Source organism: Bradyrhizobium sp. SZCCHNR1098, from assembly GCF_032489375.1.
Classification (GTDB): domain Bacteria; phylum Pseudomonadota; class Alphaproteobacteria; order Rhizobiales; family Xanthobacteraceae; genus Bradyrhizobium.
The window spans coordinates 570,458-626,389 of sequence record NZ_JAUEXY010000002.1 but is presented as its reverse complement, the minus strand read 5'-3'; the positions used below and the strand labels follow the sequence as shown (position 1 = coordinate 626,389).

Below are 55,932 nucleotides of genomic sequence, written 5' to 3'. Positions count from 1 at the left end.
ACCTTCAGGGGCTTAAAGAATCCGTCTCAGCCCACGTTGCGGCCCTGACTGGGGCGTGATCCCCAGGTTCCAGCCGATCCCACCCCCGGCGGGGCCTGACATGGCCGCGACCGGGGTGTAAAAGCACGGCCCCGGAGTTGAGTGAGCTGCAGGGAACCCGCATGGCGGACAACACCGTAACCGACGTCAAGAAGCTGTCGTTCGAGCGCGCGATCGAGGAGCTGGAATCGATCGTGAAGCGGCTCGAGGACGGCAAGGTGCCGCTCGAGGAGTCGGTGGCGATCTATGAGCGCGGCGAAGCACTGAAGCGGCGCTGCGAGGAGCTGCTGCGCCAGGCGGAGGCTCGGGTCGAGAAGATCACGACCGACGCCAGCGGCCATGCGACGGGAACCGTGCCGCTCGACGTGCAATAGCGGCTTGCGGCCGAACGGCCCTCTCCGAGCAACAGTCCGGATTTATTTCGCTGCCGCCGGGCGCGAGTTGACGCGGGCAAAGCGCGCCTCTCAATCGTGCAATTCAGCCGCAGATCGGTGCAACTGCATCGAAGAGCTCGGCCGCGAGGTGGCCCTCGGCGAAGTCTCGGCCGCCGCGTTGGCCACTTGAGACCCAGAGGTGCGTCCTTCGTTTACCATGCGACACGATTTGAATCGGCAGTTCGCCCTTGATCCTGTGATCGTGCCGATCCAGGTCCGCGATCATCCGGCGCAATCATGACGACGTGCTTCGCTCGCAGCTCTTTCGCATCGACTTGACGGCCAACGAAAGGCCGCACGCCGACGACTTCTTCATGATCGTCTACGGACCAATCCCTTACGCGAACGCATGGCTCACGGCGCCGCGGCGTGCGCAATCACCGCATCGGCGGATTTTGCGCCGCGGGAAAAGGCCTGGACCGAGCCGGCTTCCCCGGTCTATTCCGGAGCGCCGGCTGCCGTCGATTTGAGCAGTTGAATGGAACCTCCGGCACGCCGCCGCGGTTGAGAGGTGGCGCAAGGGTACCGTTTGCGGGCTTGCCAACTCCCATCGGGTTGGCTTTAAGACGCACTTTGGTGTAAAGCTTCTCGCAACTGCGGGTTTTTGGAAGTGTTTATCCTCTCTGGAGAGAGGAAACTAAGCGCTTGCAGGAGCTAGCAAAACTGACTTGGCTGAACGACTTGGCGATCTTGGGCGACTAACGAGGACGGCAAGGCCACCAAGAGTGACTTACATCACATAGATCGATCCCAAACCCGGCTAGTCTCCGGACTGCGGCTTCGATCCGCGCGGATGTCACCTTCAAGACTTCAGGTTTCGCCGCCCGTTACGATGAACCTCTCAGATGTCGGCCCTTGAACCCGACCTGCAAAATTGGAATGTCACCGTGACCACATTTAGTAAGACGCCGCTTCTCGACACCATCAAGACTCCGGAAGATCTGCGCCGGCTGAAGGTCGAGCAGGTCCGGCAGGTCGCCGACGAATTGCGCCAGGAGACCATCGACGCGGTCTCGGTAACCGGCGGTCATTTCGGCGCGGGTCTCGGCGTGGTCGAGCTGACCACGGCCATCCATTACGTGTTCGACACGCCGCGCGACCGCCTGATCTGGGACGTCGGCCACCAGGCCTATCCGCACAAGATCCTGACCGGCCGCCGCGACCGTATCCGCACCTTGCGCACCGGCGGCGGCCTCTCCGGCTTCACCAAGCGCGCCGAGAGCGACTACGATCCGTTCGGCGCCGCGCACTCGTCGACCTCGATTTCCGCCGGCCTCGGCATGGCGGTTGCGCGCGACCTGTCGGGCGGCAAGAACAACGTGATCGCGGTGATCGGCGACGGCGCGATGTCCGCCGGCATGGCCTATGAGGCCATGAACAATGCCGGCGCGATGAACTCCCGCCTGATCGTGATCCTCAACGACAACGACATGTCGATCGCGCCGCCGGTCGGGGCGATGTCGGCCTATCTGTCCCGCCTGTACTCGGGCAAGACCTACCGCACCCTGCGCGACGCCGCCAAGCAGCTCGGCCAGCATCTGCCCAAGGTGATCGCCAACCGCGCCAGCCGCGTCGAGGAATATTCCCGCGGCTTCATGATGGACGGCGGCACGCTGTTCGAGGAGCTCGGCTTCTATTATGTCGGCCCGATCGACGGCCATAACCTCGACCACCTGCTTCCCGTGCTGAAGAACGTCCGCGACATGGAGACCGGCCCGATCCTGGTCCACGTCGTGACCCAGAAGGGCAAGGGCTACTCGCCCGCGGAAGCGGCGGCCGACAAATATCACGCGGTGGCCAAGTTCGACATCGCCACCGGCACCCAGGCCAAGGCCAAGCCGAACGCGCCGGCCTATCAGAACGTGTTCGGCCAGAGCCTGGTCAAGGAAGCCGAGAAGGACGACAAGATCGTCGGCATCACCGCCGCGATGCCCTCGGGCACCGGCATCGACATCTTCGCCAAGGCGTTCCCGAAGCGCACCTTCGACGTCGGCATCGCCGAGCAGCATGCCGTGACCTTCGCCGCCGGCCTCGCGGCCGAAGGCTACAAGCCGTTCTGCGCGATCTACTCGACCTTCCTGCAGCGCGGCTACGACCAGATCGTGCACGACGTCTGCATCCAGAGCCTGCCGGTCCGCTTCGCGATCGATCGCGCCGGCCTGGTCGGCGCCGACGGCGCGACCCATGCCGGCTCCTTCGACAACGCCTATCTCGGCTGCCTGCCGAACATGGTGATCATGGCGGCCTCCGACGAAGCCGAGCTGGTGCACATGGTGGCGACCCAGGTCGCGATCAACGACCGGCCGAGCTCGGTGCGCTATCCGCGCGGCGAAGGCCGCGGCGTCGAAATGCCCGAGGTTGGCGTTCCGCTGCCGATCGGCAAGGGCCGCATGATCCGCCAGGGCAAGCAGGTCGCCCTGCTCTCCTTCGGCACCCGGCTCGCCGAGTGCGAGAAGGCGGCCGACGAGCTCGCCGCACACGGCCTGTCCGCCTCGATCGCCGATGCGCGCTTCATGAAGCCGCTCGACGAAGAGCTGGTGCTGAAGCTCGCCCGCGAGCACGACATCCTGATCACGATCGAGGAAGGCTCTGTCGGTGGCTTCGGCTCGCACGTAATGCAGTATCTCTCCGATCAGGGCATGCTCGACGGCGGCCTGAAGATGCGCACCATGGTGCTGCCGGACGAGTTCCAGGACCACGACACGCCGGCGGCGATGTACGCCCGCGCCGGGCTGGACGCCAAGGGCATCGTCCGCAAGGTGTTCGAGGCGCTCGGCAAGGATTACACGACCGAGTCGGTCAAGCTCGCCTGAGGCGAGCTTGCGTCCCGCCGTGGTGGTGAGCCATGAAGATCTATCTGGCAGGTCCCGACGTGTTCCTGCCGGATGCCATTGAAATCGGCCGGCGGAAAGTCGCGATCTGCGATCGCCATGGCTTGATCGGCCGCTACCCCCTCGACAACAGCGTTGACCTCGCCTCCTCCGACGCCTCGCGCCAGATCTTCCATGGCAACGAGGCGATGATGGACGACGCCGATGCCATCATCGCCAATCTCACGCCGTTCCGCGGGCCCGGCGCCGATGCCGGCACCGTCTACGAGCTCGGCTACATGGCGGGCCGCGGCAAGCTCTGCCTGGGCTATTGCAACGATCCCGCCGTCTATGCCGACTGCGCCCGCCGCTTCACGACGGTGACGGAGCAGGACGGCCGCCTGGTCGATGCCGAGGGCCTGACGGTCGAGGATTTCGGCCTGCCCGACAACCTGATGATGATCCACGCGCTCGACCTGTACGGTGCCCCGCTGGTCCTCCCGCGCGAGCGGTCGGGGGATGTGTGGCACGACCTGGCGGCGTTCGAGATCTGCGTGAAGCTGGCGGCGGAGCGGCTCCTCGGCAAGACGCCGTAGGGTGGGCAAAGCGGCGCCGTCAGGCGACGCGTGCCCACCGTGGATCCGCGCCCACAATCGAAATGGTGGGCACGGCGCGTCAATTGCGATACGAGCTTGGGGGAGCCACCGGTGTCGGCGCCTTTGCCCACCCTACGAACTCACTGTATGAGGCGCGATCTCGCCTCACCACCACTGTCGTCCCAGCCCAGTGCGCAATTGCGCACGCGGCGCCGGGGCCCATAACCACAGGACGTCGTGTTGGGCAGACTCGTAGTTGCCATCTCCCTACAAACTAAGTCCTGTGGTTATGGGTCCCGGGTCGGCGCATCAACGCGCGATGCGCGCTGATGCTTGCCCGGGACGACACTGAATTCGGTGTGCGTGCTCAACAATTCATGACGACTGATCATACTCATGCCCCCTGCCCGCAAACGCGCTGATGTCCTGCTCGTCGAACGCGGCCTGTTCGAGAGCCGCGCGCGGGCGCAGGCCGCGATCGAGGCTGGGCTCGTGTTCGCAAACGACAAGCAGGTCGGCAAAGCCTCGGAGAGCATCCCAGTTGATTCCGTGCTGCAGGCGGAGCCGGCGCATCCCTGGGTGTCGCGTGGCGGAGTCAAGCTTGCGGCAGCACTGGAGCATTGCGGCATCGAGGTCGAGGACCATGTCTGCCTCGACGTCGGCGCCTCCACCGGCGGCTTCACCGAGGTGCTGCTGGCCAATGGCGCGGCTGTCGTGTTCGCCGTCGATGTCGGCCGCGACCAATTGCATCCCTCGCTGCGCAATCATCCGAAGATCGTGTCGATGGAGCAGACCGACATCCGCAGCTATGACGGCAAGCGCCTGCCGCAGCGCCCCGACATCGTCGTGATCGACTGCAGCTTCATCTCGCTCAAGGCGGTGCTGCCGGTCGCATTGTCGCTCGCGGCCTCGCCGATGAGCCTGCTGGCGCTGATCAAGCCGCAATTCGAGGCGAAGGGCGCACACGGCAAGGGCGGCATCATCAAGGATGCAGCGGTGCACGCCGCCGTCTGCGACGACATCGCCACCTTCGCCGCCTCGCTCGGCTGCAGTGACATCGAGATCTTCCCATCATCGATCAAGGGCGGCGACGGCAACGCCGAGTTCTTCCTGGGAGCACGCCGTCATGGTTGAGCGTCTCGTCATCGACCACGTCGGCCATCGCGGCGACGGCGCCTCGCTGTCATCAGGCGAGGCGCTTTACGTGCCCTATACGCTCGCCGGCGAGACCGTCGAGGCGGCCGTCGTTCCCGGCCATCCCGATCGCCGCAAGCTGCTCGCGGTGGAAATTCCGAGCCCCGAGCGGATCGCGCCGTTCTGTCCGCATTTCGGCGTCTGCGGCGGGTGCGCCATCCAGCACTGGGCGCCCGAGCCCTATCAGCAGTGGAAGCGCAACATCGTCGTCGAGACGCTACGGGCGGCCAAGGTCGATTGCGACGTGGCCGATCTGATCGATGCCCACGGCGCCGGCCGGCGCCGGGCCACCTTCCACGCCCGGATGGGCACGCACGAGGTTCTCCGCGTCGGATTCTCGGCAGCCAACAGCCACGACATCGTACCGATCGACCGCTGTCCGATCCTCGACCCCGCGCTGGACGGTGCGCTGGAAGCCGCGTGGGCGCTGGCGGAGGCGCTGAAGCCGACCGGCAAGCCGCTCGACATCCAGGCGACCGCGACAAGCAACGGCCTCGACGTCGACATCCGCGGCTCCGGCCCGCTGCCGCCGCCGCGCATCGCGGCCCTGTCCCGCCTCGCCGAACAGCACCGGCTGGCGCGGCTGACCCGCCATGGCGAGTTGGTGCTGATGCGCAATGCGCCCGTGGTCGCGATGGGTACGGCACAGGTGACGCTGCCGCCCGGCTCGTTCCTGCAGGCCACCGTGCAAGGCGAGGAGACGCTGGCACAATTGGTGCTGGAGCGGATCGGCAAAGCCAAGCACGTCGCCGACCTGTTCTGCGGCGTCGGCCCGTTCGCGCTCCGGCTCGCTACGCGGGTGCGCGTCACCGCCATGGACAATGATGCCGGCTCGGTCGCGGCGCTGCAGAAGGCGGCCGGTACGCCCGGCCTGAAGCCGATCAAGGCCGAAACACGCGACCTGTTCCGCCGTCCCCTGATGCCGCCGGAATTGCGCGACATCGACGCTGTCGTATTCGACCCACCGCGCCAGGGCGCTCAGGCGCAGGCCAAGCAGCTCGCGGCCAGCAAGGTGCCGGTGATCGTCGCGGTGTCCTGCAACGTGACGACGTTCGCGCGCGATGTGCGCATGCTGATCGACGGCGGCTACAGGCTCGAGACCGTGGTGCCGGTCGACCAATTCCGCCACACGCCGCATGTGGAGCTGGTGGCACGGCTGGTGCGGTGAGCTGATCTCGATGCCTGCACGTCATCGCGAGCGAAGCGGCGAAGCAACGCAGGCATTCTTCTTGGCCCTGGATCCTTCGCTACGCTCGCGATGACGAGGACATGTCTACCTGACCACGCTGACCTTCACCGGCGCGACGCCGGAGTTGACCATGCCGAGCGCCTGCGCGGCTGAGTAGGACACGTCGACCACCCGCCCCTGCACGAACGGTCCGCGATCATTGACGCGCACCACCACGGAGCGGCCGGTCTTGACGTTGGTGACCTGCAGCCGCGTGCCGAACGGCAGGCTGCGATGCGCGGCCGTCAGCTCGGAGGGATTGAAGCGCTCGCCGCTCGCGGTCTTCTGGCCTTCCGAATAGTAGCTGGCGAGACCGGACGCTCCGGAGTGCGCCGGCGGCGGGCTGAGCTCGGCCCGCCGGACGCGCACCACCGACTCCGGCGCCGTCTCCGCACGCTGCACCTGCGGCCGGAATTCGGCTCCGGCTTGCTTCGTCGGCGCCGCCCAGCGCGCCTGCCGGACCGCCGATGATTGCGCGCAGGCTGCGAGCGAAGCCGCCGCCGCACACACCAGCGCTGCCCTGAGAAGTTGGCAAGCGAGCCCTGCACGCGGACCTTGGATGACTGACGAGCGCCTGACGCGCTGCGCGGGATGGGCTGTCCGGTCGATGATACGCATGTTCTGTGCGCCTCCGCCTCAACCCGCTCATGGTCGCGGCCCAATCGCGGCGGCACGGTGGCAAAGGGAAACCTGCGAGAGGTACAACCCCTGGTTTTTGGGAGATTGTGGCTTAATGGCAACAGATCAGCCTGAACGGCGGCCCTGTGGAGTTTTTCCACGCAAGAACTTCATACTGTCATCCTGGGAGAACACGTGAATGCCTGACCCGCTGCTGACTCGCATCGTTGGCGAACTTGCCGATGTCCCGGGACTGCGCGCCATCGCGCTCGGTGGATCACGTGCGCGCGGCACCGCGCAGGCGGGCTCGGACTACGACGTCGGGCTCTACATCGCATCCAGGCACGACCTCGACACCGACGCGCTGCGCGAAGCAGTGCGGCGGCTCGTCGACGACCCGCAAACGGTCGAACTGACGGCGGTCGGCGGCTGGGGACAGTGGGTCGTCGGCGGCGGCTGGCTCAGAATCGACGGGCACAAAGTCGACCTGCTCTATCGCGAGATCGATGCGGTCGGCGGCGTGATCGACGACTGCCGGAAAGGGCGGATCGAGATGCACTACCAGCCAGGCCATCCGCATGGCTTCGTCTCGGCGATCTGGATGGGCGAGGTCGCGCTCTGCCGCCCGCTGCACGATCCCGCGCAACTGCTGGCGAGACTGAAGTCGCGCTGCACGCCCTATCCGCGCCGCCTGCGCGACGCGATTATTGCGCGCTTCCAGTGGGAGATCGCATTCAGCATCGATAATGCCGAGTTGGCTGTCGGGCGTGGCGACCATACCCACGTCGCGGGCTGCGCCTATCGCGCCCTCGCCTGCCTTGCGCAGGTGCTGTTTGCGGTCAACGGGCGCTACCTGATCAACGAGAAGGGTGCGCTCAAGGAGGCCGCGACGTTTGGACTGGCGCTCGGCGGTCTCGCGGCGCGCGTGGAGTTCATCTGGCAATCGATCGGCAATGGCGAATTCGGTGCGGCGCTCCGCAGCCTGCGGGAGGTCGAGGCCGAATTGAAACAGGCGTTGGTCCATGCTGCGACGGCCGGCTGAGATCGGCGGCGCCTTACCAATCAAGCCTCCCCGCGCGCTCGTCTGCTCGGCAGCCCTGGCCTGCTGGTCACCGCCCCCAGCGGTCCTGCCAGATCTTCTCGCCGATCGTGCAGGACACGCGCGGCTCCTTGTCGGCATCGTCGGCGACCGGCACGATGCGCGGCGGCGGTGTACGTCCGGCGACCTCCATCAGCAGCTTGGTGCGGATGGCTTCCTTGAATTCGTCGCGGCTCTTGATCGTCACCACGAACGAGCCGTGGCCGCCGGTCACGCAATCCTTGTAGTAGAGATCGAGGTTCTCGATATCCATGGTCGAGTAGGACGGCTCCTTGACCATGATCGGCAGGCCGTTGATCGTGATGCCCTTGTCGACGGCCTCATCGCGCGCGATCGTCACCGGCGAAGGACCATTGTTGTTGGGCCCGTCGCCGGAGATATCGATGACGCGGCGCAGCCCGCGATAGGGGTTCTCATCGAACAGCGGCATGGCGAAGTAGATCGCGCCCGAGATCGAGGTGCGCGACGCGCGGCGGATCGGCGTCTTCATGATCTCGGCGGCCACGGCGTCGGCACTTTCCGGTCCGTCGATCAGGCGCCATGGAATGATGATCTTCTGGTCGCTCGAGGCCGCCCATTCGAAATAGGTCACGGCGATGCGGCCGTGCACGCCGCTCTTCAGTGCCTGCAGGAACTCGCGCGAGCTGAGCGCCTGGGCGTAGCCTTCGCGCTGGATCGCCAGCTCGTCCAGATCCATCGAGTAGGACACATCGACGGCGAGGATCAGTTCGACGTCGACGGACGCTTCCTTCTCGCTCAGTTGCTGAGCCGGCTGGGCCCTCGGCGCTGCCACGACGGTGGCGACGTCGCCGCCGGCCAAGGCGCCTGCCAGACACGCCACCCCGATCGAGATCCACCAGCGCATGAGCTGCCCTCCAATCGCGTCTGACGATGGTGACATGCAATCCGCAGAGCGCAAAGCGGGAACGCACACATCCATTCACATTCCGGTTAGTCCCCGGGGTTTGCCCGGATGTCAGGCAGCTGCGTGCGCCCATCGCGCAAGGCATGCAGCCCGTGGTTTCCCGGAGCAGCCGAAGCCTGTATCGTGGCCCGACTGCCGCATCAGGAACACAGGCGCGCCCTTAGAATGAACGATGCCGTCACCAAGCCCAAGACGAAGGTACGCACCAAGACCGAGCGTCCGCGGCTCTACAAGGTGATCCTCGTCAACGACGATTTCACCCCGCGCGATTTTGTGGTGATGATCCTGAAGGCGGAATTCCGCATGACCGAGGACCAGGCCTACAAGGTCATGATCACGGCGCATAAGCTCGGCGTCTGCGTGGTGGCCGTGTTCACCAAGGACGTTGCCGAGACCAAGGCGACCCGCGCGACCGATGCCGGCCGCGCCAAGGGATACCCGCTGCTGTTCACTACCGAGCCGGAGACCTGAGCCGGCGAACTAATTCCCTTCCTCACGCAGCCCATACACACGTTGTGCGGTCGCGAGGCCAGCGATCGGAAATTCACCGAGATCGGTCCAGAGATCGGTCAGCGGCTCGGGACAGGCGCCGGCAAAGGCCTCGGACGCGACCACCGTCCGCTGCAGCCGCGCGGCCATCTTCTCCAACCGTGCGGCGAGATTGACGGCCGGGCCGATGCAGGTGAAGTCGAGCCGGTTGCCGCCGCCGATATTGCCATAGAGCAACCGTCCGACATGCAGGGCGACGCCGAAGCGAAAGCGCTCGACCCGGCCGCCAACCGCATATTCCAGCGCATCGACACTGGCGCGCGAGGTCCGCGCCGCCGAGAGCACGCGCCCGCAGACCGCGCTCGGATCACCGTCCTGCTCGGGAATCGGAAACACCGCGAGCAGACCGTCGCCCATGAACTTCAACACTTCGCCGCCCTGCTCCCGGATCGCGGCAACCTGGCAGTCGAAGTAGTTGTTGAGGATCTCGACCACGTCTTCGGCCGGCAGCCGGTCAGACAACGGCGTGAAGCCGCGCAGGTCCGAGAGCCAGATCGCCGCATCCATCGTATCGGTATGGCCGCGGCGGATCTGGCCGCCGAGAATGCGCTCGCCGGCGCTGTTGCCGACATAGGTGTCCAGCAGCATCGAGGCAGTCCGGCGCAGCGTGACGATCTCGGTGTAGCGTGCCAGGGCCGGCATCAGCGACCGGATTGCGTTCACGTGCTGCTCGCTGAAGCCACGGGGATCCCTCGTGGTCCAGCTCGAGGCATGGATCGCCCGATCGACGAAGGTCAAGGGCAGCGCGAGATAGTCGGTCGCCCCCTCGGCGCGCACATCCATCAGGATCGGAAAGCGCTCGGCCTCCGAGCCGCGAGGATCAGCCCTGAATTCCGCCCCGCTCTCGAACACGAGCGCGAGCGGGCTGCTCCTGTAAATCGGGCGGCTCTCAAAGCCGAAATCAACGGTGGAGGTCTCGACCTCCGCTCCCGGCCGCCAGATGAAGCTGCGGCCCGCAATGTCCGGATGCAGGGTGCGGACGAACACGCCGACGCGCCACAACGGCACACCGAGCCCGACCAGCCGCTCGCAGCATTCGGACATCATCTGGCCCGGCGTCGCTGCGGAACGCGCACCGTCGACCAGCCAGTCCTTGATCTCCTGCAGCTTGAGGATGTCCATGGGACGACATTAAGCGAGCGGCATGACAACAGCAAACAGCCGCGGCGGCCGCGTGCCTCTACCCCACCTGGCCGCGATGGCGCAGCAGGTGATCGGCCAACACGCAGGCCATCATCGCCTCGCCGACCGGAACCGCGCGGATGCCGACGCACGGGTCGTGCCGGCCCTTGGTCAGGATCTCGGTCTCCTGGCCTGAGCGGTCGACGGTCTGGCGCGGGGTGAGGATCGACGAGGTCGGCTTGACCGCGAAGCGCAGCACGATCGGCTGTCCAGTCGCGATGCCGCCGAGAATGCCGCCGGCATTGTTGGAGAGAAAGCGCGTGCCGTCATTGGCCGAGCGCATCTCGTCGGCATTCTCCTCGCCGGTCAGCTCGGCGGCGCCGAAGCCGGCGCCGATCTCGACGCCCTTCACGGCATTGATGCTCATCATCGCCGCGGCGAGTTCGGCATCGAGCTTGCCGTAGAGCGGCGCGCCAAGTCCCGCCGGCACGCCCTCGGCGACGATCTCGAGCACGGCGCCGATCGACGAGCCGGACTTCCTGATGCCGTCGAGATAGTCCTCGAAGAACGCCGCCTTGTCCTTGTCGGGGCAGAAGAAGGGATTGCGCGCGACCTCGTCCCAGTCCCAGTTGCCGCGGTCGATCTTGTGCGGGCCCATCTGCACCAGCGCGCCGCGCACCTTCACGTCCGGCAGGACCTTGCGCGCGACGGCGCCGGCCGCAACGCGCGTCGCGGTCTCGCGCGCCGAGGAGCGGCCGCCGCCGCGATAGTCGCGCAGGCCATACTTGGCCTCGTAGGTGAAGTCGGCGTGACCCGGACGAAACTTGTCCTTGATCTCGGAATAGTCCTTGGAGCGTTGGTCGGTGTTCTCGATCAGGAGCGCAATCGGCGTGCCGGTGGTGACCTGCGCTCCCGTGTCGGGATCGGCCATCACGCCGGACAGGATCTTCACCTGGTCCGGCTCCTGGCGCTGGGTGGTGAAGCGCGACTGGCCGGGACGGCGGCGGTCGAGATCACGCTGGATCTCCTCGGCCGTCAGCGGAATGCGTGGCGGACAGCCGTCGACGACGCAGCCGATGGCAACGCCATGGCTCTCGCCGAAGGTGGTGACGCGGAACATGTGGCCGAAGGTGTTGAAGGACATGATCTGATCACCCAATCGGAAAAACCGTCATTCCGGGATGGTCCGAAGGACCAGACCCGGACTCTCGAGATTCCGGGTTCGCCTCTGCGAGGCGCCCCGGAATGACGGGGATAACTAACTGTACTTCTCGAACCCGTTCTCGCCGAACACATAGACCGCGCCCTGCTGGATCGGCAGGTCGACGGCGCCATGCGGCGTCTCGAAGCCCAAGGCGACCATCAGCGCCCGCGCCGTGCCGCCATGGGCGACCGCCACGATATCGCCAGACAGCCCATCGTACCAGTCGCGCACGCGGCGCTCGACGTCGGCATAGGTCTCGCCGCCCTCGGGCGCCAGCGACCATTTGTCGGTCAGACGCCTGGCATAGAAGGCGGGATCTGCCGCCTGCATTTCCGGCAGCGTCGCCCCTTCCCATTTGCCGTAGCCAATCTCGCGCAGCCGGGCATCGAGCGCATAGCCCTCGGCCGGCAGCCTCAGGGTCTCCCGCACCAGCTCCATGGTCGCGCGGGCGCGGCTGAGCGGACTCGCGACGTAAGGCAGGCGCGCCGCATCATGGCCGTTGCGCGCAACGATCTCGGCCAGGATGTTGCCGGCCTGGACCGCCTGCACCTGCCCGAGCGCGTTCAGCGGAATGTCCTGCGTGCCTTGCAGTCGGCCGAGCGCATTCCATTCCGTCTCGCCGTGGCGGATGTAGTAGATCGTGGGCCGTGGCATTGCGCGTTGACGTTATTCCTTGAACGCTATTCTTTGGCGCCGACGGAATTGCTGAGCGAGATGTCGGGCGCCTCGGGCCGCTTCATGCCGACGACGTGATAGCCGGAATCGACGTGATGCACCTCGCCGGTGACGCCGCGCGACAGGTCGGACAAGAGATACAGCGCGCTGTCGCCGACCTCGTCGATGGTCACGGTCCGGCGCAGCGGCGCGTTGTACTCGTTCCACTTCAGGATATAGCGGAAGTCGCCAATGCCCGAGGCGGCCAGCGTCTTGATCGGTCCTGCCGAGATCGCGTTGACGCGGATGTTCTTCTCGCCGAGATCGGCGGCGAGATAGCGCACGCTGGCCTCCAGCGCGGCCTTGGCGACGCCCATCACGTTGTAGTGCGGCATCCATTTCTCGGCGCCGTAGTAGGTCAGCGTGATGATCGAGCCGCCGTCCGTCATCAGCTTCTCGGCGCGCTGCGCGATCGCGGTCAGCGAGTAGCAGCTGATCAGCATGCTCTTGGAGAAATTGTCCTGCGTGGTCTCGATGTAGCGCCCGTCGAGCTGGTCCTTGTCGGAGAAGGCGATGGCGTGGACGACGAAATCGATCTTGCCCCACTTCTCCTTGAGCACGTCGAACACGGCGTCGATGGTGGCGGGATCGGTGACGTCGCAATGGCCGAGCACGAGGCCGCCGAGCTCGGCCGCCAGCGGCTCGACCCGCTTCTTCAGCGCGTCGCCCTGGTAGGTCAGCGCGATCTCCGCGCCCGCCGCACGCGCCGCCTTGGCAATGCCCCAGGCGATCGAGCGGTTGTTGGCCACGCCGAGAACGACCCCGCGCTTGCCCTGCATCAAACCTGAAATCTGCGCCATGCGGCTTCCCATCGAACTGATTATTAAGGACTGGACGTACACCACCGGTCTGGCCCGGTACAGCCCCATTCCGCCCGCTCTGTGGCAAACTCCCCGCAGAGCTTGCGGCCCGGAATAGGCGCGTCATCGCGGTGTTATGATCTTTGCAAGGCACAGGCTGCGGCCTGCGCCCTTGTCATCGCAGCGAACAGCCGCAGGGCATTCCATGAACGCGTTCCGCCAGAGCGTCGAGGCCATGATTCCGGCACTGCGCCGTTATGCCCGGGCGCTGGCGCGCGACATGGACGCGGCCGACGAGCTGGTCCAGGACACGCTGGTGCGGGCGCTGCGCTCGGAACGGCTGTTCCTGGGCGGCGACATCAGGAGCTGGCTGTACACGATCCTGACCAATCTGAACAAGAACCGCCGGCGTTCACTGGCGCGGCGGCCCCACTTCATGCCGCTTCGGGACGACAATCCCGACGCCAGCGGCACCGAGGCCGAGGGCCGGGACATCGAGCGCGCACTGGCGACCCTGGTGGAGGAGCAGCGCGCAGCGCTTCTCCTCGTCGTGCTCGAAGGCATGAGCTACCGCGAGGTCGCCGACATCCAGGGTGTCCCGATCGGCACCGTGATGTCCCGCCTCGCCCGCGCTCGCGCCCATGTCCGTGCCGTGCTCGAGGGCGAGCGGCCGGCGCTGCGGAGGGTGAAATGACCACTGCACAAAAGCCGCCCTGCCATGTTCGCCTGCTCAAGCCTGCAGCGACCGCGCATCGCCGCAGCCGCTCGATTGCCATGAGATCCCGATGATGACCGACCCGACCATTCCCGTCACCGAAGACGAGCTGCACGCCTATGTCGACAACGAGCTGCCGGCCGAGCGCCGCAGCGACGTCGAGCGCTGGCTGGCCGAGCATCCGGCGGACGCCGAGCGGGTGCAATCCTGGCGCAGCATGGCCGAGGCGCTTCACGCCCGCTACGATTCGATCGTCAACGAGCCGGTGCCGCCGCGGCTCGACCTCGACGGTCTGGACCGCCGGCCGCGGCGCTGGGTCATCGGTGCGATGGCGGCAAGCGTGGCGGCCTTCGCGGTCGGCGGCGCGGTCGGCTGGGTCGCGCGTGGCGCCGCGTCCTCGCCGTCGCCGCTGCAGGCCCTCGCCGGCGAGGCGCTCGATGCGCACCGGCTCTACGTCGTGGAGGTGCGCCATCCGGTCGAGGTCCCCGGCGACGAGAAGGCCCATCTGCAGCAATGGCTGACGCGGCGCTGCGGCCGCACCGTGCAGGCGCCGGAGCTGGAAACCACCGGACTGAAGCTCGTCGGCGGCCGGCTGCTGCCGGGACCGACCGGCCCGGCGTCCTTCCTGATGTACGAGAGCACCTCCGGCGAGCGCTTCACGGTGTATGCGACCAAGGTCGGGATCGAGGCGGCCGAGATGCGCTATACGGCGCAGGGAACCACCGCTGCGCTGTCCTGGGCGGAGCGCGGCGTCAGCTACGTCGTCAGCGGCAGCAGCGACCGGACGCGTCTCACCCAGGTTGCGCGCCTTGTTTATGATCAGTCCGAACGGACGGGCGGCTAGCGGCGAGACGCCGGAGATCGTGGCCCCCACGAGTACCGTCACAATTCCCGATACGATCTGAAGGGCTTGCTCGCAGGCTGCAGGAGAGGAGCGAGGGGAAGCGGTGCCTGCGTCCTCCCGCGCAGCGGGACACGCCAAGGTCGGCGCCGCAATTCGGTCACCGGAAATCTGGAATCCGGTCACCGGCACGTCTCAATATAGCGCCAAATGTTCACGAAAAAATGAGGAGTGTTCGATCCGCCGATCGACACGGAAGCGGCCTCGATTGGGGTTTTGTACCGCGCTGGTCCCCCTTTCGAGGCCGCACTTTTTTCTCGGCTTTCCAGCTTGCACTTCAACTTCTAGCCGACATGTCCGCAATTTGCAACCTCAGGAGAGGTTGCTGCGCGGATTGTAGGTATGGCGATCGCGCCACTTGGTCATCAGCGCCTCGAGCTCGGCGTCGTTGCCGTCGGGCAGCACGATCCGGGTGGTGACGAACAGATCGCCGGCCGAGCCATCGCTCTTGGGCAAGCCCTTGCCCTTGAGCCGGAAGGTCCGGCCGCTGGACGTGTTCTTCGGGATCGACAGCTCGACCGCGCTGCCGAGCGTCGGCGCCCTCACCTTGGCGCCCAGGACCGCCTCGTAAAGCGTGATCGGCAGATCGAGCCTGAGGTCGCTGCCCTCGACCTTGAAGAACGGATGCGGCGCGATCTGGATGGTGATCAGGAGATCACCCGGCCGGTGTCCGGGCGCGCTCTCGCCCTGCCCCTTCAGCCTAATCTGCTGGCCGGCGGTGACGCCGGCGGGGACCTTGACGTTGAGCTCCTTGCCCGACGGCAGCCGCACGCGCTTCTCGCCGCCCTTGACGGACTCCTCGAGCGAGACCGACATCGCAACCTTCAGATCGAGATCGAGGCCGACACCGCCGGCGTCGAACTCGAACGGGCTGCCCCCGCCGCGCGCGCCGCGCTGGGCGCCGCCGAACATGCTGTTCAGAATGTCCTCGAAACCGCCGCCGCCGAAGCCGCCGCCCGGCCCGCCGCCACTGCGGAAGGTATAGTTCTCGAAGCCGCCCCCTGGACCGCCGCGCCCGGCGCCGCCACCAGGAAAGCCCTGGAAGCGCGGCTTGCCGTCAGCATCGATCTCGCCGCGATCGAACTGCTTGCGCTTCTCCTCGTCGCCCAGGATCTCGTTGGCAGAACTGATCTCGGCAAACCTTGCCGATGCCTTCGGATCATCCTTGTTGCTGTCGGGGTGGTGCTTCTTGGCGAGCTTGCGATAGGCGCTCTTGATGGCCGCAGCGCTGGCGCTTCGCGGCACCCCCAAGACCTCATAGGGGTCGCGCATCCGTCACGTCTCCTTACAGAAAGTCAGATACTAACCTATGGGCTCCCCGCCCGCTTTGCATTTCATCTGGGGAGTCCGTTGTATTTTTGCAACGGGTTTCAGACGATCCCAGCTAGCTTTGCTGCCAGGGCTTGAGCGTCTGGATGTCCCATCGCCCCCGCTCGATCCGGCACGCCGAGCCCTGCAGCCAGCGCTCGGTCTTGCCGTTGACGTAGCTCGCCAGGAAATCCCGGCAGGTACGGCCGTTGTCCGCGGTGTAGGACTTGGCGATCGGCGTCACCGAGCCGCGGGCGCCGGTCTGCGGATTCTGCCAGGGCTGGCTGGAATCCTTGGTCCCCTTGGTCAGCACGTCCGACGCAGCGTTGCGGGCAAAAGCGAGATCGGCTTCGGTCGGCTCGCGCTCGGGCGGCGGGCTGATCGCGCCGGTGACCTCTGCATCGTCCATCTTGGCAAAGGCCGTTTCAGGGTGCGACAGGCTGCAGCCGCTGCCGGACAAGCCGATTAGAATGAGTGTCAAAGCGGTGCCGGCATGACCGATCGCGGATAGGCCAAGCCGGACCGATGCCCTATATAGGGCCGGACCAGAATGGACTTGCACGCGCCTGGCCGCGGGTGAACGCAAAACTCGGACTCCCCATACACATGACCGACCCCACGAGCATCAAACACCAGACAACCTTAACATCCGGTACATCGGCCGATTTTACCCAGGCCGGCGAGCCGTTTGCGCTGTTTGCGGCGTGGTTTGCCGAAGCCGGCAAGAGCGAGCCCAACGATCCGAATGCGATGGCGCTGGCAACGGTCGACGACAGTGGGTTGCCTGACGTGCGCATGGTGCTGATGAAGGGCTATGACGCGGACGGCTTCGTCTTCTACAGCCACAAGGCCAGCCAGAAGGGCCGCGAGCTCGCCGCCAATCCGAAGGCCGCGCTGCTGTTTCACTGGAAGTCGCTGCGCCGCCAGGTCCGCATCCGCGGCCTCGTGACGCCGGTGACCGACGAAGAGGCCGACGCCTATTTCGCGACCCGGCCGAAGCAGGCGCAGCTCGGCGCCTGGGCCAGCAAGCAGTCGCAGCCGCTGGAAAGCCGCTTCGCGTTCGAGCAGGCGATCGCCAAGGTCGCCGCGCAATACATCATCGGCGACGTGCCGCGCCCGCCAGGATGGAGCGGCTGGCGCATCACGCCCGTCAGCATGGAGTTCTGGCACGACCGGCCATTCCGCCTGCACGACCGCATCGAATTCCGGCGCGAGGCTTCGGGCCAGCCCTGGACCAAAGTGCGGATGTATCCGTAGGGGGATCGCCGCGCGCGCTTGCGCCCGGCCTCTAGGCGTCCGACGCGCCAACGAATCGCCATCGCGCGCGTGAATCAGGCGCCGAACACACCAACCATTGTGGTAAGTTGATCCGTCCGGGATCGTGAAAGACGCAATTCATGCCGACCTCTTCCAACCAGCCACGGCGCACGATGCTGCTGACCGGCGCCAGCCGCGGCATCGGCCATGCCACCGTGATCCGCTTCTCCTCTGCCGGCTGGCGCGTCCTCACCTGCTCACGGCACCCCTTTCCCGAAGAATGCCCGTGGGGCGCCGGCCCCGAGGACCATGTCCAGGTCGACCTGTCCGATCCCGAGGACACCGTGCGCGCGATCGCCGAGATCAAACAGCGGATCGACGGCGGCGAGCTGCACGCGCTGGTCAACAACGCCGCGATCTCGCCGAAGGGCGCCGGCGGCGCCAGGCTCGGCACCGTCGACACCGACCTCGACACCTGGAATCACGTCTTCCGCGTCAACTTCTTTGCGCCGATCATGATGGCGCGCGGCCTGATCAAGGAGCTGAAGGCGGCCAGGGGCTCCGTCGTCAACGTCACCTCGATCGCGGGCTCGCGCGTGCATCCCTTCGCCGGCGCGGCCTACGCGACCTCCAAGGCGGCGCTGGCCGCCCTGACCCGCGAGATGGCGTCGGATTTCGGCCGGGTCGGCGTCCGCGTCAACTCGATCGCCCCCGGCGAGATCGACACCTCGATCCTGTCGCCGGGCACCGAGAAGATCGTCCAGGAGCAGATCCCGATGCAGCGCCTCGGCACCCCCGACGAGGTCGCCAAGATCATCTATGTGCTGTGCTCGGAGACCAGCTCCTACGTGAACGGCGCCGAGATCCACATCAACGGCGGTCAGCACGTCTGAGGCAATCGACGCAGAGACGCTTGCCCGTCTTCGATTTGGTTCATAGCGGCGATTTGGTTCATAGCGGCTTGCCACGTTCGGCAAGTTCTGGATGACCGGGCGAAGGCGTGATTAACGCCATCTCCGAAGATCGCTACGGAACCTACCGACCACCACAAACAAGACAGCGCTCCCGGAGGGAACGCTGTTCATGGGATGGGATCGGCGCACCGAATTTCCGATCATTGGCAGCGCGGGCGGCATTGCCTGAATACCGCCCGGTCGAGAACGGTCGTTCAGCCTTCGCACACCAAACCGCGCAGAATCTGCGCGGCGCGCCAGCGCAGGCGGTCGGACTCGACGTTGAGAGCGCTGGAGCAATCATCATCGCGCTCGTCGTCCTCGAGTTCGGCGCCGCAGTAGCGGCAGGTACGCGGCGACAACGCCACGACAATGTCGGCGCGGCTGCGCTGATAGCTGGCAAGATCGATCACGTTGTTCGATGCCATTATGCGTTTCTCAACCATTGCCGCCGCCTCTTGGATAAGGCGCGATGAACGCGCCCTCGAGCTCTGCCTTGCATGCCACGCGCCGAGGCGCTCGTTGTTTGTCATGCTGGTGCAGATTTATCGCAGAGAAGTTTCGATCAAACGTTCAGCGTTCCCGTCAAATTTTACCTGAGGAATTGGGGCGGCTTTGCAGCGGCATTGCAGCCGGCCTAACAAGTATTTCCTATTATGTGTTGCATCTCACCGCTTGTGTCACCTTAAGTGCATAGCGACGGACAGCATGACGATCGATCAATGACATGTCTACGCCGCTGCTAACAACAGGGCGCGAATGAGGCATCGCCTGGAATGACGGCACAATGCCGCAGGCCTCGCGCAGATTCGTCCCTCTCGCGTAGAGCCTGGATTTTCAGGCCCGCGGCACTACAGCCACTTCTTCAATTTGAAGATGTAGTACGGCACGATCGCACAGATCAGCATCAGCACCAGCGCCATCGGATAGCCGTGCACCCATTCGAGCTCCGGCATCATCTTGAAGTTCATGCCGTAGATCGATGCGATCAAGGTCGGCGGCATCAGCACCACCGCCATCACCGAGAACAGCTTGATGATGTTGTTCTGCTCGAGGTTGACGACGCCTAACATCGCATCCAGCACGAAGGTGATCTTGCTCGCGAGGTAGGACGCGTGGTCGGTCAGCGAAGCGACGTCGCGCTGCATGGTCTTGAGCTGCTCACGCATGTCCTTCGACCACTTCACGCCTTCGACCACCGCAGACAGGAAGGTGACGAGGCGGCCGATCGACACCAGGCTCTCACGTACCTTCGAGGTCAGGTCGCCCTTGCGGCCGATCGCGATCAGGATCTGCGAATATTGCTTGGCATGGCCGTGACGCTCATTGTTAGGCTCGAAGATCTCGTGGCTGACCTGATCGATATCAGCCCCGACCTTCTCGAGAATGTCGGCGCAGCGGTCGATTACCGCATCGAGCAGCTCCATCAGCACCATCTCGCCGGTGATCCCGGGCGCACAGTTGCGGGCGAGCTTGGCCTCCACCACGGCGAAGGGGCGCGGCTGGTCGTAGCGCACCGTCACGAGACGGTGGCCAGCCAGGATGAAGGTGACGGCCGTGGTCCTGGGCATATCGGAATCCGAGTGACACATCAGCGTGGCCGTCATGTAACGGGCCCCGTTCTCGATGTAGAGACGGCTGGAGATCTCGATCTCCTGCATGTCCTCGCGGGTCGGCACCGCAATCCCGGCCAGCTTTTCGACGGCCCGATCCTCGGCGTTGCTCGGGTTGACCAGGTCGACCCACACCGCATTCTCGGGCAGAGCCGCGGGATCGGTGACCGCCATCTTCTTCAGCGCGGCTTCCGACGGGACGAACACCGAGAACATGGACAAACTCCGAATCGCGAAACGTGAATTTCGGGGACTTAGCGGTGGGATGCTGCTGCCTTGTGACGCAGCCTGCGGGCCCGGTCCATGGGCTTTTCTCGCCAATGCCCCGCAGCCGCTCGCGCAACGCCCAGGGGGGGCATGACCGTGCCATTCGGAGCACAGCTGTGGATGACTGCCCGCAACTTTGCGGCAAAAAAGCAACAATCGCGGCGCTGCAGCGTGACCTATGCGTGTAGCGGCTGGAATTGAGAACGATTTTGACGATAATGGGACATGTGGAATCGCGCTGCAGTGGCGCGGCCGTGTCATTGCAACGTCAGCTGTCGATTGGAATTGGTGACATGTCGCTGAAGGTGAAACTCGGACTCCTGGCCGCCGGCCTGATGCTGTCGGGCTGCATGCAGGCCACGACGTACGAGGCGACCAACACCCAGGCCTTCAAGCCGAAGGACAAGGAGCTTCTCGCGAAGATCCGCTACACCAACACGCCGGTGGCCGAGCCCTATCGGCGCGCAATCGTCGACTATCACCGCAAGGAAGCCCCGGGCTCCATCGTGGTCGATTCCGACAGCCACTACCTCTATTACGTGCTCGATGGCGGCAAGGCGATTCGCTACGGCATCACCGTCGGCGAAGAGGCCATGGCGTGGTCGGGCATCGCCAAGGTCGGGGCCATGACCGAATGGCCGGCCTGGCATCCGACCAAGAGCGAGATCGAGCGCCTGGGCGTCCCGACCTTCGTGGCGGCCGGTCCGGACAATCCGATGGGCTCGCGCGCGATGTACCTCTATGCCAACGGCAAGGACACGCTGTTCCGCATCCACGGCACCAACCAGCCGGAATATATCGGCGCCTCGATCTCCTCGGGCTGCATCCGCCTGACCAACGAGGATGCGATCGATCTCTATAACCGGGTGAAGGTCGGCACCATCGTCGTGGTGCTGGATCCGAAGAAGGGTGATTCGCCCTACAAGCCGCAGATGGCGCTGCAGGGCGGCGGCACCTACGCTGCGATGCAGTGAGCCTCGGCTGCGGCGGACGAAATTCAAAAGCCGAGAAACGCGTTTAGCATCCTTCTTTGAGAGCGCCGGGCAACCGGCGCTCTTTTGTTTTGGGCGCTAGAGCGCGATGCCTCTTGGTTGAATCGACTTAACCGCAGGCTCGCTTCACCTCTCCCGCTTGCGGGGGAGGTCGGCGCGAAGCGCCGGGTGGGGGCTCTCTCCGCTCGGGCAGCCTCAATCGCGGCAACACCCCCACCCCAGCCCTCCCCCGCAAGCGGGAGAGGGAGCGCACCTTCGTTCGCAGCTAGCAACCAGACCTCGTCTCATCACGCGCTAGAACAATCCACGGAACGGATCCCAGCTTCGGCGACTGTGATGGCGCTTCCGCGACGCCGGCTTCGAGGGCAAGGCTCGCTCCCCATTCTGGCTCGTCTGCGCGCGCTGGTCGCGCCCGGCTGCATCGCGGGTTTTGTCCGACGCTGAGGATGGACCGCCTGCCGGCGGCTTGGCGGTCGAGGATCGCGCCTCTGGCGCAGCGGCTTCGACCTTTTGCTGCTCGGGCGCCGGCTTTGACGCCGTGCGCCGATTGCGGGCCGAATCGGCTGGTTTTTGCGCGGGAGAGCGCTCTTCCACGGCGGACCGTTCGGTCCCCTCGTCAGCTGACGGAGCGGTGCCGTCCGCTGCGGTAGACGTTCCGGCCTCCATCTCCGCCGAGACGCCGCGACTGGTGCCGTTGCGCTCGGCCGGGGTGCTCGCGGTCTTCCTGGAGCGTTCAGTGCCGGCCTGTTCGGTCTCGCGCGGCGGCGCATCGTCAGGCCGGGCCGCGGGCATCAGGGGCGCGACCTTCGGCAGCGGGTCGAGCACGTCCCACTGGCAGATCCGGTAATTGTTCCGCCGCTCCATCAGGTCGAGATGGATGTGATCCTCGTGGTACCAGTCGGAGTCGGGGCCGAGCACGGTGGAGAAATGGGTGCACACCGCGTGCAGCACCGCCTCGCGCAAATCGCGCGGCTGGGTGCGGTCGGTGAGATCGATCATGCGGCCGTCGGCCAGCCTGAAGCCGTGGACGTCCAGCGCATTGGCACGGCCGTGCTCCGATAGCTGCGCGCCGCTGACATTGTTGCGGCCGCGGCACTGATATGAATCGAAATTGTCGAGCGCGGTGACCGCGCTGCCGAGCCGTTCGGCCAGCGGCGCCACATCGTCGCGCACCCAATTGACGACCGCAGTCGCCATCGGACAACGCATGGTCGCCGCGGGCGTCAGCGCCACCCTGCGCTTGTCAGGCAGCACCACCGAATCCAGCCGCACCAGATCCTCGCCGCCGCAGCCGCCAGGACCCTTGATCGGCGGAATCGACGGCGCGATCGCGACCTCTTCGGTCAGGGCCAGCCTGCAAGCCGAAGGCGGCGGCGGGGCTTTGGCATCCACCTTTGGACCGGTGCTGGCCTCGTCGCGCAGAGCGGCATCCTCGCCCTTGGCCGCCTCCCGCGCCGGCGCGTCGGCCGGCCGCGGCTGCGGAAGCGGCACCTTGGCAACGCCATCGGCCAGCTTCGCAGCGAGCTCAGAGGCCGCGGGCGGGCTGCGGTGCGCTGATTTGGCGGCCGCCGCCTGCGCCGCCATGAGCCAGCTCAATGCGATCGCCACGACCACAGCGCTAACCATCACGCCCGGCGCGACGTCGTGGCCATCACAAGCCCATTTGCGTCGGGTGCGGCACGCGCTAAAATTGACCAAAGAGACCAAAAGACCCTCGCTGCAAGCGAATACCGGAGGAACGACCTGATGCTTGGTTTGATGCAAGACTGGCCCCTGCTTTGTCACCGGATCATCGAGCATGCGGCGACAATCCACGGCTCCCAGGAGGTCGTGACCCGCTCGGTCGAAGGCCCCATCGTTCGCACCACCTATCGGCAAATCCACGACCGCGCTCTCAAGGTCTCGCAGAAGCTGACGCGCGACGGCATCAAGCTGGGCGACCGCGTCGCCACCATCGCCTGGAATACCGGCCGTCATCTCGAGGTCTGGTACGGCATCATGGGAATCGGCGCGATCTGCCACACGGTCAATCCGCGCCTGTTTCCCGAGCAGATCGGCTGGATCATCAACCATGCCCAGGACCGCATCGTCATCACCGATCTGACGTTCGTGCCGATCCTCGAGAAGCTCGCCGACAAGCTGCCGAGCGTCGAGCGCTACATCGTGCTGACCGACGCCGCACACATGCCGCAGACGACGCTCAAGAACGCCGTCGCCTACGAATCGTGGATCGGCGAGGCCGACGGCGATTTCGCCTGGGGGACCTTCGACGAGAACACCGCAGCCGCGATGTGCTACACGTCCGGCACCACGGGCGATCCGAAAGGTGTGCTGTATTCGCATCGGTCCAACGTGCTGCATGCGTTGATGGCCAATAGCCGGGATTCACTCGGTACGTCCGCAGCAGACACAATGCTTCCGGTGGTTCCGCTGTTCCATGCCAACAGCTGGGGCATTGCCTTCTCCGCTCCCTCGATGGGCACCAAGCTGGTGATGCCCGGCCCCAAGCTCGACGGCGCGTCCGTCTACGAGCTGCTCGACACCGAGAAGGTGACCTACACCGCCGGCGTGCCGACGGTGTGGCTGATGCTGCTGCAGCACATGCAGGCGCATAACCTCAAACTGCCGCATCTGAAGATGGTGGTGTGCGGCGGCTCGGCGATGCCTCGCTCGATGATCCAGGCCTTCCTCGACATGGGCATCGGCGTGCGTCACGCCTGGGGCATGACCGAGATGAGCCCGATCGGCACGCTCGCCACCCTGAAGCCGCCATTCCTCGGCGCCGACGGCGACGCCAAGCTCGACGTGCTGCAGACGCAGGGCTTCCCTCCGTTCGGCGTCGAGATGAAGATCACCGACGATGCCGGCACCGAGCTGCCGTGGGACGGCAAGACCTTCGGTCGGCTCAAGGTCTCCGGTCCCGCGGTGTCGAAGGCCTACTACAAGGTCGACAGCAACATCCTCGACGAGGAAGGCTTCTTCGACACCGGCGACGTCGCCACCGTCGATGAACATGGCTACATGCGCATCACCGACCGCTCCAAGGACGTCATCAAGTCCGGCGGCGAATGGATCTCCTCGATCGACCTGGAGAATCTCGCGGTCGGCCATCCCGCCGTCGCCGAGGCTGCCGTCATCGGCGTCTATCATCCGAAATGGGATGAGCGCCCGCTGCTGATCGTGCAGTTGAAGCCCGGCCAGACGACGACGCGCGAGGACATCCTGAAATACATGGAAGGCAAGATCGCCAAATGGTGGATGCCCGATGACGTCGCCTTCGTCGACGGCATTCCGCACACGGCAACCGGCAAGATCCTGAAGACCGCGCTGCGCGACCAGTTCAAGAGCTATCGCTTCCCCAACGCCGCGGCCTGAGCAGGCCACGTCCAACGGCGCATCACTTCGAGCGGCCTCTCCATCACCGGGGAGGCCGTTCTGCATTGCAGCCGGCATACAGCGTTGACGTGGCGCAAGGCTCGACGAGATCCAATCGCTACAATGCCGTGATGAACACGACAGGACCACGGACCGCGCGCACGACGTGGCGCGACGTGCCGTCGACGGTGCTGACGCTCGGGCTGGTGTCGCTCCTGATGGACATCTCCTCGGAGCTGATCCACGCGCTGCTGCCGATCTTCCTCGCGACCGTGGTCGGCGCTTCTACGGTGACCATCGGCCTGATCGAAGGCGTGGCCGAGGCCACCGCGGCGGTCACGAAGGTGTTCTCCGGCGCTCTGTCGGACCGGATCGGCAAGCGCAAGCTTCTGGTCGGGATCGGCTATGGGCTGGCGGCACTGACCAAGCCGGTGTTTCCGCTCGCCAGCACGTCGTGGCAGATCCTCGCCGCGCGCTTCGTCGACCGCATCGGCAAGGGCATCCGCGAGGCGCCGCGCGACGCGCTGATCGCCGACGTGACGCCGGAAGGCATCCGCGGCGCGAGCTACGGCCTGCGCCAGGCGCTCGACACCGTCGGCGCCTTTGCCGGCCCCCTCCTCGCCGTGGCACTGATGGCGCTCTACGCCAACGACTTCCGCGCGGTGTTCTGGTGGTCGGCACTGCCGGCCGCGCTCGCCGTGCTGCTGATCCTGTTCGGCCTGCGCGAACCGGTGGAGACCGCGCCTGTGCCGCGCCGCGATTGGCCGATCCATGCGCGCGAGCTGCGCCGGCTACCACGCGCCTATTGGATCGTGGTCGCCATCGGCGCGGTATTCGCGCTGGCCCGCTTCAGCGAGGCGTTCCTGGTGCTCAAGGCGCAGGCCGACGGCCTTCCCCTATTCCTGATCCCGCTGGTCTACGTGCTGATGAACCTGGTCTATGCCGGCGTGGCCATGCCGGCCGGAATCCTTTCCGACCATATCGGCCGCAGCAACGTGCTGACCTGTGGCCTCGTCGTGCTGACAGCCGCCGACCTGACGCTGGCATTCCTGCCCGGCCCGATCGGCACCGCGATCGGCGTCGCGCTTTGGGGCCTCTATCTTGGACTGTCGCAGGGGCTGCTCTCGGCGATGGTCGCCGATACCGCCCTACCGGACTTGCGCGGCACCGCCTTCGGCCTTTTCAACCTCGTCACCGGCGGTGCGCTGCTCGTCGCAAGCCTGCTGGCGGGCTGGCTGTGGCACGCCTATGGGCCGCAGGCGACGTTCACGACCGGCGCAGCATTCTCCATCGCGACCGTCCTGTTGATGCTGACGGCCTTGCGCGTCCGCCCCAGCGAAAGCACCTGAGACGGTGTCCGGATCATCCGCCCTCTCCGGACCAGACGCCTCTTGAATTTACCCCATCCGCGTGGTCTCACACGGATGACCCGGCCGCCCGGCGCAATGCAGGCAGCGGCCCAACCCGGCAGTTCCTGACACGATGGCACGCAGGTTTCACGCCCCCTATCTGTCGGAGCCGATTTCCAGCCTCGCGACCTGGACCCGCAATCTGGCGGTGTTCTCGGTCGTCGCCGTGCTGGTCTCGATCCTGATCCTGCGCTTCGATTTTCTGGAGATGAAGCCGGCGCTGGCGACGTTCTTCGGCGCGCTGGGGCTTGCCGTGCTGTCGATCCTGCTCGGGCTTGCCGCCTTCGTCGCGATCTGGCGCAACGGCAGCCGCGGCATGAGCCGGATTCTGCTCGCCTTCATGATCGACGCTGTGGTGCTGGCCTATCCGGCCTACCTCGCGCTCCAGTACCGCAAGCTGCCGAAGATCTACGACATCACCACCGACCCGATCGATCCGCCGCGCTTCGAGGCTTTGGCGCCGCTCCGCAACGGCGACGGCACTAACACGGCCGTCTATGCCGGGCTGTATTCAGCCGAGCAGCAGCAGAAATTCTATCCGGACATCGAGCCGGTGCAGATCGAGCTGCCGCCCGATCGCGCCTACGCGATCGCCCTGAAGCTGGTCAACCGGCGCAAATGGTTCGTGGTCGACGAGCGCGCGCCGCAGCCGCCGCGCCGCGTCGGCCGCATCGAGGCGGTCGCACGCACGCCGATCATGGGCTTCCGCGAGGACATCTCGATCCGCATCCAGCCCGACGGCGAGGATTCCCGCGTCGACGTCCGCTCCGCCTCGCGCTATTTCGAGTCCGATATCGGCAGCAACGCCGCGCGCGTGACCAAGCTGATCGAGGACCTGTCCAACGCCGGCGAGGCCGAGGCGCAGAAGCCGGTGAAGAAGGTCACGCCGCCGCCGGTGGCGGCGAAGGGGAATGCGAAAACGGTGAAGAAGTGAGCGGGGCGAATGGCGAATAGGGAGTAGCGAATAGGGAATGAAGTCTTCCCGGCTCGCACTCTTCCCCTACTCGCTATCCGCTACACCAGCCGATACGTCCCGCCGATCACCGGATCGCCCTCCGTTGCGACGATGCCGCGGGCGACGAGGTCTTCCAGATGGGCGAGAACGGAGTAGCCCGCCGCCGTGGTGAGCCGCGGGTCGATGCCGATGTAGATCGCGCGCACCATCGTCGGGATGTCAGCCTCGCCCTTGGCGAGACGATGCAGGATCGAGGCTTCGCGCGCCTGGCGGTGGCGCATCAGGAAGCGCGTGTAGCGTGGTCCCTCCGGAATTTCCGGGCCGTGGCCTGAGAAATACAACTCCTCAGGTCGCGCGGCGAGCCGCTCCAGCGAGGCCATGTAGTCGACCATCGCGCCGTCGGGCGGCGCCACGATCGAGGTCGCCCAACCCATCACGTGATCGCCGACGAAAGTGGTGCCGCGCTCGCCCCAGGCGAAGGCGAGATGGTTGGCGGTATGGCCGGGCGTCGCCACGGCTTCGAGCTGCCAGCCCTGCCCTTCGATCACGTCGCCGTCAGCAACGGTGACATCCGGCGCAAAGTCGCGGTCGACGCCGGATTCCGGATTGTGCTTCTCGCTCTCGTAGCGCGGCCGCGAGGCGCGATGCGGGCCCTCCGCATAGACGGAGGCGCCGGTCGCGGCCTTCAGCCGGCCGGTGTTCGGCGAGTGATCGCGATGGGTGTGCGTCACCAGAATGTGCGTTACCGTCTCGCCTCTGATGGCATCGAGCAGCGCCTGCGCATGGGCCTCGTTGTCCGGGCCGGGATCGATGATCGCGACGTTGCCGGTACCCACGATGTAGCTGACCGTGCCGGTGAAGGTGAACGGACTCGGATTGTTGCAGAGGACGCGGCGAATGCCGGGGCGCACCTCTTCGACGACGCCCGCGGGAAGCGGGAAATGACGGTTGAACGGGACGTCTTCCTCGGCCATCACTTGCCTCATCTTTCGACGGGCACTTGATGACCCGTTTCTCGGACGTCATGCCCCGCGCAGGCGGGGCATTCGGTACGCCGCGACATCTCGACTGATCCTGTTGTTTCCGAGTACCGGATCGTCCGCTGGAGCCTGTCCTCAAGCTCGCCAAAGGCGAGACCCGGGGGCGGACGATGACAGTTGGGGACTCCTGCAGAGCCCCCGGAACGACGAAGACTAAAAGAACGCCTGGATGCCGGTGATGGCGCGGCCGAGGATCAGCGCGTGGACGTCGTGCGTGCCCTCGTAGGTATTGACCGTCTCGAGGTTGGCGGCATGGCGCATCACCTGATACTCGATCGAGATGCCGTTGCCGCCGTGCATGTCGCGCGCGACGCGGGCGATGTCGAGCGCCTTGCCGCAATTGTTGCGCTTGACGATCGAGATCATCTCCGGGGCCATCTTGCCCTCGTCCATCAGGCGGCCGACGCGAAGCGAGGCCTGCAGGCCGAGCGCGATCTCGGTCTCCATGTCGGCAAGCTTCTTCTGGACCAGCTGCGTGGCAGCCAGCGGCTTGCCGAACTGCTTGCGGTCGAGCGTGTACTGGCGAGCGCGATGCATGCAATCCTCGGCGGCGCCGAGCACGCCCCAGGAGATGCCGTAGCGGGCGCGGTTGAGACAGCCGAACGGCCCCTTCAGGCCGGACACGTTGGGCAGCAGCGCGCTCTCCGGCACCACCACGCCGTCCAGCACCACCTCGCCGGTGATCGAGGCGCGCAAGGAAAGCTTGCCGCCGATCTTCGGCGCCGACAGGCCCTTCATGCCCTTTTCGAGGATGAAGCCGCGGATCTGGTTGTCATGCGCGGCCGACTTGGCCCACACCACGAACACGTCGGCGATCGGCGCGTTCGAGATCCACATCTTGCTGCCGGTCAGGCGGTAGCCGTCGGCGACCTTCTCGGCGCGCGTCTTCATGCCGGCCGGATCGGAGCCGGCATCCGGCTCGGTGAGGCCGAAGCAGCCGACCCATTCGCCGCTGGCGAGCTTCGGCAGATACTTCTTGCGCTGGCTCTCGTCGCCATAGGCGTAGATCGGATACATCACCAGCGAGGACTGCACCGAGTTCATCGAGCGATAGCCGGAATCGACCCGCTCGATCTCGCGCGCCACGAGGCCATAGGCGACGTAGCTCGCATTGGCGCAGCCATATTCCTCCGGCAAGGTGATGCCGATCAGGCCGAGCTCGCCCATCTCGTTGAAGATCTCGCGGTCGGTCTTCTCTTCGAGATAGGCCTTGGTCACGCGCGGCAGCAGCTTGTCCTGGGCGTAGGCGCGCGCGGTGTCACGCACCATGCGCTCGTCCTCGGTCAGCTGATCGTCCAGCAGGAAGGGATCGTCCCACTGGAAGCTCGACTGGGCCGGCTTGTCCTTTGCCTGAGGGCGCGCGCTCATGAATGGTCCTTTCGCGTCTCGCTGCGCACGGGTCGCAGCAGTCTAGAGGTTAAATCCTGGAGGTTCAGCCTTCAAGCCGCTCGTTGGCGACGATCTCGATGCCGAAACCCGACAGGCCCTTGTAGTCATGCGCCGACGACGTCAGGTTCCGGATCGAGGTCACGCCGAGATCACGCAGGATCTGCGCACCGACGCCGACCTCGCGCCACTGACGATGGCGATCGGCCTCCGCGGTGTGCGGCTCTTCGACCGGCTCGACGGGAACGCCGGCCGCGCCGTCGCGCAGATAGATCAGCACGCCGCGACCGGCCTGCTTGAAGTGCTGCAGCACCGCCTGGATACGCTGCGGACCTGCGATCAGATCCTTCACGATGTTGGGCTTGTGCAGCCGCGTCAGCACGTTCTTGCCGTCGCCGATGCCGTTATAGACGAACGCGGCGTGGGTGATCGGATCGAACGGCGAGCGGTAGGCGAAGCCCTGCAGCGGCCCGATCGGGCTGTCGGTCGTGAAGGTCGACACCCGTTCGATCAGCTTCTCGCGCGCCTGCCGGTACGAGATCAGATCGGCGATGGTGACATGCTTGAGATTGTGGGCCGCGGCGAAACGAACGACCTGCTCGCCTTTCATCACCGTGCCGTCGTCGTTCATCAACTCGGAGATGACGCCGACCGGCGGGAGCCCCGCGAGCTTGCAGAGATCGACTGCCGCCTCGGTGTGGCCGGAGCGCAGCAGCACGCCGCCGTCGCGCGCGATCAATGGGAAGATGTGGCCGGGGCGCGCGAAATCAGCGGCGCCGGCATTCGGGTTGGCGAGCGCACGACAGCAGGAAGCGCGCTCTTCGGCCGAGATGCCGGTGCCACCGTCCGGCTTGTAGTCGATCGAGACGGTGAAGGCCGTGGTGTGGTTGGAATCATTGTGCGCGACCATCGGGTCGAGCCGCAGCCGCCGCGCGTCGTCGGCCGTGATCGGCGCGCAGACGATGCCCGAGGTATGGCGAATGATGAACGCCATCTTGTCGGGCGTGCAGAGCGAGGCGGCGACGATGAGATCGCCCTCGCCCTCGCGGTCGTCGTCATCGGTCACGACGACCATCTCACCCTTGGCGAAGGCGTACAGAACTTCCTGGATCGAGTCGGCCATTGCAAGTCTCGCTGCTTTTCCGGGCTGCTTTAGCCGGGATCGCAGGCGCGCGCCAGAGCGGTGGAACCGCCGTTCGAAGGTCGCCTTCCCCCGGGAAAAGGACCTGCCCTGCGAGGACAAGCGCCCCGGTATCTGTTTAAAGTCGCCTCAAATCGAGAACAAGGGAGCCGCGCCTCATGGCCGCATTCGATTTTGCACCCCTCCTCAGCCCCGGCCTGCCCGCACCGGCCGCGCGCTGGACGGGACTCGCAAAATACAGCTTCGTCGGTGGCAACAACGACGCCGATGCCGTGCCCGTGGAGGGCTTGCGCGCGGCCGCCGACGCCGTGCTCGCCCGCGAGGGACGCGCGCTGGCTACCTACGGCCTCGCGCATGGGCCTCAAGGTTACCGGCCGCTACGGGAATTCCTTGCCGCCAAGCTGACGCGGGACGCCGGCATGTCGGCGCGCGCCGACGACATCATGATCCTCTCGGGCTCGCTGCAGGGCCTCGACCTCGTCAACCAGGCGCTGCTCACGCGCGGCGACACCGTGCTGGTCGAGCAGGACAATTACCAGGGCACGCTGACGCGGCTGGCGCGACTGGGCGTCAAGGTCATCGGCATCCCGCTCGACCAGGACGGCATGCGAACGGATGCGCTGGCGACGGTGCTGGCCGATCTAAGGGATCGCGGCATCCGGCCGAAATACATCTATACCATTCCGACGGTGCAGAACCCGACCGGCACCATCATGCCGGAAAGCCGCCGGGCCGAGCTGCTATGGCTGTCGCGCGCCTATGGTGTGCCGGTGTTCGAGGACGACTGCTACGCCGACCTGATCTGGGATGGCAAACGGCCCCGCGCGATCCACGGCATGTCCGACCATGGCGGGGTGATCCATCTCGGGTCGTTCTCGAAGTCGGTCGCGCCCGCGTTGCGGGTCGGCTTCCTGGTCGCCCCTTGGGAGATCATGTCGGTGCTGCTGTCCCTCAAGACCGATGCCGGCTCGGGCGCGCTGGAGCAGATGGTGCTCGCGGAATATTGCAGGCCGCATTTCGCGACCCACGTGCCGCAGTTGGTGCGGGGCCTGCGCGCCAAGCTGGACACCCTGATCGAGGCGCTCAACGCCGAGTTCGGCACCGCCGCCGAGTTCGAGGCGCCGAAGGGCGGAATCTTCCTCTGGCTCAAGCTGCCGGACCAGGTTGACGCGATGAAGCTGTCACAGGCCGCGCTCAAGCGCGGCGTGTCGATCAATCCGGGACCGGAATGGTCCACCGACGCCGCGCATGCGCGGAGCCGCCTGCGGCTGTGCTTCGCCAGCCCCTCGCATCAGGACATCCGCGAGGGCATCGCGGTGCTCGCCGACGTCTGCCGGGAGGAGTTCGGCGTGCCACTGCGCTCGTCCAATGTGGAGCGGACGCGCGCGATCGAGTGATCGCGCGCTGCTCATCGCACCGAAAATGGCGACTGGTAGGGCCGTCCGAACGGCACGCCATTGATCACCGTCTGCACCGGCTTGAGCTGCAGCTTGCCCTCGCGCTTGTTGCCGCGGGTATCGACGAAGCTGACGGGACCCTCGACCAGGTCCATGATTGCGACGTCGGCCGGCGCGCCGACCTGCAAGCTGCCGATCTTCGGCGCACGGTTGATGATCTTGGCCGGCGCCGAGGTCGCCATGCTCACCACCTGCTCCAGCGAGAGTCCCATCGCCATGAATTTCGCCATCACGTTGGGCAGGAACGGCATGCCCGGGCTATTGCCGGAGAACACGTGGATGTCGGAGGAGATGGTGTCCGGGCCGCAGCCGCCGGGGATCGCGACCTCGGCCACGGTGAAATCGAAGCTGCCGCCGCCATGGCCGACATCGAACAGCACGCCGCGCTGCTTGGCGGCGAGCGCCGCGGGCAGCAGCTTGCCGTCCTGGACGATGTTGGTGAAGGCGCCGCCCATGTTCGGCGCGCCGGAATAGGCATGGGTCAGGATGTCGCCGGGGCGCAGTAGGTCCAGGATCTGCGACATCAACTCGCCGGTCTCGACCCCACCGATATGCACCATCATCCGCGCCGGCCAGCCGCACAACTCGCAGGCCTTGATGCCGCGCTTCAGCGGCTCGAGCCCATGCTTGAAGATCACGTTCTCCGACATCCGCACCTTGACGCCGAGCAGAAAGTCCGGGTTCTCGGCCAGCGCCATGGCGCAGGCATCCACCTGGGCGTTGTCGATGTTATAGAGCTCCGCGACCGGAAATGCCGACAGACCATTGTTGGCGATATGCACGAAGGCGTAGATGCGGGCGCGCGACTGGGCGGCGATGAAGCGGCGCAGCGCCGCCAGATTGTTCACCCCGGCATCGCCGGCCGAGACGACCGTCGTGGTGCCCTGGAATTGCACGAGCTCGTCCGGCGGAATCCCGATCGCCGAGCCATAGGGATAGACGTGGCTGTGGAGGTCGATGAGGCCCGGCATCACCAGCCGGCCGGCAGCGTCGATCGACCGCAGCGCACGCTCGACCGGAATGTCCGGTTCGAGGGCCTCGACCACGCCCCAGCGGATCCCGATGTCGCGCCGGCCGCGCAGGGCCTGGCTGGGATCGATGACGTCGCCGCCCTTGATGAGAAGGTCGAACTTGTCGGCCGGCCCCATCGCCGCGTGAGCCGGGCCCGACACCGCAGCCATGGCGGCCGCTCCGGAAGACAACAGGAAATGACGGCGCGACAGCGCGGACATGCTCGGCCTCCCCCACATCTTATTTGTAGTTGCCGATAGCATGCGCCTTGTCGGCGGCTCCGGCAAGACCCGCACCGGAAGATCGACGCTTCGGGCCTATCTCGCAGGTCCGACATTGCGCCGTTGACGCGGTGCATTAAGATGGACGGACGACATTCCTGCGAGACCCCATGACCTCGATCTCCCAACGCCTGCTCGCAATCCTCCTGCTCGCATCATCCTTTGCGCCGGCCGCCTCGGCGGACGATACGGCCGAGGTGGCACGTGCGTGGGGCCTGATCGGAACCTGGGCTGCTGATTGCGGTGCGCCTCCGGTCAGAGGCCGCGGCGCCATCATCTCCTACGAGATCTCGCCGGACGGCAGCCTGGTCTATCGCCGCGACCATGATCCCTCCGACGTCAATGAGGTCGCCACCGCGCGGATCGAACCCGACCAGACTCTAGTCCTCTCGATCGTCCTGTCGAGGGCGCGCCAGACGCGCGAGAATGGGATCATCAAGACGACGGACGGCGGCATCCGCTCGGTATTCAATCGTGGCGAGGACGGCAGCTATACCATTCGCGAGGCGCGCTTCGTCGCCAACGGCAAGCCGACGCCAGCGCTCAGGAAGTGCGACTGACGCGGCAGGCTCGAGACGCAGCTCGCCCGCAAGCGTGAAGACCAAATCTGAACGTGTATTCAGCAACTTCGTGGAAGGTCCTGCGGAACGTTCTTTCACACTTCAAGTTGATCCCGCACTTTCATTCTGGAGGACAACATGAAGAAAATCGCTCTCGCGCTCGCTTCCCTTGCAGTCGTCGCTCTCGCGGCACCGTCGATCGCCAACGCGGAAACGGTGGTCATCAAGCGTGGCGGCCATCACTACCACCACGGCTGGGATCGCTCCCACGCCGAATACCGCATGCATCGTGAGTACCGGCCTCACCACTATGTCCGGCCGCTCCACCGCCATCATGACCGCACCGTGATCATCAAGCGCGACTGATCCGCGGACTTCGACGCAGCAATGGCCCCGCAAGGGGCCATTTTCTGTGGTCCATTCACCCCGGCCCGATGGCACGGTCGTCAGCGATCCCAGTCCGGCGCAAAGGCCGGATTGACGAAGCGCTTGTCCTTCGGGAGGGACGCGATGGTGGCACGATCCTCATCATCGAGTTGAAGCTTCATCGCATCCCAGTTCGCCCGCTGACTTTCCGGGCGCGCTGCCTTGGGAATCGCCGCCACCCCATCCTGGTCCAACAGCCATTTCAGCGCGACCTGGGCGGCGCTGGCGCCATGCTTCCTGCCGATGGCCCCCAGCGTCTCGTCGGCGGCGGCGCGTCCCTGCGCCAGCGGGCAATAAGCCACCAGGGGAATTGACCGGCTCGCCATGTAAGCCATCAGCTTCGACTGATCGAGCATCACGTGATACTCGACCTGGTTGCACGCCACTGGCGCCCGAATCTCCTCGACCGCCTGCTTCAGCAGCGCGACGGTGAAATTGGCGACGCCCACCGCGCGCGTGCGCCCCTCCTCCTTCAGCTTCAACAGTGTCTCCAGCGCAGCCGGCAGGTCCATTCCCTTGGCCGGCCAGTGGATGAGATAGAGGTCGACGAACTCCAGCCTGAGCTTTTTCAAGCTCGTGTCGAACGCGCGTCGGATCGCATCCGGCGCAAGGTTCTCCGGCCAGACCTTCGTGGTCACATGCAATTCAGCCCGCGGTACAGACGCGGCCGCAAGCGCGGCGCCGATCGCATCCTCATTGGCGTACATCTCGGCAGTATCGATGTGGCGGTACCCGAGCGCGAGCGCGCTCTCGACGGCCTCGCGGCAGACGGTGCCCTGCATGCGAAAGGTGCCGAGCCCGAGCTTGGGCAGACGAATACCCTGGGTGTCGATGGCGTTCATGAATTCTCCTGGAATCGCGCGAACCACTCGCCAGCCAACGCCGGCGGCAGCCTCGAAACATCAAGACCTTGGCGGGAAGCGCTCAGCTTGCCTTCGCTCCGCTTGGGAGTTCAAGCGAGCCGGCATCCACCTCAATCAAGATGTCGGGAGGTCGGTTCCGGCGTGCAGGCGCACGCCGACCCTGTCTGCTCAGCGCCAGTTGCAGATGCCGCCGCTGCCGGGCCGGCACGGCCAGGTCTGGATGCGCGTATCCATCGCCTGCGCGTCCAGCGGATTGCCGCGCCGATGGACGAGCTTGGTGCGAGCGGCGCCGCGGGGCCGCTCGGCCGTCCTGGTGCCTTGAGCGCGCCGGGTGGCGACGGCGCGCGGGATGGCGGAGCGCTCGTCCGGGTCGATCGCGGAACGGACGGCGACCGCAGGTCGATCTGATTTGGCTTCGATAGGCACAGGTTCGAAATGCGCCTCGGGGCCGAGCGGCTCCGGCGACAACACGGCCTTCGACAGATCAAGCTTGAGGAAGTCACCCGGCCGATAGGCCCCCGCCACAGCATCGCTCGCCGTGAGCAACACGGCGCATGTAATCGTGCCGATAACAGCTCTCAACACCATCCCATCCTCCCGTTCCCCGCGTAACGCCACTTACGCGCCCCGCCGCGAGATCTCCGCACGCCGGCCGATGGCGAACTCGCAGCGCTGCCCGGCTGCAAGAGCCAGCCAAGAGCGCCTGACATCACGCCGCACATCATGTTCGATGATCGACCGTTATCAGTTCGGAGAAAGCGCCCACCAACCGCCGGTCGTTCGACGCATCATAGCCAAAGTTCCGCGCTCGTCTCTGATGTAGGTCACGGCGCCGTCATTTCCAGGCCCAAAACTGCGAGTCACAGTTACCGCTGTGCACGCAAATGGGCGCTGCGAGCATCAGTCATACCAATCCGTCGACCCGGATGCGGCATCGCAGCGTCTCTGCAGAGTCCGGGGCGATGTGCATGACGCCGGGCTTGGCCGCAAACTCGCCGTCGAAATCGAGCGGACTGGCGAAACCGCGCCACGGCTCGATGCACAGGAACGGCACGCCGCCGGGCTTCGACCAGATTCCAAGCTGACGAAAATGATCCCAAGTTAGCTCAAGCGCCGGTCCTGTGGTTCCGACGAGGCGAACCGAACGGCTGGCCGGCTGATCGAGGATCACGGCATCGTCGTCGAACAGACGTTCGCTCAACGGGAGAACGCGCCCCTCGATCGGTGAAGGCTCCGGCCGCTCGCGCAGCAAACCGCCAGTCAGACGGCGGATCGGCGCCGGCTCCGGCTCTGCAAAAATCAGCCGGTAGCTCTCCTTCGGCTGGCCGGGGAGCAGCGGCCAGTTGAAGGCGGGATGGCCGCCGAACGAGGCGGGCAGAACCTCCGCGCCGGGGTTGGCGATCTCGACCGCCACGTCCAGCGCATCAGCGGTGATCCGGTAGCTCACCGTGAGACGGAAGGCGAACGGATAGCGCGCCCGCGTCGTCTCGTTGTCGGTCAGCTGCAACACGCACGACTCGGCCCCGCGCTCCAGCCAGGTGAATCGCAGGTCGCGGGCGAAGCCGTGCTGCGTCATCGGATAGGTTTGGCCGCGGTGGTGGAGCTGGTCATTCTTGAGTCGGCCGACGATCGGAAACAGCCATGGCGCATGGCGCGGCCAGGCGGCTCCGGCCTGCCAAAGCAACTCCAGGCCCCCGCCCGTCTTCAACGAGCACAGCTCGGCGCCGTCAGCCTTGACCGCGGCAGTGATGCCGCCCGCGCTGATCGTGTGAAGGTCGTCGCTCATTGCCGTCACCGACGTCGCAAAAGAATCGCACGAGGTGATGCCGGATTGCGGCAGCAACGTCCAGGGGTGCGGTTCATCACCAGCGCGTAGACCACCGCCACAAGCACAGGGCACGGGAATGTCGAACACAGGACCGAAGCCGCACTCATAGGGCCCGCGCTGTGTCTGAAGGGTAGGCAACCCGCGCCAAATCTTCGTGCAGGCCGCAGCTTGCCGGCCCTGATCATTCGTGTACGAATGACCGAAACCGGCTTGATGCTGCGCCGCGTGCAGGCGCAAACTGCCGCAAATTCTTTGCCAGGAGAGAAGGATATCCCGATGGCCCATGACGCGCCGCAAGCGACCGGTCCCAGCAAGCTGGTCATCCGCAACATCGGCCTGATGCTGTCCGGCGCACTGGAACGGCCCATCCTGGATGCCGACACGATCGTCGCCGAGAACGGCAAGATCACGGGAATCGGCCGCTTCAAGGACGTCGACACCGAAGGCGCGACGACCATCGTCGATGCTCATGGCACGACGGTGGCGCCGGGCCTGATCGACAGCCACGTCCATCCCGTCGCCGGCGACTGGACGCCGCGGCAGAACCAGACCAACTGGATCGACTCCTATCTGCATGGCGGCGTCACTACGATGATCTCCGCCGGCGAGGTGCACATGCCCGGCCGTCCGCGCGACGTCGTCGGCCTGAAGGCGATGGCGATCTTCGCGCAGCGCGCGTTCTGGACCCTGCGGCCCGGCGGCGTGAAGGTGCATGCCGGCGCGCCCGTGATCGAATGCGAGATGGTCGAGGACGACTTCAAGGAGCTCGCCGCGGCTGGCGTCAAGCTGCTCGGCGAGGTCGGTCTCGGCGGCGTCAAGGATGGCCCCACCGCACGCAAGATGGTCGGCTGGGCACGCAAATACGGCATCCAGAGCACCATCCACACCGGCGGTCCGTCGATCCCCGGCTCGGGCCTGATCGACAAGGACGTGGTGCTGGAGGCCGGCACCGACGTCATCGGGCACATCAATGGCGGCCACACCGCCCTGCCCGACGACCAGATCCGCTGCATCTGCGAGGGCTGCAAGGCCGGGCTCGAGCTCGTGCACAACGGCAACGAGCGTTCGGCGCTGTTCACCCTGCGCACCGCGCGCGAGATGAACGAGCTCAACCGCGTGATCCTCGGCACCGACGCGCCGGCCGGCTCCGGCGTGCAGCCGCTCGGCATCCTGCGCATGGTGTCGCTGCTGTCCTCGCTCGGCGACGTGCCGGCCGAGATCGCGTTCTGCTTCGCCACCGGCAACACCGCGCGGATGCGCGAGCTCGACTGCGGCCTGATCGAAATCGGCCGCTCCGCCGATTTCGTCATCATGGACAAGGCGCAGCACTCGCCGGCCAAGACGCTGCTCGACAGCGTCCAGCTCGGCGACCTCCCGGGCATCGGCATGACCATCATCGACGGCATCGTCCGCACCCAGCGCAGCCGCAACACGCCGCCGGCGACGAAGATCCCGGAGATCGTGGCGAAATAGGATCGACCGGCTTTCTCCGCCGTCATTGCGAGCGCAGCGAAGCAATCCAGGGCCGCATGTGAAGCTCTGGATTGCTTCGGCGCAAGGGCGCCTCGCAATGACGCCGTGAGTTTGATGAAGATTGCGTAGCAAGGTTGGGCAAAGGCGCGCGCGACGCGCCAGCGCCGTGTGCGACGCACCCAGCGTCTTCGTCGCAGCATAGATGGTGGGCACGACGTATTCGCTACGCGAATGCGTCTTTGCCTACCCTACACGACCTGCGCTCGTGGCGACTACCGCAGCCTGTTCAACAGCGACAGCAGCGTCTCGCGTTCCTTCGCATCGAGCGGCGCCAGTGTCTCCTTGGAGATCGCCAGCGCGAGCGGTGCGGTCTTCTCCGCGAGCTGCTGGCCGGCGCGGGTCAGGCTGACTAACAGCCTGCGACCATCCTGCGGGTCCGGGCTGGTTTCAGTGAGACCGCGCGCCGTCAGCCGATCGATCACGCCCTTGATGGTCGCGACATCCATCGCCGTGAACCGTCCGAGCTGGTTCTGAGAGCACGGTCCGGTCTCGACCAGCTTCGACAGCGCCGCCCATTGCGTCGGCGTCAGGTTGCTGCCGATGTCGCGCGCGAAGATCATGGTGTGGCGCTGCCACACCTGCCGCAGGATGAAGCCGATCTGGTCGTCCAGCACATAGGCCGTGCGGGCCGGCTTTGGCGCAGCCTTCGCGGCTTGCTTGGCCTGTGGCTTCGGCGTCGTCTTGGTCGCCGCTTTTGTCGACCGCTTCAGCGGGGCGCTCTTGGCCATATCTTTCCTCGCCTCAGATCGACAGATGCGCGTCGCGGATGTCGGGCCGCGCGTCGAGCTCGGCCATGGTGCCGGAGAAGCAGATGCGACCGCGCTCGATGATGTAGGCGCGGTCAGAGATCAGCTTCGCGAAATGCAGGTTCTGCTCGGAGACGACCAGCGAGACGCCTTCCTTCTTCATGGTCAGGATCGCATCGACCATCTGCTCCACGATCTTCGGCGACAAGCCTTCCGAGGGCTCATCGAGCAGGACCAGCGACGGATTGCCCATCAGCGTGCGGGCGATGGTCAGCATCTGCTGCTCACCACCGCTCATGCGGCCGCCCGGGCGACTCTTCATCTCGCCGAGATTTGGAAACAGCTGATACAACTTCTCGCGGGTCCATTGCGGGGCATTGGGCCGCGGCTTCTGGCGCCCGACCTCGAGATTCTCCTCCACCGTCAGCTCGGTGAAGATTCTGCGCTCTTCCGGAACATAGCCGAGGCCGGCACGGACGATCTCATGGGTCGGCGCGGACGAGATGTCCTTGCCCTCGAACATGATCTGGCCCTCGCGCAGCTCGACCAGGCCGACGATCGAGCGGAAGGTCGTCGATTTGCCGGCGCCGTTGCGCCCGAGCAGCGCCACCACCTCGCCCTCGCCGACCTCGAGGCCGATGTCGAACAGGATATGCGCAGGACCGTAGTGGCTGTTGAGATTGGCGACGGACAGCTTCATGCCGGAGCTCCCTCGCGATGATCCGCATCATACAGCAGGCCTTCGCCGAGATAGATCGCCTGCACCTCGCGATTGGCCCGCACCTCGGCTGGCGATCCCTCGGCAATGAGACTGCCACGATTGAGCACGAGAATGCGGTCCGCATGCTCGAACACCACGTCCATGTCGTGCTCCGTGAAAAGGACGCCGATCGACTGCTCACGCGCGATTCCGGCGGTCAGCCGCATCAACTCGACGCGCTCGCGCGGCGCCATGCCGGCGGTCGGCTCGTCCATGAGCAGCAGCTTCGGCTGGTTGGCGAGCGCGATCGCGAGCTCCAGCCGCTTGAGGTCGCCATAGGCGAGCTCGCCGCAGGGACGCTCGGCATAGCCGGCCATGCCGACGAGATCGAGCAGGCGATCTGCTTCGTCGCGCTCGATGGCAAGCATCGGGCTCCAGAAATCGAACAGGCGGCGATGATGCGAGACCAGCGCGACCTGGATGTTCTCACGCACCGTCATGGTCGGATAGGTCGCGGTGATCTGGAAGGTCCGCCCGACTCCGAGCCGCCAGACCTCGCGCGGCTTGCGCCCCGTGGTCTCCTGCCCCATCACGGTGATGCGGCCGCTGTCCGGCACGTTCTGGCCGTTGAGCATGTCGAAGCAGGTGCTCTTGCCGGCGCCGTTCGGACCGATCAGCGCGAGGATCTCGCCGGCCTGCAGCGTGAACGACACGTTACGGACGGCGTGAATGCCGCCATAGGATTTAGACAGGCCTTCGACCGAGAGCAGCGACACGCCGAGACTCATTGTGCGCCCTCCATCTTGGCCGACAGCGAAGCCCCCTTGGGGGCCGCTGCGCGGCGCCGATGCATGACGGTTTCGACCACGCCCACGATGCCTTTCGGGAACACCACCACGATCAGCACGATGAAGATGCCGAGCACGAGCTTCGACCAGTCGGTCTGGCTGACCAGCCAGATGTTGAGCGCCTTGTAGACGATGGCGCCGAAGATCGCGCCGGGCACCGTCTCGACGCCGCCCAGCAGCACCATGACCAGGGCATCGACCGACAGCGAGATGCCCATGTTGTCCGGAAAGACGCTGCCCTTGAGATAGGCGAACAGCGCACCGCCGAGGCCGGCCGTCGTGCCGGCGATGATGAACGCCGTCCACTGGATGCGCTTGCCGTTGATGCCGATCGACTCGCTGCGCAGCGGAGAGTCGCGCATTCCGCGCAAGGCGTAGCCGAACGGCGAGAAGGTGATCAGACGCAGCACGCTGACGACGAACGCGGAGACGCCGAGCGCGAGCCAGTAGAAGTGCGACGGCGACGCGGCCCATTTCTCCGGCCAGAGCCCGAGAATGCCGTTGTCACCGCCGGTGACCGCGACCCATTGGAACGCGATCGACCACACGATTTGCGCAAAGGCCAAGGTCAGCATCGCGAAATACACGCCCGAAAGCTGGACGGCGAAGGCGCCGAACACGGCCGCACCAAGCGCGCCGAGCAGCGGCCCCAGCAAGAGGCAGGCGATCATCGGCAGCCCCGCCATCTTCGCGAGGAAGGCGACGCCGTAAGCGCCGAGGCCGAAATAGGCGGCATGACCGAACGAGGCGAGCCCGCCGACCGCCATCAGAAAATGCAGCGACGCGGCGAAGATCACGAAGATCGCGATCTCGGCGCCGACGGTCAGCGCGTAGTTGCCGGCGATGAAGGGAAGCATCGCCGCCAGCGCCAGCGCGACGAGAGACGCCAGCCGCTCGACCGAGCTCAGCGGACGCCAGGGAATGACGGTGAGACCGGGTGTGCGCCGCGCCGGCGCCTCCTTCTTGCCGAACAGGCCCCAGGGCCGCACGACCAGCACGACGGCCATCACCAGGAACACCAGGATCAGCGAGATCGTGGGGAAGATGAGAATGCCGAAGGCATTGAGCTCCGAGACCAGAACCGCGGCAACGAAGGCGCCGAGGATGCTGCCGAGGCCGCCGATCACGACGACCACGAACACCTCGACGATGATGCGCAGATCCATCGCGTGATGGACCGCGTCGCGCGGGATCTGCAGCGCGCCGCCGAGCGCGGCGAGGAAGACGCCGACCGCGAACACCGAGGTGAACAGCCACTTCTGATTGACCCCGAGCGCCGCGACCATGTCGCGGTCCTGCGTCGCCGCGCGCACCAGGATGCCCCAGCGAGTCCGCTGGAACAGCAACCAGAGCACACCGAGCACGATCGGACCGAGCGCGATCAGGAACAGGTCGTAGCTCGGGATGTTCTGACCGAAGAAATCGACCGCACCTTTCAATCCCGGCGCGCGGCGGCCGACCAGATCATCCGGTCCCCAGATCAGCACGACGAGATCCTCGACCATCAGGGTCAAGCCGAAGGTCGCGAGCAACTGGAACAGCTCCGGCGCGTGATAGATCCGGCGCAGCAGCACGATCTCGACGAGCACGCCGATGGCCGCGACCACGAGCGCCGCCACGACGATGCCGCCCCAGAAGCCGAGCGGACCGGACAGCCGCTCGGTGAGCGAAAAGGCCACATAAGCGCCGAGCATGTAGAACGCGCCATGGGCGAAATTCACGATGCGGGTGACGCCGAAGATGATCGACAGTCCCGACGCCACCAGGAACAGCGAGGCTGCACTGGCAAGGCCGGTCAGGAACTGGACGAAGTAGAAGGCCATGGGCAGTCCGCATGAGGAGATCGTCGAATCGATGAGCCGCATTTGCGCTCGGGCGCTCCTTCAGAGAGCTGACGAGCAAGCGTGGGGTGAGGGATCTCGGCCCGAACCTGTAGATCAGGCGTCGTATTCCCTCACCCCGCCCGCTCTCCCCCTGCGGGAGAGGGAGAAGCAGGATCGTGTGGATCAGTCCTTCGGCCGGAGCTTGCCGACTTCCGCGTCACCAGGCAGATAGTCCGAGCCCTTGCGGTAGACGGTGTCGACCATGATGCCCTTGCCGTCCTTCAGCGCGGTCTTGCCGACGTAAGCGCCGAGCGTCGACTGGTGGTCGATCTTACGGAACGTGATTTCACCGAAGGGCGACGGCACGGACAGTCCCTCGGCCGCGGCGATCAGCTTGTCGGTATCGGTCGAGCCGGCCTTGGCGAGAATGGCGGCCGCCGACTTGATGGTCTGGTAGCCGACGATCGAGCCGAGCCGCGGATAGTCGTTGTACTTGGCCTGATACGCCTTCAGGAACGCGTCGTGCTCGGGCGTCTTGATCGAGTACCAGGGATAGCCGGTGACGATCCAGCCCTCGGGCGTCTCCTCCTTGAGCGGATCGAGATATTCCGGCTCGCCGGTCAGGAAGCTGACGACCTTGCGGTCCTTGAACAGGCCGCGGGTGTTGCCTTCGCGGACCAGCTTCACGAGATCGGCGCCGAAGGTGACGTTGAGGATCGCCTCCGGATTGGCGGCGGCGACGGCCTGCACCACCGGACCGGCGTCGATCTTGCCCTGCGGCGGCCACTGCTCGTCCACCCACTGGATGTCGGGCCGTTTCTCCGACAAGAGCTTCTTGAACACCGCGACGGCCGACTGGCCATATTCATAGTTCGGCGCAATGGTGGCCCAGCGCTTGGCGGGAAGCTTGGCGGCCTCCTCCACCAGCATCGCCGCCTGCATGTAGTTCGACGGACGCAGGCGGAAGGTGTATTTGTTGCCCTTCGCCCAGGTGATGGCGTCGGTCAGCGGCTCGGCCGCCAGGAAGAACACCTTCTTCTGGTTGGCGAAGTCGCTGACGGCGAGGCCAATGTTCGACAGGAACGTACCGGCGAGCATCGCGACGTTCTCGCTCGAGACCAGTTCGTTGGCTGCGGTCTGCGCATCGGCCGGCTTGCCGCTGTCGTCCTTGGAGACGACGACGAGCTTCTTGCCGTTGATGCCGCCGGCTGCATTGACCTCCTCGACCGCAAGCTGCCAGCCCTTGCGATAAGGCTCGGTGAACGCCGGCAGCAGCGAATAGCTGTTGATCTCGCCGATCTTGATGACGTCCTCGGCGCGAGCCGCGCTCGTCAGTCCCGCGACGGCAAGGCCCAGGCCTGCCGCAAGCATCGTTCTCCGTCGCATCCCTTCAGCCTCCATGTTGAGTCGAATTACCGTAGACCGTCCTCGCCCTTGATCTCGGCGACCGTGAGCCCGCCGACGCGCGGCAGCGGACGGCCGCTGTCGGTGACCGCGAGCGCGACCATGATCTCATTGGCGCGTGGCGCGTCGTTGATCTGCACCTCCATGCCGTCGAAATGACTGCGCACGAAGGCCGCATCCTTATGGCCGAGCGGAATGTCGAGCGTGCAGCCGACGCCGCCGCGCTTCTTCGACGACGGGATCAGCGCCGCGCCCTTGCCGAGCACCTTGCGCACCGGCGCCCCCATCTTCGGATGCAGGATCGCGGCCGCATGCTCCAGCTCGCCATCGCTGCCGACGGCCGCCGCCTTGCCATAGCTGTGCGCGGCCGGGCCCTCAATGCCGAGCGCGGCGACCGCGCGCTTGGCCAGCATCTCGCCGAGCTCCTCGCCGATCGCGATCAGCGGCGACAGGTCCTCGACATAGCGGCCGGCAAACGGATTCTCGATCACCGCCACTGCCGCAGCCCGCCGCGTCGGCGGCGACACGGTCCGGCCCATCTCCTGATGGACTTCCTCGACCACGGTCACGATCTTTCTGATGACGGCGCTCATCGTCGACCCTTCGTATTCTGGCACATCATGCATCAAACCTCACGCCGCCGCCGCCCGCAACTGCGGCCGACGAACGATCTCGACCGCGCGCGGACCGACAACGCGAATGTTGCCGCGGAGCTGCAGAACAGCGCCTTCGATCAGACCGGCCGACAGCAGCGACTGCCCACGATGCTCGCCCGCGGCCAGCGCTTCGGCAACCTCGACATCACGGAGCTCTCCGACCTCGCATGTGACGAGGCGGTCACCGAGATCGCTCTCCGGTTGCAGCTCGCACGCAGGTCGGCGAAGCACGGCCGGATGACCCGGAAGGTCGACCGCGTTGCCGATCACCGTCGCAGCCGCATCGGCCTGCGCTGCGCTACGCGCGAGCACCGTCACCGCATCGGCAATGCCCAGTGAGAAGCTGCGACCGTGGCGGCCCGATGTGGCGACACCGCCGATCGCGTCGGCAGCACGAAGCGTCATCCTCCGCATCACGCCCGCGCCGTCGGGACGGTCCATCAGCCCGACGCTGAAGGTGGCGGCATCCCGCAGATGGAGTGCGAGGTCACCACCATTGTTGACATAAGCCCGCGTCAGCTTCGCCGCACCGCACATGGCACCGAGGATCTCCTCGGCGACGCTCCCGGCAACCGCGGCCATCGGCGTGATGAACATTTCGCGCGCGAACGGCGACACGGCCGCATGCATCCGCCTCGCGACGACACCTTTTAATTGGCATCGATCGTGATCGGCTCCCCTGCGCAGATCGGACAGTTCGGCACACAGCTCGTCCAAGAGACCCGTGAAACGCTCGGCCGCCACACGATAGGCCGCACCAATATCGCCATCGGCCGCATCTGCGCCGATGATCAGATCGATCGGGCCGTCCTGCAGATGCAGCCGCCGGTCGGGCAACAAGGCGATCTGTGGCCGCCGGCTCATGCGCCCGGCCTCGGCCACGGCAGTTGGCGGATGTCCTTGCTGACATCCTTGAGCGAAGCGAGCGGCTGGACGTAGTCCATGTGCCCGCCGAGCGCCGCATAGTCCGATAGCCTCAGCGTGAACTCGATCGGCGCGACGATCGCCGGCGTCGGCACATAGCCGAAGGCGCCGGCCGGCATCTGGGTCACGTCGACCATATAGGTGATGCCGCCGCCCGGCCAGACATAGACCGGCGCACCGCCGCTCGTCACCCGCGTCAGCGTATCCTTGACCGAGCGCGTCAGCCGCACCGGATTGTCGGTGACGCCAGCGCGCAGCGAGCCGCCGGCACCGGCCATGAACAGCACGGTGCACAGCGCCGGCTCGCAGTTCTCCTGGATGCGCTCGACCGAGAACTGCAGCTCCGGCGACATCTCGCGCTGCACCGGCCTGAGCGACTCGTCGAGCACGTAGTATCCGGCATGCTCGCCCGTCGTGGACACCATCAGCAGCGTCGTTCCCGGCTTCGCCGTCTTCGGATCGAACGGCCCGAGAATCGACAGCGGATCGGAGATGTCGGTGCCGCCCCAGCCGGTTCCGGGCTGCGCCACCTGGAAGTAGCGGCCCGGCGTGGAGCGACGTCCCTTCATCTTGATGCCTGTCGCAGGAATGTCGAGCAGCTTGCCGGCCTGGTGCTCCGAAAGAACGCCGGTGATGTGATCATCGACCACGACGACCTCGTCGACCTTGCCCTGCCATTGCTTGGCGAACATGCCGATCGTGGCCGAGCCGCAGCCGACGCGCATGCGCTCTTCCTTGACGCCGTTGACGATCGGGGACTGCCCCGCCTGCACGATCACGCTGGAGCCCCCGTCGACCACGAGTTCCACGGCTTTGCGGTTGCTGAGGTCCATCAGCGCGTCACAGGTGACACGCCCCTCCTTCTTGGAGCCGCCGGTGAGATGATGCACGCCGCCGAGCGACAGCATCTGCGAGCCGTATTCGCTGGTCGTGACGTGACCGACCGCCTCGCCGTCGACGCGCACCGTCGCCGCTTCCGGTCCGAGATAGCGGTCGGTGTCGATCTTCACCTTGACGCCGCAATAGCTGAAGATGCCCTCGGTCACGACCGTGACCATGTCGACGCCATCGACCACCGACGACACAATGAACGGCGCCGGCTTGTAGTCCGGATAGGTGGTGCCGGCGCCGATCGCGGTAACGAACAGCTCGGGCTGATGCACGATCTTGCCGTCCCAGTCGCCGCTCGCCTGGAACGGCACCAGCTTGCCGCCATGCGACACCGTGCGCTCCAGCAGGATATGCGGATCGACGCGCACCAGCACACCGTCCTGATTGGCATAACGGTCGCAAGCACCTGCCGCGCCCGGCTTGATGTAGCACATCACCGGACAGGCATCGCAGCGGATCTTGTCCGCGGCACCGTCGCTCGCCGTTTCGGTCACCATGCAGAGAAGCCTATCTTGAAGCGGAGCTGGCGGCAAACGTCCACACGCCGAGGCAATTCGTTCGTACACGAATGATGTCGCGCCCCTCCGCCGGCTGTCAAGCGCCACCGCGAACGAAAAGCACGATTGCCGGATAAACGATCAGTTTGCCCTGCACAATGACGACAAATCGTGCATACGCTGCAGCGCAAAACGTGGCACTTGCATGTTAGTACACAAACGATACGCTCGGAGCGATCGCCATCGCATCCTCGTTAACGATAGCATAGCGGACGACAGAAGGGCATGACGCCAGCAACGATTCGGCTGACCGTGAACGGACGGGTGCACGACGTCGCCGCCGCGCCCGGCACGCCCCTGCTTCATGTGCTGCGCAACGACCTCGCCCTGAACGGTCCGAAATACGGCTGCGGCCTGGGGGAATGTGGCGCCTGCACCGTGCTGATCGACGGCCGCGCCGCCCGCTCCTGCGTCATTCCGGTGGAAGGCTGCATCGGCCGTGATGTCACCACGCTGGAAGGGCTGGGCTCGCGCGAGGCGCCCGATCCGGTGCAACAGGCCTTCATCGCCGAGCAGGCTGCGCAATGCGGCTATTGTCTCAACGGCATGATCATGACGACCAAGGCACTGCTGGCGATCAAGCCCAATCCGTCACGCGACGAGATCAAGCAGGCGCTGCGCTACAATCTCTGCCGCTGCGGCGCCCATGTCGAGATCCTCCGCGCGGCGATGCGGGCGGCCGGCCACACGCTCGAGGCGCTGGACTGATGAACGATCGCCTCACCAAGGACGAAGACATGCCTCGCGGCTGGCTGGTCGTCGAGCGTCCCATGGCCGGCAACAATGGCCGGTTCGAAACCTTCATCCGGATCACGGCGGCAGGCGAGGTCTCGGCCTTCAACGGCCATGTCGATCTCGGCACCGGCATCCGCACCGCGCTGGGACAGATCGTTGCAGAAGAGCTCGACGTCTCCTTCGCCCGCGTCGTGGTCGTGCTCGGTGACACCGCGGTCGTGCCGAACCAGGGCGCGACCATCGCCAGCGAGACAATTCAGATCACCGCCGTACCCCTGCGCAAGGCGGCGGCGCAGGCGCGCGCCTTCCTCTTGGCGCGAGCGGCCACGCAGCTCGGCCTCGACGTTCAGGATTTGACGGTCGAGGACGGGCTGATCCGCGGGCCCAACAACCGCGTCCTCAGCTATGGCGAACTGATCGGCGATGAGACGATCAGCCTCGCGCTCGCCGACGATATCATCGTCAAGTCGGTGAACGACTATCAGGTCGTCGGCCGCTCGGTGCCGCGCGTCGATCTGCCGGCGAAGGCGACCGGCGAGCTCATCTACGTACATGACGTGCGCGTGCCCGGCATGCTGCACGGCCGCGTCGTGCGCCCACCCTATGCCGGCGTCGATGCCGGACCGTTCATCGGCACCAGCCTGCTTGACGTCGACAGAGACTCGGTGCGCGGCGTCCCGGGCCTGATCGACGTCGTCGTCATCGGCGACTTCATCGGCGTCGTCGCCGAGCGCGAGGAGAACGCGATCCTGGCCGCCGAGCGCCTCGAGGTGAATTGGAAGCCGGTGCCGACCTTGCGCGATCTCGACGATGTCGAGAACGCGCTGCGGGCCAATCCGTCCGAGCCGCGACGGCTGCTCGACAAGGGCGATGTCGATGACGCCATCGCCGGCGCCGCCAAGCCGATGCGGCGGACTTATCTCTGGCCTTATCAGATGCACGGCTCGATCGGTCCGTCCTGCGCTGTCGCCGACTATCGCGACGGGCAGATCCGCATTTATTCCGGCACGCAGAATCCGCACATCCTGCGCGGCGATCTCGCCATGCTGATCGACTGTCCAGAGGATCACATCGAGCTGGTCCGGCTGGAGGCCGCCGGCTGCTATGGCCGCAACTGCGCCGACGATGTCACGGCCGATGCGCTGCTGCTGTCGCGTGCGGTCGGCCGCCCGGTGCGCGTGCAGCTGACGCGCGAGCAGGAGCATCTGTGGGAGCCCAAAGGCACCGCGCAGCTGATGGACGTCAATGGCGGCCTCAATGCCGACGGTTCGGTTGCGGCCTATGAATTCGCCACGCGCTATCCTTCGAACGGCGCGCCGACGCTGGCCTTGCTGCTCACCGGCCGCATCGCGCCGGAGCCCGCCGTGTTCGAGATGGGCGACCGCACCGCGATTCCGCCTTATGATTACGACCATATGCGCATCACAGCGCATGACATGCCGCCGATCGTGCGCGCCTCCTGGATCCGCGGCGTCTCGGCGCTGCCCAATACCTTCGCGCACGAGTCCTATATCGACGAGCTCGCTGCGGAGGCCGGCGTCGACCCGATCGAATACCGGCTGCGCTATCTGAAAGACGAGCGCGCGCGTGATCTCGTGAACGCCGTGGCCGAGCGCGCCGGCTGGACGCCGCGCCCCGTGCGGGAAGAGAAGACGCCCGAGAACGGCGTCGTCCATGGCCGCGGCTTCGCCTACGCGCTCTACGTCCACAGCAAGTTTCCCGGCTACGGCGCGGCATGGTCGGCCTGGATCGCCGATGTCGCCGTGAATACGACGACCGGCGATGTCAGCGTCACGCGGGTGATCGCAGGCCAGGACTCCGGCCTGATGATCAATCCGGACGGGGTACGCCACCAGATCGAAGGCAACGTCATCCAATCCACCAGCCGGGCGCTGATGGAGGAGATTCCCTTCACGCGCGGCAAGGTCGCGGCACGGGAATGGGGCGCCTATCCGATCATCACCTTCCCCGACGTGCCTGAGATCGACGTGCTGATGCTGCCGCGACCGGATCAGCCGCCGCTCGGCGTCGGCGAGTCCGCGTCCGTGCCGAGCGCCGCCGCGATCGCCAATGCGATCTACGACGCCACTGGCGTCCGCTTCCGCGAGCCGCCATTCACGCCGGAGCGCATCCTGAAAGGACTGCGCGGCGAGCAGGTCGACCCTGCGAAGCCACAGTCTCTTCCTGCACCCGAAAGGCCCACGGCAACATGGCTCAAGCCGTTCGCGAAACGCGGCGGCCTCATCGCCAGCGCCGTCGCGGCCTGCGCCGCGGCCATCAGCGTCGCGGCAGCCGTGCTGCCCTGGCGCGCCATCGCGCCGATCACCCGCCCCGATCCCTCGGTCTATTCCGCTGCGACGATCGCGCGCGGGGAGGCGCTCGCGGCGCTCGGCAATTGCGCGGTCTGCCACACCTCGGACGGCGGCCTGATCAATGCCGGCGGCCGTGCGCTGGAGACGCCGTTCGGCACGCTGTTCAGCACCAACATCACGCCCGACGTCGAGACCGGGATCGGCGCCTGGTCCTATCCCGCCTTCGAGCGCGCGATGCGCGAGGGCGTGCATCGCGACGGCCGGCAGCTCTATCCGGCGTTCCCCTACACGCATTTCGCACGAACCGATGATGCCGACCTGCAGGCGCTCTACGCCTACCTGATGGCACAGGCACCGGTCCGACAGCAGGCGCCGGACAACGCGCTGCGCTTCCCGTTCAACCTGCGGCCGCTGGTCGCCGGGTGGAATGCACTGTTTCACGACACGCAGCCGTTCAGGCGTGATCCAACACGATCCGAGCAGTGGAATCGCGGCTTCTATCTCGTCGAAAGCCTCGGCCATTGCAGCGCCTGTCACTCGCCGCGCAACGCGCTCGGCGCCGAGCAGCGCAACGCATATCTCGCTGGCGGCTTCGCCGAGGGCTGGGAAGCCCCAGCGCTGACCTCGCTCTCGAGTGCCCCGATCCCGTGGACCGAGGACGAGCTCTACACTTATCTCCGCTCCGGTCAGTCGCGCTTCCATGGCGTGGCCGCCGGTCCGATGGCACCGATCGTCAAGGATCTCGCGACGCTGCCCGATGCCGACATTCGGGCCATGGCGATCTATCTCGCCTCGTTCCAGACGCCCTCGCCCGCGGCAGCGAAGCTGGAGGCGATGGCCGCGGAATTGGAAGCGCGCACCAAGGTGACCTCGACGCCGTCTCCGGCGGCACGGCTCTATCTCGGCGCCTGCGCGGTCTGTCACGAGGTCGGCGGCCTGCCATTGTTCGGCAGCCGGCCCTCGCTGGCGCTGAACAGCAACCTGCACAGCGCCACACCCGACAATCTGATCCAGGTGATCCTGCACGGGATCATGAAGCCGGCCTCGTCCGACCTCGGCTACATGCCGGCGTTCAAGGAGCATCTCAGCGACGTCCAGCTCGCCGAACTCGTCGCCTATCTCCGTCAGCAATTTGCCCCGGACAAGCCGGCCTGGACGGGCGTCGACGCCGCCATCGGTCGCATCAGGTCCGCCGTGGCGCAGTGAGGCCGAGCATGCTCCTTCAGCGCCCGGCGCCCCGACCACCACCCTGACGCGCATTCGGGCACCTCCTTGCCAGTAATTTCGCCTTGCGGCAGTCGCCCTGCCGCTTCTAGAATTTGGGACTATGTTCCAAAAAATGGAACAAATGGTATCATCATGAGCGCCCTGACCAACGCCATCGACATCCTGCGCTGCTTTTCGACCGCGCGACCCGACCTCTCCTTTGCCGACGTCCAGGTCCTGACTGGCAAGCCGAAGAGCTCGACCTCACGCCTGCTCCGCTCGCTGCGCGATTGCGGCCTGCTCGAGCAGGACCCACATAGCCGACGCTACCGCCCGGGCCTGCTGACCTTCGAGCTCGGGCGGCTTCACCGGGCCCATGACGACCTGATCGCCACCGCCGAGGGCGAACTGCGCGATGTCTGCGCGCGCACTGGCCACACCGGCTACATCGCCGTGCTCGACGGCTATCAGCAGGTGGTGCTGCGGATCGTGCCCGGCTCCAATCCGCTGCGCGTCGTCAACCCGCCCGGCCAGCGCACGCCGGCAATCATCACCTCGAATGGCCGCGCCATGCTGGCGCGTCTGTCAGACCAGGAGATCCGGGCGCGCGTGCCGCTCGACTACCCGAAGGTCCCGGCCAACTCGCCGCAGAACTTCACCGAGCTGATGGCGCGGCTGAACGAGATCCGCCGGACCGGCATCTCGGACGCCGCCGACGAGGCCATCGAGGGCGTCGGCTCGCAGGGCTTTGCGCTGGCGAGCGGCGAGAGCGGTGAGCTGATCGGCATCGCCGTCTCCTATTCGGTGCAGGCGACCACCGAGATCGAGCGCGCCAACGTCCGCCGCGAGCTCGGCGCGATGGCTGCCAAGCTGCGCCGCATGACCGGCGATCCGCTCGGCCAGACCATCGAACAACTGGCCGGACTGGCCTCCTGATGACGAGCAGCAGCGCGCCGCGCGTCAACAGCATGGCGCTGTTGATCCTGCCGAGCGCGTTGCTGTTCGCGCTGTTCTTCTTCCTGCCGATCGGATTGATGGCGCTGATGAGCGTCCTGACCGGCAACCCCGTGGTCATGCTGAACGTCGCCCTCACCGCCAAACACTATGCCCGCATGGGCGATGACGGCTACTATCTCGAGGTGATCTGGACCACGATCCGGATCGGCCTCTGGACGACCCTGGCCGCGCTCGTGATCGGCTACCCGCTCGCGCATTGGATGGCGCGGATCAAGAGCCGCACCGGCCATGCGCTGCTGCTGATGGCCGTGCTGGCGCCGATGCTGACCGGCATCGTGGTGCGCACCTTCGCCTGGATGACGCTGCTGTCCGACAAGGGTGTCATCAACCAGATCCTGACCGCGCTCGGGCTGATCACCAGGCCGTTGCAGCTGATGTACAATGAGACCGGCATCATCATCGGCCTCGTCCACATCTATGTGCCTTTCATGGTGCTGACGCTGACTGGCGTGATCGGCCGCATCGACGAGCGGCTGGAGCAGGCGGCGGAGAATCTCGGCGCCAGCCCGTGGCGCGCTTTTCTCGAAATCACCCTGCCGCTCAGCCTGCCCGGCATCCTCGCCGGTTCGCTGCTCGTCTTCGCGCTCGCGATCAGCGCCTACGTCACGCCGATCCTGCTCGGCGGCTTCCAGATCATGACCCTGCCGATCCTGATCTACCAGCAGATCTCCGCGAACTTCAACGTCGGATTCGCGGCTGCGCTCGGCATGGTGCTGCTCATCATTTCGCTCTCGCTCGTTGTCGCGTATAATCACGTGCTCGGCCTCGTTTCGGGCCAGCGCGAGCTGCAATGAGGGCCAATATGACGAGCCTTGCTCCAGGATCGCGGCCGCCGCTTGCTGCGCCGATCGATCTGGCGGCCACACCTGCCCTTCGCAGCAAGACGCGGCCGCTCCGGTGGGGTCGCAGGCTCTATCTCACCGCCAATACCGGCATCCTCGCCTTCCTGCTGACGCCGATCGCGATCGTGATCGTGTTCGCGCTGAACCCCACGCCTTTCATCCAGTTTCCGCCGGTCGGCGTCTCCTTGCGCTGGTTCGAGAAGTTCTTCGCCTCGCGCGACTTCATGCACGCGCTGCTCTTCAGCATCGAAGTTGCGGCCATGACCACGGTCGCGGCCACGGTGCTTGGCGCGTCGGCCGCGCTGGCGATCGCCCGCGGCAACCTGCCAGGCTCTCGGCTGATCGTGGCGACCATGCTGTCGCCGCTGATGCTGCCCGCGATCCTGACCGGTCTTGCATTGTTCCAGTCCTACGTGCTGCTCGATGTCGGGCGTCCCTTGTGGGGCCTCGTCGCGGGCCATACGCTCGTGACGATTCCCTACGTCGTGCGCACCACGCTCGCGGTGTTGCATAATTTCGATGTCAGGCTGGAGGAAGCCGCGCAAAATCTCGGCGCCAGCCCCACCCGGGCCTTCTTCGAGATCACTCTGCCGCTGGTGAAGCCCGGCGTTCTGGCAGGCGCGATCTTTGCTTTCATCGTCTCGTTCGACCAGTTTCCGGTGTCGCTGTTCCTGGTCGCGCCGGGTAGCGAGACCTTGCCGATCACGCTGTTCAACTATCTGAAGTTCGATCTCGACGGCACCATCGGCGCGGCCTCGGTGGTCTCGATCCTGCTCGCCTTCATCGTCGTCATCGCGCTCGACCGCACCGTAGGTCTTCGCTCCTACGTCAAACTCTAAGGGAGATCCCGGACATGACCGCCTCATCGCGTCGTTTTCCTCTGAGCCGCCGCCGCCTGCTGACCGCGGCTGCGTCGCTCGGCGCCGGCGTTGTCGCTGCTCCCTATGTCGCGCGTGCGGATGAGCCCGTTCTCAACGTCACCGGCTGGGGTGGCAAATGGGGTGACGTGATGAAGGCCGAGATCGGCCCGGCCTTCGAGAGCGAGTTCAAGTGCAAGCTCAAGACCGACACCGCGCTGCCGTTCCTGCCAAAACTGCAGGCGAGCTCACGCTCGGCCCCGGTCTACGACGTGCTGCACACCAACTCCAACGAGCAGTGGGCGGCCGTGGAGATGGGTCTCGTCGAGCCCAAGGTCGACCCCAAGCTGGTTCCGAACGTTGCCGACGTCTACCCTTACGCCGTCAGCGACAAGATCGTCGGCGTCTGCATCTTCACCAGCGCCATCGGTCTCGGCATGCGCACCGACAAGGGCTATGGGAGCGTCACGTCGTGGAAAGACTACTGGGACGCGAAATTCAATGGCGCGCGCGGCGGCTATGTGATCCCAGCCAATAGCTTGGGACAGGCGTTCGTGATGATGTGCGGCGCGCTGTATGGCAAGGGCCAGACCGACCTCGACGCCGCCTATGCAGCGCTGGAGAAGCTGAAGCCGATCAAGCTGGTCGACTTCACCGGCGCGATGGAGAAGCTGATCCTGTCCGGTGAGGTCGGCCTCGGCATCCTGCATGATTCCGGCATCTATCGTTACGACGGTCAGAACCAGCCGGTCGACTTCGTCACGCCGAACGAGGGCGTGCTGTCGCTCGAGCAAGTGCTGAGCATCACGCCCGGCAGCAAGGTGAAGGAGCTCGCCAACGCCTATATCAACTACATGCTGCGCCCCGAGGTCCAAAAGCGCCTCGCCGAGACGGTGTGGTATTCGCCGGCCAACAAGAAGGTCAAGCTCGACGCCAAGTATGACGCCAAGCTGCTGACGACGCCGGAGAAGGTCAGCAAGCTGATCCAGGTCGACTGGAAGTGGTACAATGCACGAAAAGACGAGATCGACAGCCGGGTCAACCGGATCTTCCGCGCATGAGCGCTGCCATCGAGATCGCCGCGGTCAGCAAGATCTATGACGGCGGCGTACGCGCACTCGATGCGGTTGCCGTGAACATCAGGCCTGGCGAGTTCTTTTCGCTGCTCGGCCCGTCCGGCTGCGGCAAGACCACCACCCTGCGCATGATCGCCGGCTTCGACAGCCCAAGCGCCGGCGAGATCCGCCTCGACGGCGCCGACGTTACCCATGTGCCGGCGCACAAGCGCGACATGGCGATGGTGTTCCAGAACTACGCCCTGTTTCCGCACCGGACCGTGGCCGAGAACGTCGCCTTCGGCCTGCGCATGCGCAAGATCGACAAGGCGACGATTGCCGCGAAGGTGAAGGCAGCGCTGGCGATGGTTGAACTCGGAGGCCTCGAGAACCGCAGGCCGGCGCAACTGTCCGGCGGACAGCAGCAGCGCGTCGCGCTCGCCCGCGCCATCGTCATCTCGCCGCGCGTGCTGCTCTGCGACGAGCCGCTCGGCGCGCTCGACAAGAAACTGCGCCAGCAGATGCAGTTCGAACTCAAGCAGCTGCAGAAGACGCTCGGCCTCACCCTCGTGTTCGTCACCCACGACCAGGAAGAGGCGCTGGCAATGTCGGACCGTATCGCGGTCATGAACGCCGGCCGCATCGAGCAGATCGGTACCCCGGTCGAGATCTACGATCAGCCGCGAACGCGTTTCGTCGCGGATTTCATCGGCGACACCAACATTTTTCGCGGCCAGCGCGTGACCTTGGACAATG

General features: G+C 65.8%; 53 protein-coding genes (2 of these 53 only partly in view). 27 read left to right on the top strand and 26 right to left on the bottom strand.

Going from position 1 to position 55,932, the window contains the following annotated elements:
- The 6 genes from QX135_RS07140 to QX135_RS07115 all read left to right on the top strand — a co-directional run.
- A protein-coding gene (locus QX135_RS07140; RefSeq protein WP_316176781.1) for a histone deacetylase family protein crosses the window boundary here: on the top strand, window positions 1–59 show its 3' end. 871 nt of this gene lie to the left of the window's left edge; only the last 59 of its 930 coding nucleotides appear in the window; the start codon falls outside the window, past its left edge; its stop codon occupies window positions 57–59.
- Between the two features lie 102 nt (window positions 60–161).
- Window positions 162–413 (top strand): exodeoxyribonuclease VII small subunit, encoded by a 252-nt coding sequence (locus QX135_RS07135; protein ID WP_315740877.1) that lies wholly within the window; start codon window positions 162–164, stop codon window positions 411–413.
- Between the two features lie 947 nt (window positions 414–1,360).
- Window positions 1,361–3,286 carry a 1-deoxy-D-xylulose-5-phosphate synthase gene (gene dxs, locus QX135_RS07130; RefSeq protein WP_315740878.1) on the top strand — a complete coding sequence of 642 codons (1,926 nt, stop codon included), beginning with the start codon at window positions 1,361–1,363 and terminating at the stop codon, window positions 3,284–3,286.
- Window positions 3,287–3,318: 32 nt separating this feature from the next.
- Window positions 3,319–3,879, top strand: coding sequence for a nucleoside 2-deoxyribosyltransferase (locus tag QX135_RS07125; protein ID WP_315740879.1), 561 nt, complete (start codon window positions 3,319–3,321; stop codon window positions 3,877–3,879).
- A gap of 396 nt (window positions 3,880–4,275) precedes the next feature.
- Window positions 4,276–5,013, top strand: coding sequence for a TlyA family RNA methyltransferase (locus tag QX135_RS07120; protein WP_316176782.1), 738 nt, complete (start codon window positions 4,276–4,278; stop codon window positions 5,011–5,013).
- Entirely contained in the window at window positions 5,006–6,241 is a 1,236-nt protein-coding gene (locus tag QX135_RS07115) for a class I SAM-dependent RNA methyltransferase (protein ID WP_315813525.1), read from the top strand. Before QX135_RS07120 ends, QX135_RS07115 begins: the two co-directional genes overlap by 8 nt.
- 105 nt (window positions 6,242–6,346) lie before the next feature.
- On the opposite strand, the gene QX135_RS07110 is transcribed toward QX135_RS07115, so the two are convergent.
- Complete coding sequence (locus tag QX135_RS07110; RefSeq protein ID WP_315740882.1) at window positions 6,347–6,919, bottom strand: septal ring lytic transglycosylase RlpA family protein; 573 nt, start codon at window positions 6,917–6,919, stop codon at window positions 6,347–6,349.
- A gap of 199 nt (window positions 6,920–7,118) precedes the next feature.
- On the opposite strand from QX135_RS07110, the gene QX135_RS07105 reads away from it, so the two are divergent.
- A complete protein-coding gene (locus QX135_RS07105; protein ID WP_316176783.1) occupies window positions 7,119–7,961 on the top strand; it encodes a nucleotidyltransferase domain-containing protein in 843 nt (280 codons plus the stop codon).
- Between the two features lie 67 nt (window positions 7,962–8,028).
- Here the strand turns inward: QX135_RS07105 and QX135_RS07100 are convergent, their stop codons facing one another.
- The gene (locus tag QX135_RS07100; RefSeq protein ID WP_315772915.1) at window positions 8,029–8,883 is read right to left on the bottom strand and encodes a DUF1194 domain-containing protein; all 855 of its coding nucleotides are present in this window, start codon (window positions 8,881–8,883) and stop codon (window positions 8,029–8,031) included.
- 225 nt (window positions 8,884–9,108) lie between these two features.
- On the opposite strand from QX135_RS07100, the gene clpS reads away from it, so the two are divergent.
- Entirely contained in the window at window positions 9,109–9,414 is a 306-nt protein-coding gene (gene clpS, locus QX135_RS07095) for an ATP-dependent Clp protease adapter ClpS (protein WP_035654766.1), read from the top strand.
- A 9-nt stretch (window positions 9,415–9,423) separates the two neighbouring features.
- On the opposite strand, the gene QX135_RS07090 is transcribed toward clpS, so the two are convergent.
- The 4 genes from QX135_RS07090 to fabI form a co-directional block, all read right to left on the bottom strand.
- Window positions 9,424–10,614: an adenylate/guanylate cyclase domain-containing protein gene (locus QX135_RS07090; RefSeq protein WP_315772911.1), complete on the bottom strand. Its 1,191-nt coding sequence runs from the start codon at window positions 10,612–10,614 to the stop codon at window positions 9,424–9,426.
- A 58-nt stretch (window positions 10,615–10,672) separates the two neighbouring features.
- Window positions 10,673–11,758, bottom strand: a complete 1,086-nt coding sequence (aroC, locus tag QX135_RS07085; RefSeq protein ID WP_315740888.1) for a chorismate synthase — start codon at window positions 11,756–11,758, stop codon at window positions 10,673–10,675.
- A 114-nt stretch (window positions 11,759–11,872) separates the two neighbouring features.
- The gene (locus tag QX135_RS07080; protein ID WP_315772909.1) at window positions 11,873–12,472 is read right to left on the bottom strand and encodes a histidine phosphatase family protein; all 600 of its coding nucleotides are present in this window, start codon (window positions 12,470–12,472) and stop codon (window positions 11,873–11,875) included.
- Between the two features lie 26 nt (window positions 12,473–12,498).
- The gene (fabI, locus tag QX135_RS07075) at window positions 12,499–13,332 is read right to left on the bottom strand and encodes an enoyl-ACP reductase FabI (protein ID WP_315740890.1); all 834 of its coding nucleotides are present in this window, start codon (window positions 13,330–13,332) and stop codon (window positions 12,499–12,501) included.
- A 205-nt stretch (window positions 13,333–13,537) separates the two neighbouring features.
- Here fabI and QX135_RS07070 point away from each other — a divergent pair, with 205 nt between their 5' ends.
- Both QX135_RS07070 and QX135_RS07065 read left to right on the top strand, forming a co-directional pair.
- Window positions 13,538–14,026: a sigma-70 family RNA polymerase sigma factor gene (locus tag QX135_RS07070; protein WP_315740891.1), complete on the top strand. Its 489-nt coding sequence runs from the start codon at window positions 13,538–13,540 to the stop codon at window positions 14,024–14,026.
- 91 nt (window positions 14,027–14,117) lie between these two features.
- Window positions 14,118–14,891, top strand: coding sequence for an anti-sigma factor (locus QX135_RS07065; protein ID WP_315772906.1), 774 nt, complete (start codon window positions 14,118–14,120; stop codon window positions 14,889–14,891).
- Window positions 14,892–15,260: 369 nt separating this feature from the next.
- Here the strand turns inward: QX135_RS07065 and QX135_RS07060 are convergent, their stop codons facing one another.
- Both QX135_RS07060 and QX135_RS07055 read right to left on the bottom strand, forming a co-directional pair.
- Complete coding sequence (locus QX135_RS07060) at window positions 15,261–16,220, bottom strand: DnaJ C-terminal domain-containing protein (protein ID WP_315772904.1); 960 nt, start codon at window positions 16,218–16,220, stop codon at window positions 15,261–15,263.
- Window positions 16,221–16,332: 112 nt separating this feature from the next.
- Window positions 16,333–16,737: an RT0821/Lpp0805 family surface protein gene (locus tag QX135_RS07055; RefSeq protein ID WP_315740894.1), complete on the bottom strand. Its 405-nt coding sequence runs from the start codon at window positions 16,735–16,737 to the stop codon at window positions 16,333–16,335.
- A gap of 125 nt (window positions 16,738–16,862) precedes the next feature.
- On the opposite strand from QX135_RS07055, the gene pdxH reads away from it, so the two are divergent.
- Together pdxH and QX135_RS07045 are read left to right on the top strand one after the other, a co-directional pair.
- A complete protein-coding gene (pdxH, locus tag QX135_RS07050; RefSeq protein WP_315740895.1) occupies window positions 16,863–17,513 on the top strand; it encodes a pyridoxamine 5'-phosphate oxidase in 651 nt (216 codons plus the stop codon).
- 140 nt (window positions 17,514–17,653) lie between these two features.
- Window positions 17,654–18,406, top strand: a complete 753-nt coding sequence (locus QX135_RS07045; RefSeq protein WP_315758045.1) for an SDR family oxidoreductase — start codon at window positions 17,654–17,656, stop codon at window positions 18,404–18,406.
- Window positions 18,407–18,681: 275 nt separating this feature from the next.
- On the opposite strand, the gene QX135_RS07040 is transcribed toward QX135_RS07045, so the two are convergent.
- Together QX135_RS07040 and QX135_RS07035 are read right to left on the bottom strand one after the other, a co-directional pair.
- A complete protein-coding gene (locus QX135_RS07040; protein WP_315740931.1) occupies window positions 18,682–18,912 on the bottom strand; it encodes a hypothetical protein in 231 nt (76 codons plus the stop codon).
- A 405-nt stretch (window positions 18,913–19,317) separates the two neighbouring features.
- Entirely contained in the window at window positions 19,318–20,295 is a 978-nt protein-coding gene (locus tag QX135_RS07035) for a magnesium transporter CorA family protein (protein WP_315782504.1), read from the bottom strand.
- Between the two features lie 344 nt (window positions 20,296–20,639).
- Between QX135_RS07035 and QX135_RS07030 the strand changes: the two genes are divergently transcribed.
- Complete coding sequence (locus QX135_RS07030; RefSeq protein WP_315740898.1) at window positions 20,640–21,320, top strand: L,D-transpeptidase; 681 nt, start codon at window positions 20,640–20,642, stop codon at window positions 21,318–21,320.
- A 312-nt stretch (window positions 21,321–21,632) separates the two neighbouring features.
- Here QX135_RS07030 and QX135_RS07025 read toward each other — a convergent pair whose 3' ends face one another.
- Window positions 21,633–22,964 (bottom strand): extensin family protein, encoded by a 1,332-nt coding sequence (locus QX135_RS07025; protein WP_315740899.1) that lies wholly within the window; start codon window positions 22,962–22,964, stop codon window positions 21,633–21,635.
- A gap of 120 nt (window positions 22,965–23,084) precedes the next feature.
- On the opposite strand from QX135_RS07025, the gene QX135_RS07020 reads away from it, so the two are divergent.
- The 3 genes from QX135_RS07020 (at window position 23,085) to QX135_RS07010 (ending at window position 27,056) form a co-directional block, all read left to right on the top strand.
- A complete protein-coding gene (locus QX135_RS07020; RefSeq protein ID WP_315740900.1) occupies window positions 23,085–24,713 on the top strand; it encodes a fatty-acid--CoA ligase in 1,629 nt (542 codons plus the stop codon).
- Between the two features lie 131 nt (window positions 24,714–24,844).
- Complete coding sequence (locus tag QX135_RS07015) at window positions 24,845–26,062, top strand: MFS transporter (RefSeq protein ID WP_316234005.1); 1,218 nt, start codon at window positions 24,845–24,847, stop codon at window positions 26,060–26,062.
- A gap of 133 nt (window positions 26,063–26,195) precedes the next feature.
- Window positions 26,196–27,056, top strand: a complete 861-nt coding sequence (locus QX135_RS07010) for a DUF1499 domain-containing protein (protein ID WP_315715519.1) — start codon at window positions 26,196–26,198, stop codon at window positions 27,054–27,056.
- 80 nt (window positions 27,057–27,136) lie between these two features.
- Here QX135_RS07010 and QX135_RS07005 read toward each other — a convergent pair whose 3' ends face one another.
- From QX135_RS07005 to ribB, 3 genes are all read right to left on the bottom strand, one after another.
- On the bottom strand, window positions 27,137–28,051 hold the full coding sequence (locus tag QX135_RS07005; RefSeq protein WP_316234004.1) for an MBL fold metallo-hydrolase: 915 nt from the start codon (window positions 28,049–28,051) through the stop codon (window positions 27,137–27,139).
- Between the two features lie 219 nt (window positions 28,052–28,270).
- The gene (locus QX135_RS07000; protein WP_316234003.1) at window positions 28,271–29,485 is read right to left on the bottom strand and encodes an acyl-CoA dehydrogenase; all 1,215 of its coding nucleotides are present in this window, start codon (window positions 29,483–29,485) and stop codon (window positions 28,271–28,273) included.
- Window positions 29,486–29,549: 64 nt separating this feature from the next.
- Window positions 29,550–30,626 (bottom strand): 3,4-dihydroxy-2-butanone-4-phosphate synthase, encoded by a 1,077-nt coding sequence (ribB, locus tag QX135_RS06995; protein ID WP_315740903.1) that lies wholly within the window; start codon window positions 30,624–30,626, stop codon window positions 29,550–29,552.
- Between the two features lie 176 nt (window positions 30,627–30,802).
- On the opposite strand from ribB, the gene QX135_RS06990 reads away from it, so the two are divergent.
- Entirely contained in the window at window positions 30,803–32,041 is a 1,239-nt protein-coding gene (locus tag QX135_RS06990) for a PLP-dependent aminotransferase family protein (protein WP_316234002.1), read from the top strand.
- An 11-nt stretch (window positions 32,042–32,052) separates the two neighbouring features.
- Here the strand turns inward: QX135_RS06990 and QX135_RS06985 are convergent, their stop codons facing one another.
- Complete coding sequence (locus tag QX135_RS06985) at window positions 32,053–33,333, bottom strand: amidohydrolase/deacetylase family metallohydrolase (RefSeq protein ID WP_315740905.1); 1,281 nt, start codon at window positions 33,331–33,333, stop codon at window positions 32,053–32,055.
- 170 nt (window positions 33,334–33,503) lie between these two features.
- Here QX135_RS06985 and QX135_RS06980 point away from each other — a divergent pair, with 170 nt between their 5' ends.
- The gene (locus QX135_RS06980; protein WP_315776220.1) at window positions 33,504–33,953 is read left to right on the top strand and encodes a hypothetical protein; all 450 of its coding nucleotides are present in this window, start codon (window positions 33,504–33,506) and stop codon (window positions 33,951–33,953) included.
- A 138-nt stretch (window positions 33,954–34,091) separates the two neighbouring features.
- Window positions 34,092–34,319, top strand: coding sequence for a hypothetical protein (locus QX135_RS06975; RefSeq protein ID WP_315740907.1), 228 nt, complete (start codon window positions 34,092–34,094; stop codon window positions 34,317–34,319).
- Between the two features lie 80 nt (window positions 34,320–34,399).
- On the opposite strand, the gene QX135_RS06970 is transcribed toward QX135_RS06975, so the two are convergent.
- From QX135_RS06970 to QX135_RS06960, 3 genes are all read right to left on the bottom strand, one after another.
- Complete coding sequence (locus tag QX135_RS06970; protein WP_315782498.1) at window positions 34,400–35,221, bottom strand: aldo/keto reductase; 822 nt, start codon at window positions 35,219–35,221, stop codon at window positions 34,400–34,402.
- A gap of 189 nt (window positions 35,222–35,410) precedes the next feature.
- Window positions 35,411–35,830 carry a hypothetical protein gene (locus QX135_RS06965; RefSeq protein ID WP_315740909.1) on the bottom strand — a complete coding sequence of 140 codons (420 nt, stop codon included), beginning with the start codon at window positions 35,828–35,830 and terminating at the stop codon, window positions 35,411–35,413.
- 316 nt (window positions 35,831–36,146) lie between these two features.
- Window positions 36,147–37,028 (bottom strand): aldose 1-epimerase family protein, encoded by an 882-nt coding sequence (locus QX135_RS06960; protein ID WP_316177262.1) that lies wholly within the window; start codon window positions 37,026–37,028, stop codon window positions 36,147–36,149.
- 318 nt (window positions 37,029–37,346) lie between these two features.
- Here QX135_RS06960 and QX135_RS06955 point away from each other — a divergent pair, with 318 nt between their 5' ends.
- Entirely contained in the window at window positions 37,347–38,543 is a 1,197-nt protein-coding gene (locus QX135_RS06955) for an amidohydrolase family protein (protein WP_315740910.1), read from the top strand.
- Between the two features lie 272 nt (window positions 38,544–38,815).
- Here the strand turns inward: QX135_RS06955 and QX135_RS06950 are convergent, their stop codons facing one another.
- The 8 genes from QX135_RS06950 to QX135_RS06915 all read right to left on the bottom strand — a co-directional run bounded on the left by QX135_RS06950 (window position 38,816) and on the right by QX135_RS06915 (window position 47,092).
- The gene (locus QX135_RS06950) at window positions 38,816–39,331 is read right to left on the bottom strand and encodes a MarR family winged helix-turn-helix transcriptional regulator (RefSeq protein ID WP_315796893.1); all 516 of its coding nucleotides are present in this window, start codon (window positions 39,329–39,331) and stop codon (window positions 38,816–38,818) included.
- 13 nt (window positions 39,332–39,344) lie between these two features.
- On the bottom strand, window positions 39,345–40,049 hold the full coding sequence (locus tag QX135_RS06945; protein WP_315740912.1) for an ABC transporter ATP-binding protein: 705 nt from the start codon (window positions 40,047–40,049) through the stop codon (window positions 39,345–39,347).
- Complete coding sequence (locus QX135_RS06940; RefSeq protein ID WP_315740913.1) at window positions 40,046–40,837, bottom strand: ABC transporter ATP-binding protein; 792 nt, start codon at window positions 40,835–40,837, stop codon at window positions 40,046–40,048. Before QX135_RS06940 ends, QX135_RS06945 begins: the two co-directional genes overlap by 4 nt.
- On the bottom strand, window positions 40,834–42,720 hold the full coding sequence (locus tag QX135_RS06935; RefSeq protein WP_315796892.1) for an ABC transporter permease: 1,887 nt from the start codon (window positions 42,718–42,720) through the stop codon (window positions 40,834–40,836). Before QX135_RS06935 ends, QX135_RS06940 begins: the two co-directional genes overlap by 4 nt.
- A 183-nt stretch (window positions 42,721–42,903) precedes the next feature.
- The gene (locus QX135_RS06930) at window positions 42,904–44,106 is read right to left on the bottom strand and encodes an ABC transporter substrate-binding protein (RefSeq protein ID WP_315776217.1); all 1,203 of its coding nucleotides are present in this window, start codon (window positions 44,104–44,106) and stop codon (window positions 42,904–42,906) included.
- 26 nt (window positions 44,107–44,132) lie between these two features.
- Complete coding sequence (locus tag QX135_RS06925; RefSeq protein ID WP_315776216.1) at window positions 44,133–44,717, bottom strand: amino acid synthesis family protein; 585 nt, start codon at window positions 44,715–44,717, stop codon at window positions 44,133–44,135.
- A 39-nt stretch (window positions 44,718–44,756) separates the two neighbouring features.
- Window positions 44,757–45,644 carry a UPF0280 family protein gene (locus QX135_RS06920; protein ID WP_316176789.1) on the bottom strand — a complete coding sequence of 296 codons (888 nt, stop codon included), beginning with the start codon at window positions 45,642–45,644 and terminating at the stop codon, window positions 44,757–44,759.
- The gene (locus QX135_RS06915; RefSeq protein WP_316234001.1) at window positions 45,641–47,092 is read right to left on the bottom strand and encodes a 6-hydroxynicotinate reductase; all 1,452 of its coding nucleotides are present in this window, start codon (window positions 47,090–47,092) and stop codon (window positions 45,641–45,643) included. Before QX135_RS06915 ends, QX135_RS06920 begins: the two co-directional genes overlap by 4 nt.
- A gap of 285 nt (window positions 47,093–47,377) precedes the next feature.
- On the opposite strand from QX135_RS06915, the gene QX135_RS06910 reads away from it, so the two are divergent.
- From QX135_RS06910 to QX135_RS06880, 7 genes are all read left to right on the top strand, one after another.
- Window positions 47,378–47,860: a (2Fe-2S)-binding protein gene (locus QX135_RS06910; protein WP_316176790.1), complete on the top strand. Its 483-nt coding sequence runs from the start codon at window positions 47,378–47,380 to the stop codon at window positions 47,858–47,860.
- On the top strand, window positions 47,860–51,405 hold the full coding sequence (locus tag QX135_RS06905; RefSeq protein ID WP_410052008.1) for a molybdopterin cofactor-binding domain-containing protein: 3,546 nt from the start codon (window positions 47,860–47,862) through the stop codon (window positions 51,403–51,405). The genes QX135_RS06910 and QX135_RS06905 overlap by 1 nt, the downstream gene beginning before the upstream one ends.
- Window positions 51,406–51,558: 153 nt before the next feature.
- Complete coding sequence (locus QX135_RS06900; protein ID WP_315740919.1) at window positions 51,559–52,341, top strand: IclR family transcriptional regulator; 783 nt, start codon at window positions 51,559–51,561, stop codon at window positions 52,339–52,341.
- Window positions 52,341–53,216, top strand: coding sequence for an ABC transporter permease (locus QX135_RS06895; protein WP_316176791.1), 876 nt, complete (start codon window positions 52,341–52,343; stop codon window positions 53,214–53,216). Before QX135_RS06900 ends, QX135_RS06895 begins: the two co-directional genes overlap by 1 nt.
- Before the next feature lie 8 nt (window positions 53,217–53,224).
- Window positions 53,225–54,103, top strand: a complete 879-nt coding sequence (locus tag QX135_RS06890) for an ABC transporter permease (protein WP_315776213.1) — start codon at window positions 53,225–53,227, stop codon at window positions 54,101–54,103.
- Between the two features lie 14 nt (window positions 54,104–54,117).
- Window positions 54,118–55,182 carry an extracellular solute-binding protein gene (locus tag QX135_RS06885; protein ID WP_316176792.1) on the top strand — a complete coding sequence of 355 codons (1,065 nt, stop codon included), beginning with the start codon at window positions 54,118–54,120 and terminating at the stop codon, window positions 55,180–55,182.
- Window positions 55,179–55,932, top strand: the 5' portion of a protein-coding gene (locus tag QX135_RS06880; RefSeq protein WP_316176793.1) for an ABC transporter ATP-binding protein. Its footprint extends 335 nt past the window's final position; only the first 754 of its 1,089 coding nucleotides appear in the window; it begins with the start codon at window positions 55,179–55,181; its stop codon lies beyond the right edge, outside the window. Before QX135_RS06885 ends, QX135_RS06880 begins: the two co-directional genes overlap by 4 nt.

What these genes read in the sequence shown, in the direction of transcription:
- QX135_RS07135 (WP_315740877.1), top strand. Translation starts at nt 162, where the DNA reads ATGGCGGACAACACCGTAACCGACGTCAAGAAGCTGTCGTTCGAGCGC.
- QX135_RS07125 (WP_315740879.1), top strand. Translation starts at nt 3,319, where the DNA reads ATGAAGATCTATCTGGCAGGTCCCGACGTGTTCCTGCCGGATGCCATT.
- QX135_RS07120 (WP_316176782.1), top strand. Translation starts at nt 4,276, where the DNA reads ATGCCCCCTGCCCGCAAACGCGCTGATGTCCTGCTCGTCGAACGCGGC.
- QX135_RS07115 (WP_315813525.1), top strand. Translation starts at nt 5,006, where the DNA reads ATGGTTGAGCGTCTCGTCATCGACCACGTCGGCCATCGCGGCGACGGC.
- QX135_RS07110 (WP_315740882.1), bottom strand. Translation starts at nt 6,919, where the DNA reads ATGCGTATCATCGACCGGACAGCCCATCCCGCGCAGCGCGTCAGGCGC.
- QX135_RS07105 (WP_316176783.1), top strand. Translation starts at nt 7,119, where the DNA reads ATGCCTGACCCGCTGCTGACTCGCATCGTTGGCGAACTTGCCGATGTC.
- QX135_RS07100 (WP_315772915.1), bottom strand. Translation starts at nt 8,883, where the DNA reads ATGCGCTGGTGGATCTCGATCGGGGTGGCGTGTCTGGCAGGCGCCTTG.
- clpS (WP_035654766.1), top strand. Translation starts at nt 9,109, where the DNA reads ATGAACGATGCCGTCACCAAGCCCAAGACGAAGGTACGCACCAAGACC.
- QX135_RS07090 (WP_315772911.1), bottom strand. Translation starts at nt 10,614, where the DNA reads ATGGACATCCTCAAGCTGCAGGAGATCAAGGACTGGCTGGTCGACGGT.
- aroC (WP_315740888.1), bottom strand. Translation starts at nt 11,758, where the DNA reads ATGTCCTTCAACACCTTCGGCCACATGTTCCGCGTCACCACCTTCGGC.
- QX135_RS07080 (WP_315772909.1), bottom strand. Translation starts at nt 12,472, where the DNA reads ATGCCACGGCCCACGATCTACTACATCCGCCACGGCGAGACGGAATGG.
- fabI (WP_315740890.1), bottom strand. Translation starts at nt 13,332, where the DNA reads ATGGCGCAGATTTCAGGTTTGATGCAGGGCAAGCGCGGGGTCGTTCTC.
- QX135_RS07070 (WP_315740891.1), top strand. Translation starts at nt 13,538, where the DNA reads ATGAACGCGTTCCGCCAGAGCGTCGAGGCCATGATTCCGGCACTGCGC.
- QX135_RS07065 (WP_315772906.1), top strand. Translation starts at nt 14,118, where the DNA reads ATGATGACCGACCCGACCATTCCCGTCACCGAAGACGAGCTGCACGCC.
- QX135_RS07060 (WP_315772904.1), bottom strand. Translation starts at nt 16,220, where the DNA reads ATGCGCGACCCCTATGAGGTCTTGGGGGTGCCGCGAAGCGCCAGCGCT.
- pdxH (WP_315740895.1), top strand. Translation starts at nt 16,863, where the DNA reads ATGACCGACCCCACGAGCATCAAACACCAGACAACCTTAACATCCGGT.
- QX135_RS07045 (WP_315758045.1), top strand. Translation starts at nt 17,654, where the DNA reads ATGCCGACCTCTTCCAACCAGCCACGGCGCACGATGCTGCTGACCGGC.
- QX135_RS07040 (WP_315740931.1), bottom strand. Translation starts at nt 18,912, where the DNA reads ATGGTTGAGAAACGCATAATGGCATCGAACAACGTGATCGATCTTGCC.
- QX135_RS07035 (WP_315782504.1), bottom strand. Translation starts at nt 20,295, where the DNA reads ATGTTCTCGGTGTTCGTCCCGTCGGAAGCCGCGCTGAAGAAGATGGCG.
- QX135_RS07030 (WP_315740898.1), top strand. Translation starts at nt 20,640, where the DNA reads ATGTCGCTGAAGGTGAAACTCGGACTCCTGGCCGCCGGCCTGATGCTG.
- QX135_RS07025 (WP_315740899.1), bottom strand. Translation starts at nt 22,964, where the DNA reads ATGGTTAGCGCTGTGGTCGTGGCGATCGCATTGAGCTGGCTCATGGCG.
- QX135_RS07020 (WP_315740900.1), top strand. Translation starts at nt 23,085, where the DNA reads ATGCTTGGTTTGATGCAAGACTGGCCCCTGCTTTGTCACCGGATCATC.
- QX135_RS07015 (WP_316234005.1), top strand. Translation starts at nt 24,845, where the DNA reads ATGAACACGACAGGACCACGGACCGCGCGCACGACGTGGCGCGACGTG.
- QX135_RS07010 (WP_315715519.1), top strand. Translation starts at nt 26,196, where the DNA reads ATGGCACGCAGGTTTCACGCCCCCTATCTGTCGGAGCCGATTTCCAGC.
- QX135_RS07005 (WP_316234004.1), bottom strand. Translation starts at nt 28,051, where the DNA reads ATGGCCGAGGAAGACGTCCCGTTCAACCGTCATTTCCCGCTTCCCGCG.
- QX135_RS07000 (WP_316234003.1), bottom strand. Translation starts at nt 29,485, where the DNA reads ATGAGCGCGCGCCCTCAGGCAAAGGACAAGCCGGCCCAGTCGAGCTTC.
- ribB (WP_315740903.1), bottom strand. Translation starts at nt 30,626, where the DNA reads ATGGCCGACTCGATCCAGGAAGTTCTGTACGCCTTCGCCAAGGGTGAG.
- QX135_RS06990 (WP_316234002.1), top strand. Translation starts at nt 30,803, where the DNA reads ATGGCCGCATTCGATTTTGCACCCCTCCTCAGCCCCGGCCTGCCCGCA.
- QX135_RS06985 (WP_315740905.1), bottom strand. Translation starts at nt 33,333, where the DNA reads ATGTCCGCGCTGTCGCGCCGTCATTTCCTGTTGTCTTCCGGAGCGGCC.
- QX135_RS06980 (WP_315776220.1), top strand. Translation starts at nt 33,504, where the DNA reads ATGACCTCGATCTCCCAACGCCTGCTCGCAATCCTCCTGCTCGCATCA.
- QX135_RS06975 (WP_315740907.1), top strand. Translation starts at nt 34,092, where the DNA reads ATGAAGAAAATCGCTCTCGCGCTCGCTTCCCTTGCAGTCGTCGCTCTC.
- QX135_RS06970 (WP_315782498.1), bottom strand. Translation starts at nt 35,221, where the DNA reads ATGAACGCCATCGACACCCAGGGTATTCGTCTGCCCAAGCTCGGGCTC.
- QX135_RS06965 (WP_315740909.1), bottom strand. Translation starts at nt 35,830, where the DNA reads ATGGTGTTGAGAGCTGTTATCGGCACGATTACATGCGCCGTGTTGCTC.
- QX135_RS06960 (WP_316177262.1), bottom strand. Translation starts at nt 37,028, where the DNA reads ATGAGCGACGACCTTCACACGATCAGCGCGGGCGGCATCACTGCCGCG.
- QX135_RS06955 (WP_315740910.1), top strand. Translation starts at nt 37,347, where the DNA reads ATGGCCCATGACGCGCCGCAAGCGACCGGTCCCAGCAAGCTGGTCATC.
- QX135_RS06950 (WP_315796893.1), bottom strand. Translation starts at nt 39,331, where the DNA reads ATGGCCAAGAGCGCCCCGCTGAAGCGGTCGACAAAAGCGGCGACCAAG.
- QX135_RS06945 (WP_315740912.1), bottom strand. Translation starts at nt 40,049, where the DNA reads ATGAAGCTGTCCGTCGCCAATCTCAACAGCCACTACGGTCCTGCGCAT.
- QX135_RS06940 (WP_315740913.1), bottom strand. Translation starts at nt 40,837, where the DNA reads ATGAGTCTCGGCGTGTCGCTGCTCTCGGTCGAAGGCCTGTCTAAATCC.
- QX135_RS06935 (WP_315796892.1), bottom strand. Translation starts at nt 42,720, where the DNA reads ATGGCCTTCTACTTCGTCCAGTTCCTGACCGGCCTTGCCAGTGCAGCC.
- QX135_RS06930 (WP_315776217.1), bottom strand. Translation starts at nt 44,106, where the DNA reads ATGCGACGGAGAACGATGCTTGCGGCAGGCCTGGGCCTTGCCGTCGCG.
- QX135_RS06925 (WP_315776216.1), bottom strand. Translation starts at nt 44,717, where the DNA reads ATGAGCGCCGTCATCAGAAAGATCGTGACCGTGGTCGAGGAAGTCCAT.
- QX135_RS06920 (WP_316176789.1), bottom strand. Translation starts at nt 45,644, where the DNA reads ATGAGCCGGCGGCCACAGATCGCCTTGTTGCCCGACCGGCGGCTGCAT.
- QX135_RS06915 (WP_316234001.1), bottom strand. Translation starts at nt 47,092, where the DNA reads ATGGTGACCGAAACGGCGAGCGACGGTGCCGCGGACAAGATCCGCTGC.
- QX135_RS06910 (WP_316176790.1), top strand. Translation starts at nt 47,378, where the DNA reads ATGACGCCAGCAACGATTCGGCTGACCGTGAACGGACGGGTGCACGAC.
- QX135_RS06905 (WP_410052008.1), top strand. Translation starts at nt 47,860, where the DNA reads ATGAACGATCGCCTCACCAAGGACGAAGACATGCCTCGCGGCTGGCTG.
- QX135_RS06900 (WP_315740919.1), top strand. Translation starts at nt 51,559, where the DNA reads ATGAGCGCCCTGACCAACGCCATCGACATCCTGCGCTGCTTTTCGACC.
- QX135_RS06895 (WP_316176791.1), top strand. Translation starts at nt 52,341, where the DNA reads ATGACGAGCAGCAGCGCGCCGCGCGTCAACAGCATGGCGCTGTTGATC.
- QX135_RS06890 (WP_315776213.1), top strand. Translation starts at nt 53,225, where the DNA reads ATGACGAGCCTTGCTCCAGGATCGCGGCCGCCGCTTGCTGCGCCGATC.
- QX135_RS06885 (WP_316176792.1), top strand. Translation starts at nt 54,118, where the DNA reads ATGACCGCCTCATCGCGTCGTTTTCCTCTGAGCCGCCGCCGCCTGCTG.